This is a genomic window from Bradyrhizobium xenonodulans, assembly GCF_027594865.1.
Classification (GTDB): Bacteria; Pseudomonadota; Alphaproteobacteria; order Rhizobiales; family Xanthobacteraceae; genus Bradyrhizobium; species Bradyrhizobium xenonodulans.
On sequence record NZ_CP089391.1, the window covers coordinates 4,467,138 to 4,523,593 of the forward strand.

53 protein-coding genes and 2 tRNA genes (2 of these 55 cut by a window edge) are annotated in these 56,456 nt (G+C 65.1%); 26 read left to right on the top strand and 29 right to left on the bottom strand.

The features are described from left to right. The 5 genes in view from I3J27_RS21010 to I3J27_RS21030 are tightly spaced (at most 55 nt apart) and all read left to right on the top strand, a layout consistent with a single transcriptional unit that may run on beyond the window. On the top strand, positions 1-336 hold the 3' portion of the coding sequence (locus tag I3J27_RS21010; RefSeq protein WP_306416987.1) for a hypothetical protein. Its footprint begins 30 nt before the window's first position; only the last 336 of its 366 coding nucleotides appear in the window; its start codon lies off the left edge, out of view; it ends in the stop codon at positions 334-336. Between the two features lie 55 nt (positions 337-391). Further along, positions 392-1,666, top strand: a complete 1,275-nt coding sequence (ihpA, locus tag I3J27_RS21015; protein WP_270160346.1) for a divalent metal ion exporter subunit IhpA — start codon at positions 392-394, stop codon at positions 1,664-1,666. Next, on the top strand, positions 1,663-2,637 hold the full coding sequence (gene ihpB, locus I3J27_RS21020; protein WP_270160347.1) for a divalent metal ion exporter adaptor subunit IhpB: 975 nt from the start codon (positions 1,663-1,665) through the stop codon (positions 2,635-2,637). The genes ihpA and ihpB overlap by 4 nt, the downstream gene beginning before the upstream one ends. After that, positions 2,630-5,842: an efflux RND transporter permease subunit gene (locus I3J27_RS21025; RefSeq protein ID WP_270160348.1), complete on the top strand. Its 3,213-nt coding sequence runs from the start codon at positions 2,630-2,632 to the stop codon at positions 5,840-5,842. The genes ihpB and I3J27_RS21025 overlap by 8 nt, the downstream gene beginning before the upstream one ends. A gap of 2 nt (positions 5,843-5,844) precedes the next feature. Continuing rightward, positions 5,845-6,825: a cation diffusion facilitator family transporter gene (locus tag I3J27_RS21030; RefSeq protein ID WP_270160349.1), complete on the top strand. Its 981-nt coding sequence runs from the start codon at positions 5,845-5,847 to the stop codon at positions 6,823-6,825. A 215-nt stretch (positions 6,826-7,040) separates the two neighbouring features. Here I3J27_RS21030 and I3J27_RS21035 read toward each other — a convergent pair whose 3' ends face one another. Continuing rightward, positions 7,041-7,904 carry a class I SAM-dependent methyltransferase gene (locus tag I3J27_RS21035; RefSeq protein ID WP_270160350.1) on the bottom strand — a complete coding sequence of 288 codons (864 nt, stop codon included), beginning with the start codon at positions 7,902-7,904 and terminating at the stop codon, positions 7,041-7,043. Positions 7,905-8,349: 445 nt separating this feature from the next. Here I3J27_RS21035 and I3J27_RS21040 point away from each other — a divergent pair, with 445 nt between their 5' ends. Together I3J27_RS21040 and I3J27_RS21045 are read left to right on the top strand one after the other, a co-directional pair. Continuing rightward, the gene (locus I3J27_RS21040; protein WP_270160351.1) at positions 8,350-8,712 is read left to right on the top strand and encodes a hypothetical protein; all 363 of its coding nucleotides are present in this window, start codon (positions 8,350-8,352) and stop codon (positions 8,710-8,712) included. 113 nt (positions 8,713-8,825) lie between these two features. After that, a tRNA-Val gene (locus I3J27_RS21045) sits at positions 8,826-8,902 on the top strand. A gap of 73 nt (positions 8,903-8,975) precedes the next feature. Here I3J27_RS21045 and I3J27_RS21050 read toward each other — a convergent pair. The 6 genes from I3J27_RS21050 to I3J27_RS21075 all read right to left on the bottom strand — a co-directional run bounded on the left by I3J27_RS21050 (position 8,976) and on the right by I3J27_RS21075 (position 16,492). Continuing rightward, positions 8,976-9,380, bottom strand: coding sequence for a GFA family protein (locus tag I3J27_RS21050; RefSeq protein WP_270160352.1), 405 nt, complete (start codon positions 9,378-9,380; stop codon positions 8,976-8,978). A 69-nt stretch (positions 9,381-9,449) separates the two neighbouring features. Further along, entirely contained in the window at positions 9,450-11,873 is a 2,424-nt protein-coding gene (lon, locus tag I3J27_RS21055) for an endopeptidase La (RefSeq protein ID WP_270160353.1), read from the bottom strand. A 325-nt stretch (positions 11,874-12,198) separates the two neighbouring features. After that, the gene (gene clpX, locus I3J27_RS21060) at positions 12,199-13,470 is read right to left on the bottom strand and encodes an ATP-dependent Clp protease ATP-binding subunit ClpX (protein WP_014494834.1); all 1,272 of its coding nucleotides are present in this window, start codon (positions 13,468-13,470) and stop codon (positions 12,199-12,201) included. Positions 13,471-13,917: 447 nt separating this feature from the next. Then, positions 13,918-14,553 carry an ATP-dependent Clp protease proteolytic subunit gene (locus I3J27_RS21065; protein WP_270160354.1) on the bottom strand — a complete coding sequence of 212 codons (636 nt, stop codon included), beginning with the start codon at positions 14,551-14,553 and terminating at the stop codon, positions 13,918-13,920. Positions 14,554-14,871: 318 nt separating this feature from the next. Then, positions 14,872-16,233 (bottom strand): trigger factor, encoded by a 1,362-nt coding sequence (gene tig, locus I3J27_RS21070; RefSeq protein WP_270160355.1) that lies wholly within the window; start codon positions 16,231-16,233, stop codon positions 14,872-14,874. Positions 16,234-16,407: 174 nt separating this feature from the next. After that, positions 16,408-16,492 (bottom strand) — tRNA-Leu (locus I3J27_RS21075). Between the two features lie 154 nt (positions 16,493-16,646). Here I3J27_RS21075 and I3J27_RS21080 point away from each other — a divergent pair. After that, a complete protein-coding gene (locus I3J27_RS21080; RefSeq protein ID WP_270160356.1) occupies positions 16,647-17,960 on the top strand; it encodes a multicopper oxidase family protein in 1,314 nt (437 codons plus the stop codon). A 4-nt stretch (positions 17,961-17,964) separates the two neighbouring features. Here the strand turns inward: I3J27_RS21080 and I3J27_RS21085 are convergent, their stop codons facing one another. Together I3J27_RS21085 and I3J27_RS21090 are read right to left on the bottom strand one after the other, a co-directional pair. After that, complete coding sequence (locus tag I3J27_RS21085) at positions 17,965-18,402, bottom strand: GNAT family N-acetyltransferase (RefSeq protein WP_270160357.1); 438 nt, start codon at positions 18,400-18,402, stop codon at positions 17,965-17,967. Further along, complete coding sequence (locus I3J27_RS21090; protein ID WP_270160358.1) at positions 18,402-19,901, bottom strand: NAD(P)H-hydrate dehydratase; 1,500 nt, start codon at positions 19,899-19,901, stop codon at positions 18,402-18,404. The genes I3J27_RS21085 and I3J27_RS21090 overlap by 1 nt, the downstream gene beginning before the upstream one ends. A gap of 383 nt (positions 19,902-20,284) precedes the next feature. On the opposite strand from I3J27_RS21090, the gene I3J27_RS21095 reads away from it, so the two are divergent. Both I3J27_RS21095 and glnA read left to right on the top strand, forming a co-directional pair. Then, positions 20,285-20,623 carry a P-II family nitrogen regulator gene (locus I3J27_RS21095; RefSeq protein WP_007603495.1) on the top strand — a complete coding sequence of 113 codons (339 nt, stop codon included), beginning with the start codon at positions 20,285-20,287 and terminating at the stop codon, positions 20,621-20,623. Positions 20,624-20,775: 152 nt separating this feature from the next. Beyond that, positions 20,776-22,185, top strand: coding sequence for a type I glutamate--ammonia ligase (gene glnA, locus I3J27_RS21100; protein WP_270160359.1), 1,410 nt, complete (start codon positions 20,776-20,778; stop codon positions 22,183-22,185). 66 nt (positions 22,186-22,251) lie between these two features. Here the strand turns inward: glnA and I3J27_RS21105 are convergent, their stop codons facing one another. From I3J27_RS21105 to I3J27_RS21120, 4 genes are all read right to left on the bottom strand, one after another. Then, positions 22,252-23,334 carry an asparaginase gene (locus tag I3J27_RS21105; protein WP_270160360.1) on the bottom strand — a complete coding sequence of 361 codons (1,083 nt, stop codon included), beginning with the start codon at positions 23,332-23,334 and terminating at the stop codon, positions 22,252-22,254. A 133-nt stretch (positions 23,335-23,467) separates the two neighbouring features. After that, positions 23,468-24,229 (bottom strand): slipin family protein, encoded by a 762-nt coding sequence (locus tag I3J27_RS21110; RefSeq protein WP_270160361.1) that lies wholly within the window; start codon positions 24,227-24,229, stop codon positions 23,468-23,470. Next, a complete protein-coding gene (locus tag I3J27_RS21115; RefSeq protein ID WP_270160362.1) occupies positions 24,226-25,608 on the bottom strand; it encodes an NfeD family protein in 1,383 nt (460 codons plus the stop codon). Before I3J27_RS21115 ends, I3J27_RS21110 begins: the two co-directional genes overlap by 4 nt. A 170-nt stretch (positions 25,609-25,778) precedes the next feature. Continuing rightward, positions 25,779-26,036, bottom strand: coding sequence for a tautomerase family protein (locus tag I3J27_RS21120; protein ID WP_270160363.1), 258 nt, complete (start codon positions 26,034-26,036; stop codon positions 25,779-25,781). 151 nt (positions 26,037-26,187) lie between these two features. Here I3J27_RS21120 and I3J27_RS21125 point away from each other — a divergent pair, with 151 nt between their 5' ends. Then, complete coding sequence (locus tag I3J27_RS21125; RefSeq protein WP_270160364.1) at positions 26,188-27,165, top strand: GlxA family transcriptional regulator; 978 nt, start codon at positions 26,188-26,190, stop codon at positions 27,163-27,165. Positions 27,166-27,414: 249 nt separating this feature from the next. Here the strand turns inward: I3J27_RS21125 and I3J27_RS21130 are convergent, their stop codons facing one another. Then, entirely contained in the window at positions 27,415-28,188 is a 774-nt protein-coding gene (locus I3J27_RS21130) for a gamma-glutamyl-gamma-aminobutyrate hydrolase family protein (protein ID WP_270160365.1), read from the bottom strand. A 50-nt stretch (positions 28,189-28,238) separates the two neighbouring features. Here I3J27_RS21130 and I3J27_RS21135 point away from each other — a divergent pair, with 50 nt between their 5' ends. Both I3J27_RS21135 and I3J27_RS21140 read left to right on the top strand, forming a co-directional pair. After that, entirely contained in the window at positions 28,239-28,442 is a 204-nt protein-coding gene (locus I3J27_RS21135; RefSeq protein WP_270160366.1) for a hypothetical protein, read from the top strand. Next, a complete protein-coding gene (locus I3J27_RS21140) occupies positions 28,439-29,578 on the top strand; it encodes an AI-2E family transporter (protein WP_270160367.1) in 1,140 nt (379 codons plus the stop codon). Before I3J27_RS21135 ends, I3J27_RS21140 begins: the two co-directional genes overlap by 4 nt. A 3-nt stretch (positions 29,579-29,581) precedes the next feature. On the opposite strand, the gene I3J27_RS21145 is transcribed toward I3J27_RS21140, so the two are convergent. From I3J27_RS21145 to I3J27_RS21170, 6 genes are all read right to left on the bottom strand, one after another. Further along, positions 29,582-29,878, bottom strand: coding sequence for an antibiotic biosynthesis monooxygenase family protein (locus tag I3J27_RS21145; protein ID WP_270160368.1), 297 nt, complete (start codon positions 29,876-29,878; stop codon positions 29,582-29,584). 99 nt (positions 29,879-29,977) lie between these two features. Then, positions 29,978-30,214, bottom strand: a complete 237-nt coding sequence (locus I3J27_RS21150; protein ID WP_270160369.1) for a hypothetical protein — start codon at positions 30,212-30,214, stop codon at positions 29,978-29,980. A 57-nt stretch (positions 30,215-30,271) separates the two neighbouring features. Further along, entirely contained in the window at positions 30,272-31,492 is a 1,221-nt protein-coding gene (locus tag I3J27_RS21155; protein ID WP_270160370.1) for a GGDEF domain-containing protein, read from the bottom strand. Positions 31,493-31,721: 229 nt separating this feature from the next. Then, positions 31,722-32,201: a 30S ribosomal protein S9 gene (gene rpsI / locus I3J27_RS21160; protein WP_008137962.1), complete on the bottom strand. Its 480-nt coding sequence runs from the start codon at positions 32,199-32,201 to the stop codon at positions 31,722-31,724. 1 nt (position 32,202) lies between these two features. Then, positions 32,203-32,667, bottom strand: a complete 465-nt coding sequence (gene rplM / locus I3J27_RS21165) for a 50S ribosomal protein L13 (protein WP_008137961.1) — start codon at positions 32,665-32,667, stop codon at positions 32,203-32,205. A gap of 158 nt (positions 32,668-32,825) precedes the next feature. Further along, positions 32,826-33,254, bottom strand: coding sequence for a PaaI family thioesterase (locus I3J27_RS21170; protein WP_270160371.1), 429 nt, complete (start codon positions 33,252-33,254; stop codon positions 32,826-32,828). A gap of 86 nt (positions 33,255-33,340) precedes the next feature. On the opposite strand from I3J27_RS21170, the gene I3J27_RS21175 reads away from it, so the two are divergent. From I3J27_RS21175 to I3J27_RS21190, 4 genes are all read left to right on the top strand, one after another. Continuing rightward, complete coding sequence (locus tag I3J27_RS21175; RefSeq protein ID WP_270160372.1) at positions 33,341-34,165, top strand: enoyl-CoA hydratase; 825 nt, start codon at positions 33,341-33,343, stop codon at positions 34,163-34,165. A 123-nt stretch (positions 34,166-34,288) separates the two neighbouring features. Then, positions 34,289-34,873, top strand: coding sequence for a CoA-binding protein (locus I3J27_RS21180; protein WP_270160373.1), 585 nt, complete (start codon positions 34,289-34,291; stop codon positions 34,871-34,873). A gap of 138 nt (positions 34,874-35,011) precedes the next feature. Next, positions 35,012-36,292: an O-acetylhomoserine aminocarboxypropyltransferase gene (locus tag I3J27_RS21185; protein ID WP_270160374.1), complete on the top strand. Its 1,281-nt coding sequence runs from the start codon at positions 35,012-35,014 to the stop codon at positions 36,290-36,292. Positions 36,293-36,398: 106 nt separating this feature from the next. Further along, positions 36,399-36,743: a hypothetical protein gene (locus tag I3J27_RS21190; RefSeq protein WP_270172855.1), complete on the top strand. Its 345-nt coding sequence runs from the start codon at positions 36,399-36,401 to the stop codon at positions 36,741-36,743. 19 nt (positions 36,744-36,762) lie between these two features. Here I3J27_RS21190 and I3J27_RS21195 read toward each other — a convergent pair whose 3' ends face one another. Continuing rightward, positions 36,763-37,845, bottom strand: coding sequence for a COX15/CtaA family protein (locus tag I3J27_RS21195; protein ID WP_270160375.1), 1,083 nt, complete (start codon positions 37,843-37,845; stop codon positions 36,763-36,765). Positions 37,846-37,945: 100 nt separating this feature from the next. On the opposite strand from I3J27_RS21195, the gene I3J27_RS21200 reads away from it, so the two are divergent. Further along, complete coding sequence (locus tag I3J27_RS21200) at positions 37,946-38,167, top strand: DUF2842 domain-containing protein (RefSeq protein ID WP_247503200.1); 222 nt, start codon at positions 37,946-37,948, stop codon at positions 38,165-38,167. Here I3J27_RS21200 and I3J27_RS21205 read toward each other — a convergent pair. Next, positions 38,157-39,200: a polysaccharide deacetylase family protein gene (locus tag I3J27_RS21205; protein ID WP_270160376.1), complete on the bottom strand. Its 1,044-nt coding sequence runs from the start codon at positions 39,198-39,200 to the stop codon at positions 38,157-38,159. The genes I3J27_RS21200 and I3J27_RS21205 overlap by 11 nt on opposite strands. A 129-nt stretch (positions 39,201-39,329) precedes the next feature. Here I3J27_RS21205 and I3J27_RS21210 point away from each other — a divergent pair, with 129 nt between their 5' ends. Then, positions 39,330-40,511, top strand: coding sequence for a GNAT family N-acetyltransferase (locus I3J27_RS21210; RefSeq protein ID WP_270160377.1), 1,182 nt, complete (start codon positions 39,330-39,332; stop codon positions 40,509-40,511). A gap of 156 nt (positions 40,512-40,667) precedes the next feature. Here the strand turns inward: I3J27_RS21210 and I3J27_RS21215 are convergent, their stop codons facing one another. Next, positions 40,668-42,932, bottom strand: a complete 2,265-nt coding sequence (locus I3J27_RS21215; protein ID WP_270160378.1) for a GumC family protein — start codon at positions 42,930-42,932, stop codon at positions 40,668-40,670. A gap of 202 nt (positions 42,933-43,134) precedes the next feature. On the opposite strand from I3J27_RS21215, the gene I3J27_RS21220 reads away from it, so the two are divergent. The 3 genes from I3J27_RS21220 (at position 43,135) to I3J27_RS21230 (ending at position 47,347) form a co-directional block, all read left to right on the top strand. Then, positions 43,135-44,268, top strand: coding sequence for a glycosyltransferase family 4 protein (locus I3J27_RS21220; RefSeq protein ID WP_270160379.1), 1,134 nt, complete (start codon positions 43,135-43,137; stop codon positions 44,266-44,268). 120 nt (positions 44,269-44,388) lie between these two features. Beyond that, positions 44,389-45,936, top strand: a complete 1,548-nt coding sequence (locus I3J27_RS21225; RefSeq protein WP_270160380.1) for an undecaprenyl-phosphate glucose phosphotransferase — start codon at positions 44,389-44,391, stop codon at positions 45,934-45,936. A gap of 157 nt (positions 45,937-46,093) precedes the next feature. Continuing rightward, positions 46,094-47,347 (top strand): O-antigen ligase family protein, encoded by a 1,254-nt coding sequence (locus I3J27_RS21230; RefSeq protein WP_270160381.1) that lies wholly within the window; start codon positions 46,094-46,096, stop codon positions 47,345-47,347. On the opposite strand, the gene I3J27_RS21235 is transcribed toward I3J27_RS21230, so the two are convergent. Further along, positions 47,322-47,792, bottom strand: a complete 471-nt coding sequence (locus tag I3J27_RS21235; protein ID WP_270172856.1) for a MarR family transcriptional regulator — start codon at positions 47,790-47,792, stop codon at positions 47,322-47,324. The genes I3J27_RS21230 and I3J27_RS21235 overlap by 26 nt on opposite strands. 148 nt (positions 47,793-47,940) lie before the next feature. Between I3J27_RS21235 and I3J27_RS21240 the strand changes: the two genes are divergently transcribed. After that, positions 47,941-49,137, top strand: a complete 1,197-nt coding sequence (locus I3J27_RS21240; RefSeq protein ID WP_270160382.1) for an FAD-dependent monooxygenase — start codon at positions 47,941-47,943, stop codon at positions 49,135-49,137. Between the two features lie 139 nt (positions 49,138-49,276). Here the strand turns inward: I3J27_RS21240 and I3J27_RS21245 are convergent, their stop codons facing one another. Genes I3J27_RS21245 through I3J27_RS21260 form a run of 4 tightly spaced genes read right to left on the bottom strand, consistent with a single transcriptional unit; the run spans position 49,277 to position 53,278 of the window. Then, positions 49,277-50,455 carry a saccharopine dehydrogenase family protein gene (locus tag I3J27_RS21245; RefSeq protein ID WP_270172857.1) on the bottom strand — a complete coding sequence of 393 codons (1,179 nt, stop codon included), beginning with the start codon at positions 50,453-50,455 and terminating at the stop codon, positions 49,277-49,279. A 24-nt stretch (positions 50,456-50,479) separates the two neighbouring features. Further along, on the bottom strand, positions 50,480-51,658 hold the full coding sequence (locus I3J27_RS21250; protein ID WP_270160383.1) for a saccharopine dehydrogenase family protein: 1,179 nt from the start codon (positions 51,656-51,658) through the stop codon (positions 50,480-50,482). A gap of 9 nt (positions 51,659-51,667) precedes the next feature. Next, positions 51,668-52,450, bottom strand: coding sequence for a DUF169 domain-containing protein (locus I3J27_RS21255; protein ID WP_270160384.1), 783 nt, complete (start codon positions 52,448-52,450; stop codon positions 51,668-51,670). Positions 52,451-52,510: 60 nt separating this feature from the next. Further along, positions 52,511-53,278, bottom strand: a complete 768-nt coding sequence (locus tag I3J27_RS21260) for a YdcF family protein (protein ID WP_270172858.1) — start codon at positions 53,276-53,278, stop codon at positions 52,511-52,513. Between the two features lie 217 nt (positions 53,279-53,495). Here I3J27_RS21260 and I3J27_RS21265 point away from each other — a divergent pair, with 217 nt between their 5' ends. From I3J27_RS21265 to I3J27_RS21275, 3 genes are all read left to right on the top strand, one after another. Beyond that, positions 53,496-54,437, top strand: a complete 942-nt coding sequence (locus I3J27_RS21265) for an acetamidase/formamidase family protein (protein WP_270160385.1) — start codon at positions 53,496-53,498, stop codon at positions 54,435-54,437. A 200-nt stretch (positions 54,438-54,637) separates the two neighbouring features. Further along, complete coding sequence (locus I3J27_RS21270) at positions 54,638-54,835, top strand: hypothetical protein (RefSeq protein WP_007603456.1); 198 nt, start codon at positions 54,638-54,640, stop codon at positions 54,833-54,835. A gap of 71 nt (positions 54,836-54,906) precedes the next feature. Further along, the gene (locus tag I3J27_RS21275) at positions 54,907-55,386 is read left to right on the top strand and encodes a GcrA family cell cycle regulator (protein ID WP_270160386.1); all 480 of its coding nucleotides are present in this window, start codon (positions 54,907-54,909) and stop codon (positions 55,384-55,386) included. A gap of 286 nt (positions 55,387-55,672) precedes the next feature. On the opposite strand, the gene I3J27_RS21280 is transcribed toward I3J27_RS21275, so the two are convergent. Beyond that, a protein-coding gene (locus tag I3J27_RS21280; protein WP_270160387.1) for a porin crosses the window boundary here: on the bottom strand, positions 55,673-56,456 show its 3' portion. The gene runs 695 nt beyond the window's last position; the window shows 784 of its 1,479 coding nt (coding positions 696-1,479); the start codon falls outside the window, past its right edge — the gene reads right to left on this strand; the stop codon is at positions 55,673-55,675.

The following is a 56,456-nucleotide window of genomic DNA, read 5'->3' on the forward strand; positions in this document are numbered from 1 at the left end:
CGCGTCTCGCGCAACTGGCGCGGGCTGGTGGCTGCGCTGGTGGCAACCATGTACCTGCTGTCGGGCCTGCTCCATGGCGCGCACGACATCGACGTCACCAGCCCCTCCGGCGGCTCGGAGATTTCGTTGATCCTCGACGACGGGTCCGCCGACCACGGCCATCACAAGGCCCCCGGCGGCCATCATTGCCATGGTTGTTTTTCGGTCGCTGTCGCGCAGCCGGTGCTGTCCGAAACTATCGCCGACATCCTTGCCGCACCGGTCCCGCAGCAGCAGCCGACGCTCGACGGCATCGCGCCCGACACGACGTCCCCGCCTCCCAAAGATCTGACCTGAACCGATCAGCCGGGTGCCCGTGCACCCACGATGCTATTGTTCACAGGTCATCTTCATGTCTTGCAGACGGACTGCCGCGCGCCTCGCATGCGCGTTGGCGATTTTCGTTGGCCCCTCGCTGACGCAGCAGGCGCACGCCCAGAGCCTGACCATGCGCGCGGCGCTGTCGCGCGCGCTGGCCGCGAGCCCGCGCCTGACCGCGGCGGAGCGCGATGTCGGCATCGCCACCGGTCAGCGCATCCAGGCCGGCGCCCTGCTCAATCCGGAACTGTCCTATGAGCAGGACAATTCGTTCGGCTCCGGCAATTATCGCGGCACGCGATCGGCCGAGACCACGGTTCAGATCAGCCAGGCCTTCGAGCTGTTCGGCAAGCGCGATGCGCGGATCGCCGCGGGCGCGGCCGGCATCGAGGTCGCCGCGATCCAGCGCAAGGCCGTCAGGCTCGAGGTGCTGTCGGAGACGGCGATCGCCTTTCTCAGCGTGCTCAGCGCGCAGCGGCGCATCCAGATCCTGGACGAGCAGATCGCCGCGATCGACCGGCTGACGCCGCTCTTGCGCCGCCGCGTCGAGGCCGGCGCCTCCTCGCCGGCCGAGACCGGCCGTGCCGAGGTCGCATCCGCGCTGGTGAAGGCCGACCGCGAGCGTTTCAAAGCGACGCTGGCGAGCGCCCGCCGCGAGCTTGCCGTGCTGATGGGCGATCCCGCGGCAAAATTTGGCGAGGTCTCCGGCCGGCTCGACACGACCGGACGGACGCCGACGTTCCAGTCGGTCGTCGCCGCCATCGATGCCAATCCGCAGCTGGTGCGCTGGACCGCCATCTATGCCCAGCGCAATGCCGAGCTGCTTATGGCGCGCCTCCGGCCCTATCCGGACGTACGGATCGCGGCCGGCTGGCGTCACTTCAACGAGACAAATGACGACGCCGCGCGCCTGACCGTCTCGGTCCCGATCCCGGTGTTCGACCAGAACCAGGGCAACATCCTCTCGGCGCAGGAAAGCCTCGCCAAGACCAGGGCCGAGCGCGAGGCCAACCGCAACACACTGATCGTGGTTGCGGGGCGCGCCTACGACTCGCTCCAGGGCTCGCTGCGCGAACTCGCGGTGCTGCGCGAGACCGCGATTCCCAAGGCGACGGAAGCATCGGAAGCGATCGCACAGGGCTACGGCCAGGGCCGCTTCACCCTGCTCGAAGTGCTCGACGCCCAGGCGAGCGTCACCCAGGCCCGCCTGCGCGAGCAGGAGGCGCTCCAGAACTTCCATGCGGGGGTGGCCACCATCGAAGGCCTCGTCGGCAATCCCTTCACGCTGGCCCGGGAGAGTGCACGATGAAGACATCCTCCACCATCCTCATTGCCATCGTTGCCGCCGCGCTCGGCGCCTACGGCACGTCCCTGCTCGCGCCGGCCAAGGTCACGCACACCGAGCATGCCGAGCATTCCGAGAAGAAGCCGAACGACCATGTCGAGCAGGACGAGCACGGCGCCGACCGCATCCGCATCTCCGACGTCAAGCTCGCGGCCGCCGGCGTGGTGCTGGCGGAGGCCGCGAGCGCCACGCTGACCGACACGCTGTCGTTCAACGGCATCCTGCGCGCCAACCAGGAGGCCGTGGTGCAGGTGACGCCGCGCTTTCCGGGCCTCGCAAAATCGATCCTGAAGCGCATCGGCGACAAGGTCGGCAAGGACGATCTGCTGGCCGCGATCGAGAGCAACCAGAGCCTCACCATCTACGAGCTCAAGGCCCCGATCGCCGGCACCATCATCGAGCGGCAGATCTCGCTCGGCGAATACGCTTCCGAGCAGAAGCCGGCCTTCGTCGTCGCCGACCTCTCGACCATCTGGGTGGATCTGTCGATCTACCGGCAGGACCTCCGGCGCGTGCGCCTCAACGACGAGGTGCTGATCGATCCCGACGACGGCCGCGGCGAGATCAAGGGCACGATCTCCTACATGGCGCCGATCGGCTCGAGCGAGACCCAGACCGCGCTGGCGCGCGTGGTGCTGCCCAATCCCGACGGGCGCTTGCGCCCCGGCCTGTTCGTCACCGCGCGGCTGATCCTCGCCGCACGCAACGTCGCGGTTGCGGTGCGCAAGAGCGCGATCCAGACGCTGGAGAACAGGACCATCGTGTTCGTGCGCGAGGACGGTGACAAGATCGAGGCGCGTCCCGTCGAGCTCGGGGATTCCGATCCGCGCCATGTCGAGATCAAGGCGGGTCTTTCCGCCGGCGAGCATTACGTCGCGGAGAACAGCTTCGTCGTGAAGGCGGAGATGGGCAAGGGCGAGGCCGAGCATGATTGAGCGTCTCATCGCCGTCTCGCTGCAGCAACGCTGGCTGGTGCTCGTCCTCGCGCTCGGCGCCGTCGCGCTCGGGGCGTGGAATTTCCAGCGGCTTCCGATCGATGCCGTCCCTGACATCACCAATGTCCAGGTCCAGATCAACACCCGTGTGCCCGGCTACTCGCCGCTGGAGACCGAGCAGCGCATCACCTTCCCCGTCGAGACCGCGATGGGCGGCCTGCCCAAGCTCGACTACACCCGCTCGCTGTCGCGCTATGGCCTCAGCCAGGTGACGGTCGTGTTCAAGGACGGCACCGACATCTACTTCGCCCGCCAGCTCGTGGGTGAGCGCATCCAGCAGGTGAAGGACCAGCTTCCGGCCGGCGTCGAGGTCGCGATGGGTCCGGTCTCGACCGGGCTCGGCGAAATCTTCATGTACACCGTCGAGGCCAAGGCGGGCGCGAAGACGCAAGCCGGCCGTGACTATTCGCTGACGGACCTGCGCACCGTGCAGGACTGGATCATCCGGCCGCAGCTTCGCAACGTCCCGGGCGTGATCGAGGTCAACACGATCGGCGGCTTCGAGCGCCAATTCCACGTGCTGCCCGATCCCGGCAAGCTGATGGCCTACCGGCTCGGCTTCCGCGACGTCATGACGGCGCTCGCCGCCAACAACGCCAATGTCGGCGCCGGCTATATCGAGCGCAACGGCGAGCAATATCTGGTTCGCTCGCCGGGCCAGGTCGGCAACCTCAGTGAGATCCAGGATATCGTGATCGGCTCGCGCGGCGGCAATCCCGTCAGGATCCGGGATGTCGCCACCGTCACCGAAGGCCGTGACCTGCGCACGGGAGCGGCGACGCGCGACGGCGAGGAAACCGTGCTCGGCACCGCCATGCTGCTGATCGGCGAGAACAGCCGCACGGTGGCGCGCCGTGTCGCGGCCCGCCTCGAGGACATTGCCAAATCGCTGCCCGACGGCGTCGTGACGCGGACGGTCTACGACCGCACCGATCTGGTCGAAGCCACCATCCGCACGGTCGAGAACAACCTGCTGGAAGGCGCCGCCCTGGTCGTGGCCGTGCTGTTCCTGATCCTCGGCAACATCCGCGCCGCTCTCGTGGTGGCCTGCGTCATTCCGCTGTCCATGGCCATGACCATCACCGGCATGGTGGAGACCAAGGTCAGCGCCAATCTGATGAGCCTCGGCGCGATCGACTTCGGCATCATCGTCGACGGCGCCGTGATCATCGTCGAGAACTGCCTGCGCATGCTTGCCGTGGCCCAGCGCGAGAAAGGCGGGCTACTCACCCTCTCCGAACGGCTGCGCGCGATCCTGCGCGGATCGAGCGAGGTCATCAAGCCGAGCCTGTTCGGAACGCTGATCATCGCGGTGGTCTACCTGCCCGTGCTGACGCTGACCGGCGTCGAAGGCAAGATGTTCACGCCGATGGCGCTGACCGTGCTGATGGCGCTGGGCGCCGCCGTCCTGTTCTCCATCACCTTCGTGCCGGCGGCGGTCGCTATCTTCGTCACCGGCAAGGTGTCGGAACACGAAAACCTGTTCATGCGGATGGCGAAGCGCGCCTATCTTCCCCTGCTACGCTTTGCCATCGACAACCGCGGCGCGGTCGCCATCATGGCTGCCGTCATCGTGGTTGCGAGCGGCATCGCGGCGTCGCGCATGGGCGGCGAGTTCATTCCGAGCCTCGACGAAGGCGACGTCGCGCTGGCCTCGATCCGGATTCCCGGCACCAGCCTCTCCCAGTCGCTGGATCTCCAGAAGGCGCTGGAAAAGCGCATCACGCAGATTCCGGAGGTGAAGGAGTTCTTCACCCGCATCGGCACCGCCGAGGTCGCGACCGATCCGATGTCGCCGGCGCAGACCGACGGCTACATCATGCTGAAGCCGCGCGCCGAATGGCCCGACCCGGATAGGCCGAAATCGGAGGTGATCGAGGCCATCGACAAGGCCGCCGACGACATTCCCGGCAGCGCCTATGAACTCTCCCAGCCGGTCCAGTTTCGCGTCAACGAGCTGATCTCGGGCGTGCGCAGCGACGTCGGCATCAAGGTGTTCGGCGACGACCTCGACATCCTCCAGGGCGCGGCCAGGCAGGTCGAGGCCGCGATCCGCGGCATCCGCGGCGCCAGCGACGTCAAGATCGAGCAGGTCTCGGGCCTGCCGATCCTCACCGTCCGCCTCGACCGCCAGGCGCTTGCGCGCTACGGCCTCAGCGTCGGCGAGGTGCAGGGCATCGTCGAGATCGCGGTCGGCGGCAAGTCAGCCGGCAAGCTGTTCGAGGGCGACCGCCGCTTCGACATCGTCGTCCGCCTGCCGGAGCACCTGCGCGGCAATCTCGACGCGATCCGGGCCATCCCGATCCCGCTGCCGCCGAGCGAGGACGCCAGCGCGCCGATCCGCACGGCGCTGGCCGGCTCCCCCCTCGCCCAGATGCGCTATGTGCCGCTGTCGTCGGTCGCGACCGTCGATGCGACACCCGGCCCCAACCAGATCAGCCGCGAGAACGGCAAGCGGCGCATCGTCGTCACCACCAATGTCCGGGCGCGCGATCTCGGCTCCTTCGTGAGCGAGGCGGAAGCTGCCGTCGCCGAGAAGGTCAAGCTGCCGCCGGGCTACTGGATCGGCTGGGGTGGACAGTTCGAGCAGCTGGTCTCCGCGACCAAGCGGCTGACGATCGTGGTGCCGGTGGCGCTGCTGCTGGTGTTCTTGCTGCTGTTCATGGGCATGGGATCGATGGCGGATGCGGCGCTGGTGTTCTCCGGCGTGCCGCTGGCCCTGACCGGCGGCATCGCGGCGCTCCTGCTGCGCGGTATTCCGTTGTCGATCAGCGCCGGCGTCGGCTTCATCGCGCTGTCCGGCGTCGCCGTGCTCAACGGCCTCGTCATCATCGCCTTCATCGAGCGGCTGCGCAGCGAGGGGCGATCTGTTGCGGAGGCCGTGCACGAGGGCGCGCTGACGCGGCTGCGGCCGGTGCTGATGACCGCGCTGGTCGCCTCCCTCGGCTTCGTGCCGATGGCGCTCGCCACCGGTGCCGGCGCCGAGGTGCAGCGGCCGCTCGCGACCGTGGTGATCGGCGGCATCATCTCCTCGACGGTGCTGACGCTGCTGGTGCTGCCGGCGCTCTACGTGCTGTTCCGCCGTGACGTGGCAAACGAAACGCCTACAATGGCGCCTGATTTGGCAGCGTCCGGGGAGCGCTAGAATTGGGCAGCCACGACCATCACGGTCATGACCACCACGATCACGGCGATCGCGCGCATGATCATGGCCATGACCACAGCCACGGGCATGGTCATGCGCATGTCCACGCACCCGCCAATTTCGGCAAAGCGTTCGCGATCGGCATCACGCTCAACACCGCGCTGGTGGTCGCCGAAGCCGTCTACGGCTATCTCGGCAACTCCACCGCCCTGCTCGCCGACGCCGGCCACAATCTGTCCGACGTGCTCGGCCTCGTCGTCGCCTGGGGCGCCTCGATCGCGGCGCGGCGCGCGCCGAGCGGCCGCTTCACCTATGGTTTTCGCGCCTCCACCATTCTGGCTGCGCTGGCGAACGCCGTCTTCCTGCTGGTCGCAACCGGAGCGATCGGCTGGGAGGCGATCCTGCGCCTGCGCGAGCCGGAGCCGGTCGCCGGCGTCACCGTGATGGTGGTCGCCGGCATCGGCATCCTCATCAACGGTTTTACCGCGATGCTGTTCGCGAGCGGCCGCAAGGACGACATCAACATCGAGGGCGCGTACCTGCACATGGCGGCCGATGCCGCGGTCTCGCTCGGCGTCGTGGTCTCGGCGGCGCTGATCATCTGGACCGGCTGGCTCTGGCTCGATCCCGTCACCAGCCTCGTCATCTGCTTAACCATCCTCTGGAGCACCACCAGCCTGCTGCGCGGCTCCATCGACATGTCGATGGCAGCAGTGCCCAAGGGCACCGACCTCGCCGCGATCAAGGCGTTCCTGCTGGCGCGTCCCGGGGTCTCAGGGATCCACGACCTCCACGTCTGGCCGATCTCCACGACCGAGACGGCGCTGACATGTCACCTCGTCATGCCCGCGGGCAGCAGCGATGCATTCCTGACGGAGACCGCGCAGATGCTGAAGACGACCTTCCGTATCGGCCACACCACGCTCCAGGTCGAGACGCATCCGGACAATGGCTGCGCGCTGGCGCCGGATGATGTGGTGTGAGGGCGTTGCGGCCTCAAACTCCGCTGTCGTCCCGGACAAGCGCAGCGAAGCGGAGCGAAGATCCGGGACCCATAACCACAGGGAGCAATTTGACGAAGACTCGTAGTTAGCAGTCTCGTACCACAACTTCTCCCTGGGGTTATGGGTCCCCGCGTTCGCGGGGACGACACCGAGTGTGTGGCTGCGACGTACACCACAGTGACGTTGAGCAGCGCCTACCCCGCCTTCGCCGTCACGATCCAGATCGCGCCCTGCAACGCCACGCTCTGCCCCTTCAGGAACGGGGTGAGCATCTCGCGGATCGAAGCTTTGGCGGCAGCATATGTCTCCGGCGGATGACCCTGCAGCGCGCGGCTGGCCGGGCCGATCTGGAGCGCGCCGTCGACGGCGGCATCGAGCCCGCCGCCGATGGCGACATCCATCGGAAGATTGTGCGGCTCCATCGCCACGTCGGCGAAGCCTGCGCCCTTCAGGATGCGTGTCACGCGCTCCTCCGAGGCGAAGGCGAACGGGCCCGGCTCCTCCGGCCCGACCGGCGGCATTTTGGGAACGTGTTTGTAGACCGCCATCAGCGGCGCCATCATCCACGGATTTTCCTTCGGCTCGCGCCAGCAGGCGAAGGCGAGCCGTCCCGATGGCTTCAGTGCGCGACGGAGATTTGCGAACGACGCGACCGGATCGGCGAAGAACATCACGCCGAAGCGCGAGGCGAGCAGATCAAAGCTCGCCGGCTCGAACGGATGCACCGTCGCATCGGCCAGCACGAAATCGAGCGGCAGGCCTTTTGGCGCAAACGCGCGCGCCTGCGACAGCATCGGCTCGGACACATCGAGGCCGAGCGCAAAGCCATCGGGCGCCACCGCCTTGGCGAACGCGAAGGTCGTTGCGCCAGAGCCGCAGCCGACATCGAGAACCCGCTCGCCCGGCTTCGGCCTGGCGCGGTCGATCAGCGCGTCGGCGATGGGGCCGAGCAGGCTCTCCTGCGCCGCATGGCGATCGGCCCAGCGCTGTCCGCTCGGTCCGTTCCAATAGGCGATCTGGTCGGCGTTTTGCTCGTGTCCGCTTGGCTGTTGTTGCATGGTGTCCCCGGTCATTCCGATCCGCGCGATGCGTTCCGTCGCGGTTCTGCGACCGCACAGCGGCGATATCACGTCGGGATGGCCGGCGCACCCTTTCCTGGAGCGCCGCTCTCCTTCTGGAATTACCAGATTGCGATGCTCGAACCGCCCTGGCTCATGCGTCGCGCTTCGCGCAGACACGCCCGGCAGCAATGGCGATAGATGAGATTCAGCAGAGCACACATTGGCCAACCCTCCGTTGTGACTTGCGGGCGGACATTGGCTCATTCCGGCGCGGGCGCATGTGACATTCTTCACACAGCGGTTCTTTGCCCGGGCGCCCCGGCGCAGCGCGTCTCGCCTGCACGCATTGCGGCCGCATTGGTTTCACCTGACGGCCACATCAGAATCAGATGCCAACCAGATTTGGTCGATACGTTTCGCCATTCCTCAAACTGGAAAAGGCATGACCATGCGCAGATTCACGGCATCCGTCCTCGTTGCAGCTCTCTCCCTGGGAGCACCGGCCCTCGTGCAGGCACAGGGGGCATCGTCGCAACCGGGCGCGGAGTCTCCGTCCGCTGAGTCCAGCACGGTGATCCGGAGCATACAGATTGTCGACGTCAAGGAGTTGCAGCCGGCGGTGCGCGCGAAAGTCGATGAAATCGTGGCGCAGACAAGCGACAAGGACATCCAGACGCTCCGGCAGTCCATCGACGCCACGCCGCAGGCAGCCTCAGTCCTCAAGTCCAAGGGCTTGAGTTCGGCACAAGTCGTCGCGATCAACATCGCCGATGGCGTGCTGACGATGTTCACCAAGACAGCCTGAGATCAGGCAGGAGTTCCAGGCCGAGGCGCTACGCAGAGGCGGCGAGCACGATCGCCGCCCGGCGCGCTCGGCCCTTGCTCCGACACCCGCCGAAGCGCTAAAGAGGCGCCGTGGGGCGGTTAGCTCAGCTGGTTAGAGCATCTCGTTTACACCGAGAGGGTCCGCGGTTCGAATCCGTGACCGCCCACCAGCCTTCACTCGCTTCGCGAGCTACGGCTGGGCAAGCCAGCCAAGACAAGCCAGCCAAAACCGGCAGCTCCAGATCAATCCCCCGGCCTTCCCGGCAGTAGCGGCACCGCGTCGATCCATACCGCTGCCGACTGGCACCAGATCTGTCTGACGGGCCTCAGCTTGTCGCGCTGGCGGATTGAGCCCCAGCGGACGCCCCAATCGTCGGCCTGGTCGCCTTCGCCGCTGGTGAACAGCGGGGAGCCGCAGTCGCCGCAAAAGTGCTGGAAGCGCATCCGGCCGTTGTCGCCGCGCTTGCCGTAGACCTTTGGCGTGCCGGCAGTCAGCTTCACGTCGGCCTTGGTGCAGACCGCGGTCACCCGGAATGGCGATCCGGTCAGGGTCTGGCAGTCCCGGCAATGGCAGACCGACACCGTCTCAGGGTCGATCTCGGCCTCGAAGGTGATCTGCCCGCAGTGGCACTGCCCATCGATCTGCATCGCCCTCGCCTCCTGCCTCAAAACAAAAACGGCGCCCGAAGGCGCCGTTTTATCATCTTTCGCTGAACCTTAGTGAGCGGTCAGGCCGCCGGCGGCTTCGTCGCCATCCGGCTTCACCGTCACCTTGGTGTCCTCTTCCCAGACGATCGGCACGGGCTTCTTCACCAGCGCCTTGGCGACGACGTCGTCGAGGCGGGAGACCGGGATGATCTCCATGCCGCCCTTGATCGCATCGGAAATCTCCGTGAGATCCTTGGCGTTGTCCTCGGGGATCAGCACCGTCTTGATGCCGCCGCGGGCCGCAGCGAGCAGCTTCTCCTTCAGGCCGCCGATCGGCAGCACGCGGCCGCGCAGCGTGATCTCGCCGGTCATCGCGACATCGTGGCGGACCGGGATGCCGGTCATGACCGAAATGATCGCGGTGGCCATCGCAACGCCCGCGGACGGACCGTCCTTCGGCGTCGCGCCTTCCGGCACGTGCACGTGGATGTCGCGACGGTCGAACAGCGGTGGCTCGATGCCGTAATTGATCGCGCGCGAACGGACGTAGGACGCCGCCGCCGAGATCGATTCCTTCATGACGTCGCGCAAGTTTCCGGTGACCGTCATCTTGCCCTTGCCGGGCATCATGACGCCTTCGATCGTCAGCAGCTCGCCGCCGACATCGGTCCAGGCAAGGCCGGTGACGATGCCGACCTGCGGCTCGCTCTCGATCTCGCCGAAGCGGTACTTCGGCACGCCGAGCAACTCTTCCAGAGTCTTCTCGGTGACCTTGACCGACTTCTTCTTGGAGATCATCAGCTCCTTCACCGCCTTGCGGGCGAGTGTGGAGAGCTCACGCTCCAGATTACGCACACCCGCTTCGCGGGTGTAGCGGCGGATCAGAAGCAGCAGCGCCTCGTCGTCGATCGAGAACTCCTTGGAGTCCAGGCCATGCTTGGACACCGCGTTCGGGATCAGATGCTTGCGCGCGATCTCGACCTTCTCGTTCTCGGTGTAACCCGCGATCCGGATGATCTCCATGCGGTCCATCAGCGGGCCCGGAATATTGAGCGTATTCGCGGTCGTGATGAACATCACGTTGGACAGATCGTAGTCGACCTCGAGATAGTGGTCGTTGAACGTCCCGTTCTGCTCGGGATCGAGGACCTCGAGCAGCGCCGAGGACGGATCGCCGCGGAAGTCGGCGCCCATCTTGTCGATCTCGTCCAGCAGGAACAGCGGATTGGACGACTTCGCCTTGCGCATCGACTGGATGATCTTGCCGGGCATCGAGCCGATATAGGTGCGGCGGTGACCGCGGATCTCGGCCTCGTCGCGCACGCCGCCGAGCGAGACGCGCACGAATTCGCGCCCCGTCGCCTTCGCGATCGACTTGCCGAGCGAGGTCTTGCCGACGCCGGGAGGTCCGACGAGGCACAGGATCGGGCCCGTCAGCTTGTTGGCGCGCGACTGCACCGCGAGATACTCGACGATGCGTTCCTTGACCTTCTCCAGCCCGTAGTGATCGGAGTCCAGGATGGCCTGCGCCGATTCCAGATCCTTCTTCACCTTGGACTTCTTGTTCCACGGGATCGACAGCAGCCAATCCAGATAGTTCCGCACGACGGTCGCTTCCGCGGACATCGGCGACATCTGGCGCAGCTTCTTCAATTCATGCTGCGCCTTCTCGCGCGCTTCCTTGGAGAGCTTGGTCTTGGAGATCTTCTCTTCGAGATCGGCGAGCTCGTCGCGACCGTCGTCGTCGCCGAGCTCCTTCTGGATCGCCTTCATCTGCTCGTTGAGATAGTACTCGCGCTGGGTCTTCTCCATCTGGCGCTTGACGCGCGAGCGGATGCGCTTCTCGACCTGCAGCACCGAGATCTCGCTCTCCATCAGACCCAGCACCTTCTCCAGGCGCGTGGTGACGGACAGCGTCTCCAGGATGCCCTGGCGGTCCGCGATCTTGACGGCGAGATGCGAGGCGACGGTGTCGGCGAGCTTGGCGAAATCGGTGATCGCCTGCACCACGCCGACGACCTCGGCCGAGATCTTCTTGTTGAGCTTCACATAGCTCTCGAAGTCGGACACGACCGAACGCGACAACGCTTCGGCCTCGACCGACTTCGCGTCGGTGTCGGCGAGTGCGACGGCGGTCGCTTCATAGTACTCGCTGCGATCGGTGTACTTCTGCACGCGCGCACGCTCGAGCCCTTCGACCAGCACCTTCACGGTGCCGTCGGGAAGCTTCAAGAGCTGGAGCACGCTGGCAAGCGTACCGGTCTCGTAAATGGCATCGGGCGCCGGATCGTCGTCGGACGCGTTCTTCTGCGTCGCGAGCATGATCAGCGCATCGTTCTTCATCACCTCTTCGAGCGCGCGGATCGACTTCTCGCGGCCGACGAAGAGCGGAACGATCATGTGCGGGAAGACGACGATGTCGCGCAGCGGCAGCACGGGATAAGCGTGTGTTTCGCCATGGACGATGGTTGGCCTGGGTTTTGGATTAGTCATGGCCTTTTCCTTTTGCTTTGCCCCCTTGCACGCAGCCCGCCATGCTCATGCGCAACCGCCACAAGGTGCCGAGGTGATCCGCAGAACCGGTCGGTCCTTTTGCGAGTTGGACCGGCTTGCCGGATCGGAACTGAGGCGAATCTTGAAGAGAATTTTCGCTCGCCGCCGACATTAGGTGGCTATCGACCCGGGGGGTGTCAAGTCATTGAAAGACGCGCGCCATCAGGCGCTTACGCACGCGAATAAGCGACGCAACACCGGCTGCGGAAGTACTTTCCGCAGCCATCAACTGATAGGACGATTGGAGCGTTCCAGCGCCGGGAGATCAGGCGCTGGCGTTCTCGACGGCACGATCGGACCGATCGGCATAGATGTAGAGCGGACGGGCCGTTCCTTCCACGACTTCGCGCGAAATCACGACTTCTTCCACACCTTCGAGGCCCGGCAGGTCGAACATGGTCTCGAGCAGGATCGCCTCGAGGATCGAGCGCAGGCCACGCGCGCCGGTCTTGCGCTCGATCGCCTTGCGGGCAACCGCGCCAAGCGCCTCGTCGGCGAAGGTCAGCTCGATGTTCTCCATCTCGAACAGCCGCTGGTACTGTTTCACCAGCGCGTTCTTCGGCTCGGTCAGGATCTTCTTCAGCGAGGTCTCGTCCAGGTCCTCGAGCGTCGCCACGACCGGCAGACGGCCGACGAATTCGGGGATGAGGCCGTACTTCAGGAGGTCCTCAGGCTCGACGTGACGGAAGATCTCGCCGGTACGGCGATCCTCCGGCGCGAGCACCTGGGCGGCGAAGCCGATCGAGGTCGACCGCCCGCGCGCCGAGATGATCTTCTCGAGGCCGGCGAACGCACCGCCGCAGATGAACAGGATGTTGGTGGTGTCCACCTGCAGGAATTCCTGCTGCGGATGCTTGCGGCCGCCCTGCGGCGGGACCGAAGCCACCGTGCCTTCCATGATCTTCAGCAGCGCCTGCTGCACGCCCTCACCCGACACGTCGCGCGTGATCGAGGGATTGTCGGACTTGCGGCTGATCTTGTCGATTTCGTCGATGTAGACGATGCCGCGCTGGGCGCGCTCGACATTGTAGTCGGCGGCCTGGAGCAGCTTCAGGATGATGTTCTCGACGTCCTCGCCGACATAGCCGGCTTCGGTCAGCGTCGTCGCATCGGCCATCGTGAACGGCACGTCCAGGATGCGGGCGAGCGTCTGCGCGAGCAGCGTCTTGCCCGAACCGGTCGGACCGATCAGCAGGATGTTCGACTTCGCGAGCTCGACGTCGTTGTGCTTGGTCTGGTGGTTGAGGCGCTTGTAGTGATTGTGCACCGCGACCGACAGGACCTTCTTCGCATGGCTCTGGCCGATGACGTAATCGTCCAGGACCTTGCAGATTTCCTTCGGCGTCGGAATGCCGTCGCGCGACTTGACCAGCGAGGATTTGTTCTCCTCGCGGATGATGTCCATGCAGAGCTCGACGCACTCGTCGCAGATGAAGACCGTGGGACCCGCGATCAGTTTGCGGACTTCGTGCTGGCTCTTGCCGCAGAACGAGCAATATAGCGTGTTCTTGGAGTCGCTCGTGCCGACCTTACTCATTCATGTCTCCGTCCGCGGTTCGATCCCGTTCCGCTCGATCGCTCCATTCCGACACGATGGCCGGCATGAAGCTTAAGTAGAGCAAATTCCGTACCAAAAAAGACCCTACGCGTTACATCCCGTGCGAATCACGGGCGCTCGATTCTCCGCGATCATAGCCGATCAATCGTAGCCAACCATGCTGTCACCCGACTATCAAGAATTCGCTAATCGGGGGCCTCCGGCTACCCGTGACAATACCGTGATTTCCGGTCTTGGCACGGGCGAAGTGATCGAAATCACCCCGCCGTTGCTGGATTGCCACGAAAAACAAGCACGAAAGCGGAACTTTCCGCCTGTCGCGGGGCGCATTGCTGCGTTTTGCGACGCGCCCAAGCGTCCTTAACGTGAACGCCGCCCTGACGGTCCACGGCGATCTCAGGGGATCGCCGTGACGGATCGGTAGTGCTACGGGGTCTTCACCTGCGCCGGTTCCTCGGCGCGCTTGTCGATGACCTTGTCGACCAGACCGAACTCCTTGGCGTCGTTCGCGGTCAGGAACTTGTCGCGTTCCAGCGCGTCCTCGATCGTCTTGTAAGTCTGGCCGGTGTGCTTCACGTAGATCTCGTTGAGCCGCTTCTTCAGGTTCAGGATTTCCTGGGCGTGCAGCATGATGTCGGTGGCCTGGCCCTGGAAGCCGCCGGAGGGCTGATGCACCATGATGCGCGCGTTCGGCAGCGAGAAGCGCATGTCCTTCTCGCCGGCGCAGAGCAGCAGCGAGCCCATCGAGGCCGCCTGGCCCGTGCACAGCGTCGAGACCGGCGGACGGATGAACTGCATGGTGTCGTAGATCGCAAGACCCGACGTCACCACGCCGCCCGGCGAGTTGATGTACATCGAGATTTCCTTCTTCGGATTTTCCGCCTCGAGGAACAAGAGCTGCGCGACGATCAGCGTCGACATGCCGTCCTCGACCGGTCCGGTCACGAAGATGATGCGCTCCTTCAGAAGGCGCGAGAAAATGTCGTAGGCGCGCTCGCCACGGTTGGTCTGCTCGACCACCATGGGCACGAGGTTCATGTAGGTTTCAACCGGATCGCGCATGAGTCACCTAGGGTTTTCGGACGCGGACACCGCTTGTCGTGGCTGCCAGCTGGGCTGGATTTGCCGGAAGGCGATGGACGTCCCGTGATGCAGGACTTGTTATCGAAGGCTTGTTGGTCGAGGAACTCGGGTACAGGGCGTACCGACAGATATAGCCCAATTCGCGCCAGACAAGTGTGGAGCGAATTAAGGCTTAATCCACCGGGCACTTGAAGCTGATTCTCGCAAACAGGCCCAGCCAACCACATGGCTAGCCGGGCCTGTTCGCTGATCATCCTTAATGGAAGGCTTTCTCAGGCAAAGGATTGCTCAACGCCCTCAGGCCGCGGTCTTTTCCGTCTCGTCGTCCTTGTACAGGTCCTCGCGCGACACCTTCTTCTCGGTCACGTTGGCGAGCTCGAGGATGAAGTCGACGACCTTGTCCTCGTAGATCGGTGCACGAAGCTGGGCCAACGCCTGGGCGTTGTTGCGGTAAAAGTCCCAGACTTCCTTCTCGCGGCCCGGCATCGAGCGCGCGCGCTCGATCACGGCGCGGCCGACCTCGTCGTCGGTCACGGTGATCTTGTTCTTCTCGCCGATCTCGGAGAGCACGAGCCCGAGCCGCACGCGGCGGTCGGCGATCTTGCGGTACTCTTCCTTGGCCTTGTCCTCGGTGGTGTCCTCGTCGGCAAAGGTCTTGCCGGCTGAGTCCATCTCGGCCTTGACCGAGTTCCACATCAGATTGAACTCCTCGTCGACCAGCGAGGGCGGCGCCTCGAAGCGATGCGCCTCGTCGAGGCGGTCGAGCAGCGCGCGCTTGACGCGCTGGCGCGTCGCAGTCGCGAACTCGGCGGAAAGACGCTCGCGCGCGGCTTCCTTGAGCTTGTCGAGCGATTCCAGGCCAAGCGTCTTGGCGAACTCGTCGTCGATCGCGACGTCCTGCGGCGCCTCGACGGAGGTCGCGGTGGTCTCGAACTCGGCCGGCTGGCCGGCGAGCTTGTCGTTCGTGTAGTTCTTCGGGAACGACACTTTCAGCGTGCGCGTCTCGCCCGCACCGATGCCGGTGAGCTGCTCCTCGAAGCCGGGGATGAAGGTGTTGGAGCCGATCACGACCTGGATGCCCTCGCCGGTGCCGCCCTCGAAGACTTCGCCGTTGATGGAGCCCTTGAAGTTGATGGTGACGCGGTCACCCTGCTCGGCCTTGGCACCGTCGGCCTTCGCGGCGTAGCCGCGGTTGCTGTCGGCGATGCGCTTGATCGCCTCGTCGACGTCGACGTCGGACACGTCGGCGACGGGCTTCTCGACCTCGAAGGTCTTGAAGTCGGCGAGCGCGATCGCGGGCACGATCTCGATCGCGACCGTATAGGTCAGATCGGTCTTGCCGCTGAGCAGCTCCTCGACCTCGGCCTGCTCGCTCGGCATGGTGATCTTCGGCTCGGTCGCGAGCTTGAAGCCGCGCTCGGAGAACAGCTGCGTGTTGGTGTCGCGAATGGTCTGGTCGATGGTCTCGGCCATCACCGAGCGGCCATAGACCTTCTTGAGGTGCGTGACCGGCACCTTGCCCGGACGGAAGCCGTTGATGCGGACCTTGTCCTTGAGGTCGACGAGCTTGGCACCGGCCTTGGCGTCGAGATCAGACGCGGGAACGCTGATCTTGAACTCGTGCTTCAAACCTTCCGAGAGGGTTTCTGTGACCTGCATGGCGTCCAATCTTCTTCTCGTTCGGTCCCGGCACGCATGCGTCGGGACACTGTCATTAATCGATCCGGCGCGAGGCAAATGCCTCAACGCCGGTGGTTCATCGGACCGGCTTCAAGGCGGACAAACATCCGCGAGGAAGCAGGCCTCGTAATCCGTGCAAACGCTGAAAGCGCTTGGTGCGGGCGGAGGGACTCGAACCCCCACAACTTTCGTCACTGGAACCTAAATCCAGCGCGTCTACCAGTTCCGCCACGCCCGCGTGAATTTGCATCAAGACCGGCCGCGATGCCGCGGGCGGCCGGGCTTATAGCATGTGCCTGACTGTTCGCAGCAAAAAAATGGCCGGTTGCAGGCCCCCTTCAAGTAGGCACGACGGCTGGACTTATCCAGCACTTCATGGTCCGGATCGGCCCATGACAACGCGGATCTTCGACCCGACGCGGCGTGAGGTTTTGGCCGGGCTTGGTGTCGGGCTTGGCGCCTCCGCGGCCGGGTTGATCGCCGGCGGCGCGGCCCCGGCCGTCACCGCCCAGCTCGCCCTTCAGGCAAGGCCGGCAACCCTGGCTCTCAAGCCGGGGCAGCCGCCTACATCGATCTGGGAGCTGGCCGCGGTAAGCCATCTCGGGACCATCCGTCTCAAGCGAGGCGACCGCTGCGAGGTGGTGTTCCGGAACGACCTGCCTGTCCCGCTTGCGCCAGTCTGGTACGGCCTTAATGGCCCGGCCGCGGCCGACACGTTGCGGGGACGCGCGCCGACAGCGCCGGACGCGACAGAAACATCAATTATTTCAATAGCAAACGCGGGAACCCTGGCAGCCGACTTCCGTCTCTTCGAAGACGATCTGAAGCTGCCCGCGCGCGCCCTTCCGATCATCGCCGGCGAGCCAAATCGCCCCGCCGTCGACCGCGACGAGGTCCTGTTGATCGAGGAATGGCGCCTGCGGCCGGATGGGACCGCGCTTCCCCCGGGCCGGGACCCGAAGGACACGAGCCCACTCTATACGATCAACGGCAAGACTTCATTCGAACTCTCAGCTGCGGCCGGCGAGCGGCTGCGGCTGCGCTTCATCAACGGCTCTCAACGCACTGTTCTGGCAATCAAATTGGAAAGCCACGACGTCCGCGTGATGGCCCTCGACGGACAGCCGGCCGAGCCGTTCCCGGCACGCAACGGTGCCCTGGTGCTGGCTCCCGGCGCGCGTGCCGATGCCCTTGTCGATGCAGTCACATCGGCCCCATTCATGCTCCATGACGGCAAGGAGGCGCGCCAGCTCGGGAGCCTCACGGTCTCCGGCAGGCTGGAGCGCCCGCCGCTGCTGCCTCCGCAGCCCCTCCCCTCGAACGACCTGCCCGAGAAGCTCGACCTGAAAGGCGCCCTGCGGTTCGATGTCGCGCTGGGCATCCCCGAGGCCGGCTGGACGCGGCCCGCAAGTTTCTCCGTTTCCTCCGCCCCCGCCTTCCGCGCCAGGACCGGCCGCACCGTCGTGCTGGCCCTCAAGAACCCCGGACCGGTGACAAGCGTCTTTCATCTCCACGGCCACCACTTCCGCCTGCTCGACAAGCTCGACGACGGCTGGAAGCCCTACTGGCTCGACACGCTTGCGATCGAGCCCGGCCAGACCCAGCGCATCGCGTTCGCCGCGACCTCCCCCGGACGATGGCTGATCGAATTCGTCGTCACCGACTGGAGCGCGCCGCGGCTGGTGCGCTGGTACGCGGTGGAGTGAGAGCCTACTGGCGCGTCCAGAGATAGCGAGCATCGGGCTCCCGCTCCTCGTTCCGCGCGCCGTCGGTTTGCTCGACCAGCCTGAAGCCGCGCGCCTCGTAGAACCGCCGTGCCGTCGCGTTGCGCTGAAAGGTCCAGAGCTCCAGCCGTTCGCAGGCGCCTTTGGCGACGTCGAGGAGCTCGGTGCCGGCACCCCGGCCTTGGGCGGCCGGAAGCACGTAGAGCTGCTCGACCCAGCCGTCACGGAAGGCGATGACCCCGCTCAGCGCATCGCCGTCGAAGCGCCCCCACACGCGGCACGCCGGAAAGACACGCTCGCGGTAGAACCAGCGGTCCTCGTCCGGCGTGTGCAGCCCGACGAGCCACGGCATCGCCTGGTCAAAGGCGGTCCGATGGACCTGCGCAGCCGCGCCCATGTCGGCGAGCGCGAGCCGCCTCAGCACTAGTACTCCACCCCCAGCGCGCCATAGATCCGCCGGTGCACCGCCGGCAGCGTCTCGGTCAGATCCTCCGCAATCAGGCCCGGCCCGGCCTCGCTCCCTGCCTCGCCATGCATCCAGACGCCGATGCTGGCGGCTTCGAACGCCGGCACGTCCTGCGCCAGCAGCCCTGCGATGATGCCGGCGAGCACGTCGCCAGCGCCGGCGGTGGCGAGCCAGGGTGGCGCATTGGCAGCGATGGTGGCGCGGCCGTCGGGCGCGGCGATCGTGGTGTCCGGCCCCTTTAGCAGCACCACCGCGCCGGAACGCTCGGCGGCGGCGCGCACGCGCTCGAGCTTGGAGCGGCCCGGATATTTGTTGCTGAGATCCGAGAACAGCCGCGGAAACTCGCCCTCATGCGGCGTCAGCACCACCGCATTGTCCTGCGAGGCCTTGATGGATTCGAACAGCCGCTCGGGCTTTGCGGCAAAGCTCGTCAACGCGTCAGCATCCAGCACGAGATGGCGCTGCGCGTTAAGCGCGGTGTGAACCATGTCGCAGGTGCGTTCGCCGATGCCCGCGCCGGGGCCGATCATGCAGGTGTTGTAGCGTTTGTCGCCGAGCAGCTCGCCGAACTCGACCATGGTGTCGACGGGACGGACCATCACCGCCGTCAGTGCAGCCGCATTGATCGCGAGCGCATCGCGCGGGGTCGCAAGCGTCACGAGGCCCGCACCGGCCCGCAGAGCGCCACGCGCGGCGAGCCGCGCAGCACCGGTCGCGGCCGCATCGCCGGAGACCGCGAGTACGTGCCCGCGCGCAAATTTGTGCCCGTCGATGCGCGGCACCGGGAAGGCTGTGCCCCAAAAGTCCGGATCGTTCTCAAAGGTCTGCGGCGCGATCGCGTCCAGCACCTGCGCGTCGATGCCGATATCGGCGACACGCACGCGGCCGCAATGCATGCGGCCGGGCAGCAGCAGATGCGCCGGCTTCTTGCGGAAGAAGGTGACGGTCTCGGTGGCGTTCACCGCCATGTCCATGACCGCTGCACTGGTGCCGTTGATGCCGCTCGGCAGGTCGACGGCGAGCACAGGCGCATCGTTGCCGTTGATCGCCTCGATCATCGCGCTCGCCTCGCCGTCGACAGGGCGGCTCAGGCCCGCACCGAACAGCGCGTCGATGATCAGCGCAGGCCGTCCGATCGCCTGCGGATTGAACGGCAGCACCGGATGCTTCCAGCCGCGCGCGGCGGAAGCCGCATCGCCCTGGAGTTGGTCGCGCTCGCACATCAGGATCACCGAGACCTCGCGGCCCTGTGCGGCGAGTTCGGCGGCCGCGACAAAACCGTCGCCGCCATTGTTGCCGGGGCCGGCGACGATCAGGATCGGCCCCTCCTCCACCAGCGCATTGGCGGCCTCAGCAACGGCCTGGCCCGCACTCAGCATCAGCTTGAAGCCGGGCGTACCTGCCGCGACGCTGAGCTGGTCAGCGCGCTGCATTTCGGCGGTGGTCAGAATTTCCATGCCACTTCCCTGGTCCAATCGCCTTTTCAACAGGCACGTTCCGTGCCGACCCATCCGACGGAACAACGATCTGCACAGATATTGAACCGTTTGCCTATTTCGTAGTCTGAGGTATTTTAAGCCGGTCGGCGCCACCTATCAGAGATGCACGTTAAAAGGCTGATAACGCTCCAATAATCAGGGCATTTGCAACTTGGCATAGACCCTGCTTTCGAGGAAGCCGCTTCGGTTCGTCGTGCTCACTGGTATCTCACAGGGTGTGGCCGGCCGTCGTTGCCGGACTGGTCAGGGGATCCCGGCATAGCGAAGACAACATCGTGCGTTAAGAAAAGCGCATCCTGACGAAGACGTTGCTATTTGATCGACAAGGCCGGAGGCGCGCAGTGAAGAAAATCGAAGCCATCATCAAGCCATTCAAGCTCGACGAGGTGAAGGAAGCGCTTCAGGAAGTCGGCCTTCAGGGCATCACCGTGACCGAAGCCAAGGGCTTCGGCCGGCAGAAGGGTCACGCCGAGCTCTACCGCGGCGCCGAATACATCGTCGACTTCCTGCCCAAGGTGAAGATCGAGATCGTGATCGGCGACGATCTGGTCGAGCGCGCCATCGACGCAATCCGCCGCGCCGCGCAGACCGGGCGCATCGGCGACGGCAAGATCTTCGTCTCCAATATCGAAGAGGCGATCCGCATCCGAACCGGCGAATCCGGGCTGGACGCTATCTGAGCCGGGTGCTATCCCGCATTTTGCGACACTCTGACAAGAAAAAGGCTGCTTCGGCGGCCTGATTTCGTTTGTGCGGTCGCGCGCGAACTCGCCCAAAGCGAGAACAAACTTGCTCATCTGGAAACCGACCCGCAGAGCCAAAAGGGGTATGCATGAAGACCGCCAAAGACGTCCTGAAATCGATCAAGGACAACGACGTCAAGTACGTCGACCTGCGCTTCACCGATCCACGCGGCAAGTGGCAGCATGTGACGTTCGACGTCAGCATGATCGATGAAGACATTTTCGCCGAAGGGACGATGTTCGACGGCTCCTCGATCGCCGGCTGGAAGGCGATCAACGAGTCCGACATGTGCCTGATGCCGGATCCGGTGACCGCGACGATCGATCCGTTCTTCGCCGAGACCACCATGGTCATCACCTGCGACGTGCTCGAGCCGACCACCGGCGAGCCCTACAACCGCGACCCCCGCGGCATCGCCAAGAAGGCGGAAGCCATGGTGAAGTCGATGGGCGTGGGCGACAGCGTGTTCGTCGGCCCCGAGGCCGAGTTCTTCGTGTTCGACGACGTGCGCTTCTCCGCCAACCCCTACAGCACCGGCTTCCGTCTCGACTCCTCGGAGCTGCCGACCAACTCCGACACCGAATATGAAGGCGGCAATCTCGGCCACCGCGTCCGCACCAAGGGCGGCTACTTCCCGGTGCCGCCGCAGGACTCCGTGCAGGACATGCGCTCGGAAATGCTCGGCGCCATGGCCAAGATGGGCGTCAAGGTCGAGAAGCACCATCACGAGGTCGCCTCCGCCCAGCACGAGCTCGGCATGAAGTTCGACACGCTGACGCTGATGGCCGACCACATGCAGATCTACAAATACTGCATCCACCAGGTCGCGCACATCTACGGCAAGACCGCCACCTTCATGCCGAAGCCGGTCTTCGGCGACAACGGCTCGGGCATGCACGTGCACCAGTCGATCTGGAAGGACGGCAAGCCGGTATTCGCCGGCAACAAATACGCCGACCTGTCGGAGACCTGCCTGCACTACATCGGCGGCATCATCAAGCACGCCAAGGCGATCAACGCCTTCACCAACCCGTCGACCAACTCCTACAAGCGTCTGGTCCCGGGCTATGAGGCCCCCGTGCTGCTCGCCTACTCTGCGCGCAACCGCTCGGCCTCCTGCCGCATCCCCTACACCGCTTCGCCGAAGGCCAAGCGCGTCGAGGTGCGTTTCCCCGATCCGCTCGCCAATCCCTATCTCGGCTTCGCCGCGATGCTGATGGCCGGCCTCGACGGCATCAAGAACAAGATCGATCCGGGTCCGGCGATGGACAAGGACCTCTACGACCTGCCGAAGGAAGAGCTGAAGCAGATTCCGACCGTCTGCGGCTCACTCCGCGAGGCGCTGGAAAACCTCGACAAGGACCGCGGCTTCCTCAAGAACGGCGGCGTGTTCGACGACGACTTCATCGACGCTTACATCGAGCTGAAGATGACCGAAGTCGCCCGCTTCGAGATGACCCCGCACCCGGTCGAGTTCGAGATGTATTATTCGGGCTAAGCGGCCCGGAGAGACACGACACGTGAAAGGCGCCCCTCGGGGCGCCTTTTTGTTTGGGGCGTAGCCTCACCACGTCGCCGTAAACGCCTTCTGCAACTCGGCCGGCGCCGTCACCCCGCTTGCGATCAGCAATTGGGTGAGGACGCGCGCCTTCTGTGGATTGAGGTCCTCGGACACCACAAAACCGTTCTTGTCGTCGTCGACCTCGACGTTCCTCGTGACGAAGCCGGACCTGACGCGCGTGGAGCGGACGACGAGGATGCCCTTCTTCGCCGCAGCTTCCAGCGCATCGAGGGCAGCCTTCGAGGTGTTGCCGTCGCCGACGCCGGCCAGCACGATGCCCTTGGCACCGCGCGAGATCGCATCCTCGATCGGAACGGCATCCATGTTGGCATGCGAGTAGACGATCGCGACGCGGGGCAATTGCTCGCCGGCCGGAAGCTGATAGGTCGCGCGCCGGAAGCCGCCGGCCTGGGTCATGAAGCGGATGCCGCCGGCGGTGTCGACATAGCCGACCGGCCCGTCATTGGGCGAGCTGAACGTCTCGATGCTCGTGGTGTTGGTCTTGGTGACCGAGCGCGCGCCTTGAATCTTGTCGTTCAGCACGGCCATCACGCCGCGGCCGCGCGCGCGGGGATCGGCCGCGACCTGCACCGCCTCGTAGAGATTGCCCGGGCCATCCGCACTCACGGCCGTGGCCGGCCGCATCGAGCCGACGATCACCACCGGCTTGTCGCCGCGAACCACATTGTCGAGAAAGAACGCGGTCTCCTCCAGCGTATCGGTGCCGTGGGTGATGATGATGCCATCGGCCTCGTTCTTGTCGAAAGCGTCCTGGATGCGGCGGGCCAGCGCGAACCAGACCTTGTCGTTCATGTCCTGGGACCCGATCGACGAAATCTGCTCGGCGTTGATCTTGGCGAGCTTGTCCAGGCCCGGCACCGACTGCATCAGCTGCTCGCCCGTGATCTGGCCGGATTTGTACGCGCCGGTCGCGCGCGCGTCCGCCTGGCCTGCGATGGTGCCGCCCGTCGCCAGCACGAGGATGCGCGGCAGATTGGCGGCGTCCTTGCCAGGCTCAGCAGCCTGGACTGCCGCGCCGATCGGCCACGAACAAAGTGTAAGGGCGACCAGCGGAACGGCAAGCATGGATGTCCGACGTTGGCGGCGGCTTGCTGGGCGAACGGCGTGCTTCGTCATCGAATGTTTCTCCCCGTTGAGGTAGGCATCAACATTCGATACGCCCATTGAGGCCGAAGATGGGTCAGCCTGCCGCTTGCCGCTATGGATTGTCACGCCGCGGCATCAGATGGTCGAGCAGGCCCGTCGGCAGCGGAAACACGACGGTCGACGACCGTTCGCCGGCGATGTCGTGCAGGGCCGCGAAATAGCGCAGCTGCATCGCCTGCGGCTCCTGCGCGAGAATCCGGCCGGCTTCGACGAGCTTTTCAGCGGCCTGCTGCTCGCCCATCGCATTGATCACCTTGGCGCGCCGCAAGCGCTCCGCCTCGGCCTGCTTGGCGATCGCGCGCACCATGGTTTCGTTGAGATCGACGTCCTTGATCTCGATGCCGGTCACCTTGATGCCCCACACGTCGGTCTGCTTGTCGAGGATCTCCTGGATGTCGGCGTTCAGCCTGTCGCGCTCGGCCAGCATCTCGTCGAGCTCGTGCTTGCCGAGCACCGAGCGCAGCGTGGTCTGCGCGAGTTGGCTGGTCGCCGCCATGTAATCGCCGACCTTGATGATGGCCCGTTCGGGGTCGACGATGCGGAAGTACAGAACGGCGTTGACCTTGACGGAGACGTTGTCCCGCGAAATCACGTCCTGGGGCGGCACGACCTGCACCATCACCCTGAGATCGACCTTGACGAGTTGCTGCACGATCGGAATGAGGATGATCAGGCCCGGGCCCTTCACGCCGGTAAAGCGGCCGAGCGTAAAGATGACGCCACGCTCGTATTCGCGCAGGATCCGAATGGCCTGGGATAGAAACATGATGACAAGCAGCGCAAGCGCTGCATAGGTCAGGTATTCCAGCATCATGGTGGACCTCCCTCGCCCGTTCGGGCCGATGCGCGCCGGATCAGCAGCGTCAGGTCGATGACGCCAGCGACTTCGACTCTCTCTCCGGGCTTGAACGTTTCGGCGCCGCGCGCCTGCCAGCGCTCACCATGGGCGAAGACATGGCCTTCGCTGCCGTTCCAGTCGAGAATTTCGGCAGGCAAGCCGCGCATGGCCTGCGCGCCGACCCGTTCAGGAGCCCTGGCGGCACGCCGAAGCGAACCGAGCACGACGAGCGCAAAGCCGGCGAACACGGCCGCAGTGGTGCCGATCACCCACCACGACAGCTGGTAGCCCGGCGCCTCGACCCTGAACAGCATCAGCGCTCCCAGCACGAAAGCGATGATCCCTCCGAGACCGATCACCACGGTCGGATTGAAGGCTTCGACGGTGAGAAGCACGAGCCCAACCAGCATCAGGGCGAGGCCGGCGTAATTGATCGGCAGCAGATTGAGCGCATAGAGGCCGATCAGCAGGCAGATCGCGCCGACGACCCCCGGGGCGACGGCACCGGGAGACATGAACTCGAAGATCAGGCCGTAGATGCCGATCATCAGGAGAATGAACGCCACGTTCGGATCGGTGATGACAGCAAGGAAGCGGGAGATCCGTCCGGGGTCGATGGCTTCGACGACGGCATCCTTGGTCGCGAGGCGTTGCGTCTTGCCGCCTGCAACCTCCACCACGCGGCCATCGAGCTGCCGCAGCAATTCAGCCTGGTCGCGCGCGACGAGATCGATGGCATGGGCCTCCAGCGCGCCGTTGGCGGACAGCGTGGCGGCCTCGCGGACCGCCTTCTCCGCCCAGTCTGCATTGCGGCTCCGCAGCTCGGCGAGGCTGCGGATGAAGGCGACGGCATCGTTCGTCACCTTCGCTGTCATCGCGTCCTTGGGCTCATCCTTCTTGTCCTTGCCATCCTTGTCCGGCGTGCCGCTCGGCAACCCCGGCAACGGCCCGCCGATCTGCACCGGCGTCGCGGCACCGATATTGGTGCCTGGCGCCATCGCCGCGATGTGGGTCGCATAAAGGATATAGGTCCCCGCGCTCGCCGCGTGGGCGCCGGAGGGAGCGACGTAACCGACGACGGGGATGGGCGAAGCCAGCACATCCGCAATGATCTCGCGCATGCTGGAATTGAGACCGCCCGGCGTGTTCATTCTCAGAAGCACGATTTCGGCACGCCGTTCGGCGGCCTTGGCCAAGGCCTCCTTCACGTAGCTGGCCGACGCAGGGCCAATCGCCCCATCGATCGAAACAACCAGTGCAAGACGGCCGTTCTCCTCCGCTGAGCTGGGAAGGAGGCAGCAGATCAAAGCCACGACGCCAATCGCCGCAACGAGGGCCGCCTTCATGGTCTGCACGGCAGGGCTCCCTTGCAGAGCATATGGTGCGTGTCTTGCGAACCTCAATGCAGCCGCGTGCTGGCCTTGTCGTGATTGTGCGACGCAATGGAAATTGCCCCGCAGTTCGGTTGAGCGCGGGACGGTGGCGGACCAAGCCTTGGGCTGATCCGCCGGCGTAGCTTGCCCGGCTACGGCCTCGCGATCCGCACCCCGTCCGCACCGATCGTGCCGAAGGTGCCGGCGATGATTTCCGGTGTCGGCTGCATGCCGCCGAGCGACCAGTGCGACGGCTCCTGCTCCTCGATCCTGACCCAGACGTTGCGGCGGAATTCCGGGTTGCCTTGCCCTTCGACCTCGACCAGGAGGTCGGTGACGCGTTCGAGCAGAGTCTTCTTCTGGGCGGCGTCCAGGATGCCGCGGACGGTGGAAATCGTGATGTAAGGCATGTCTCTCTCCAATCATGTCGTGTGCCGACGGTCGAGACATTGAACCGGACCAGCCGGAGACGGCAGTGGCGGATAAGACAGAGATCGGGCAATTTCCGCCATGGCGCCCGCGCGCCGATCGGCTAGGATCGCGATCCTGTCTGGAGGTCCCATGAAGCTCGCAATTCTGGCGCTGGAAGGCTGCATGCACTCTGCGATCGCCGGAATCGCCGACATCCTGGCGCTCGCCAATCACGTGATGCAGCAGAGCGGCGCAAAACCCCGCTTCGCCTGGCAGACGCTCTCGCTCGACGGCAAGCCGGTGCGCGCCGGCGGCGGCCAGATGGTCGCGGTCGACGGCGCGATCGGTAAACGCGCTTCCTTCGACGCGATCCTCGTCCCCGGCAACCTCGTCGATCACGTCACCGCCGCGCGCCTGCAACCGCAATACGACCGCGCCGGCGCCTGGCTGCGGCAGCAGCACGCCAACGGCCGGTTGATCGGCGCGTTTTGCAGCGGCGTGTTCCTGCTCGCAGGCAGCGGCCTGCTCGACCACCGCCGCGCCACCATCACCTGGTGGCTGCAAGGCGAGCTGCGGCAGCGCCATCCCACCATCGACCTCGCCGCCGACGCCGTCATCACCGTCGCGGACCGCATCGTCTGCGCGGCCGGACCGATGTCGTGGGTCGATCTCCTGCTCCGCCTGATCGAGATGGTCGAGGGCAAGGAGATCGCAAAACTCTGCGCGGACTACGTCGTCATCGACACCGCGCAGCGCAGCCAATCGATCTTCATGCCGGTCGGCTATCTGCTGTCGCAGGACCCGCTGCTGACCCGGGCCGACCTGCTGGTTCGCCGCACCGGCAAGCGCCCGATGACGGTCAAGCGCCTCGCCGACGCGCTGGGATTGAGCGAACGCACGCTGAACCGGAAATTTCAGGAGCTCACCCACGAGCCGCCGCAGGCCTTCATCATGCGCCGCCGCGTCGAGCACGCGCGCACGCTGCTGGAGACGACGACGCAGCCGGTCAAGGCCATCGCACGCGTGGCCGGCTATGAGGACGAAAGCAGTTTTCGCAAGGCGTTCCGCAAGCTCACTTTGATGTCGCCGCAGGCGTATCGTGCAAGGCGGATGGAGCGGACGGCGTGAGAGCCGAACTTGCCTCCGCGCCGGCTGACGCCAGACTGCCGCCTGAGCGCGGCTACGATTCAATTGCACTGTAGAGATGAGCGTTGCGGCTCAGAGCCGTCAGCTTTCGTTCCGCATCTGACTCCACTTCGTTCTCAAAGAACAAATCAGAACCGCGAAAATCGGGACGGACCAATTCCTACTGATTGGTTTATCTCGTCCGAGATTGGGAAGCGATTGAAGAGGCGATGTGGTTGTCTAGAAAAAAGCCTACGCCGCCGCGCGCTGGCGTTCGACCATGGCTTCGCCGAACGCCTCGAACAGTTTTCGGTTGATCGGATTGCGCTGCGGGTCGTATTCGGCGTGCCATTGCACGCCGAGCGCGAAGGTCGGGGCCTCCGCGATGCGGATCGCCTCGATGGTGCCGTCTTCGGCGATGCCCTCGATCAGGACGCGCTTGCCGGGATCGAGGATGCCCTGCCCATGCAGCGAATTGACCCTGATCTTCTCACAGCCGAGCAGCGTTGCGAACGCGCCTCCGGGCGTCAGGTCGACGTCGTGACGGTCGGCGAAGATCACGGTCGGATCGGGATGGATCTCGCCGTTCTCGAGCCTCGGCATCCGGTGGTTCATGCGGCCGGGGATTTCGCGGATCTCGGGATGCAGCGAGCCGCCGAAGGCGACATTCATCTCCTGGAGGCCGCGGCAGATGCCGAACAGCGGAATGCCGCGGGCGACGCAGGCGACCGACAGCGCCAGCGCGACCTCGTCGCGATGGATGTCGTAGGGCTCGTGCCGCTCACACGGATCGACATTGAATCGGGTCGGATGGACGTTGGCCCGGGCGCCGGTGAGCACGATTCCGTCGACCACGTCGAGCAGCGCGGCAATATCGGTGATGTCGGGCGCGCCCGCGAACATCATCGGCAAGCCGCCCGAGACCTCGGCGACGGCGCGCAAATTGCGCTCGCCGACCATCTGGACCTGAAATCGATTTTCGACGCGATGGGCATTCCCGATCACGCCGACGACCGCCTTTCTCATCTCCCGTTCCGACCTCCCGCCGAAAAAGATTCTCTGAGGATGCCCTCGGGATGGAACAAATTCAACAGAAGGGATCGCGGGACGGCAATGCTATTTTCGCGCAAATGCCCGGCCGGAGCGGCCGCGGCGCCCTCGGTAGCGTTGCCCGCGCGGCCCTGGACGCCTCAAATCGCGCCGGAGCCCGGCTTGATCCGAGGGAGGATTTCGCGAAAGAGTGCCTCCACGCCGGCCCCCTTGAAAAGGACATGATGTGACGATTCCCAGAGACGAATGGTCCCGGACCCGCGCCGATCTGGCCTGGGCCATTTCGGTCGGGGGCATCAGTGTCGTGCTGTTCACGGCCATGCTGGTCTTCACCTGGTATTTTGCCGCCACCCTGCTCCTGATTTTCACCGGCATGCTGCTCGGCGTCGGCCTCAACGCGCTGACGGGCGCGCTCGGCCGCCGCGTGCACCTGCCCCATGCGGTCCGGCTCGCGATCGTCTGCGTCGCGCTCGCCGTGCTGCTCGCGGGCGTTGCCTATCTCGGCGGCGCCACCATCGCCGATCAGGCGTCGGTGCTGAGCAAGACCATCAAGTCGCAGATCAGCAACGTTCGCTCCTTCCTCGAGAACCACGGCATCGACACCAGCTTTTTCGATCTCGGCAACGCTGCGTCCGATTCCGCCGCCGCTGCCCCGTCGGACTCGACGCCCTCACCTGCAGCGGCCTCACGCCCGCCCCTGCCCGGCGCCGGCGCGCTGGCCTCGAGCGGCGGAGCGATCGTGAGCCAGACCTTCAAGCTGCTGCTCGGCACCATCCACGGTGTGGGAAACATCTTCATCGTGCTGTTCCTGGGGCTGGCCTTTGCCGCCCAGCCCAGCGTCTATCACGACGGCCTGTTGTTCCTGGCCCCGGCCCGGCACCGCACCCGCATCACCCTCGTCATCGACCGGATCAGCGAGACGCTGGAGCGCTGGCTGATCGCACAAATCACCGTCATGCTCGCGGTCGGTGTGGTCACCTGGATCGGGCTTGCCGCCATCGGCATCCCCGGCTCGTTCATCCTGGGGATCCAGGCCGGCCTGCTCGCCTTCATCCCGACCGTGGGCGCCATCATCGCCGGCGTCGTCGTGGTGCTGGCGAGCCTCGCCTCGGGCTGGATTCCGGCGCTGTCGGCCTTTCTCCTCTTCATGGGTGTCCATGCCCTGGAGAGCTATGTGCTGACGCCGATCCTGCAGCGGCAGGCGCTCGACATCCCGCCGGCCACGCTGTTCGCGTTCCAGATCCTGCTCGGCGTTGTGTTCGGCATCTGGGGCCTGGCGCTGGCGCTGCCACTGGTCGCCATCGCCAAGGTCATGATCGACCATTTCAAGACGTATGAGGCGCCGCCTTTGGCGGAGGCGGCGTAATCCTCAGGTCGTCAGCACGGTCTCGGTGTGCTCGACGTCCGGGGGCGCGGCAAAATACTGGCCGACGAGGCCGCGCCATTCGGTGAAATTCTCCGAGCCGCGGAAATCGACGGTGTGGTTTTCCAGCGTCGCCCATTTCACCATCAGCCGGTAACGCTGCGGCTTCTCGATCGATTTGTGCAGCTCGAAGCCGTGAAAGCCCTTGGAGCGGCCGAAGGCGGCCTTGGCCTTGGCGACGGCCGCCTCAAAATCCTTCTCGCTGCCCGGCTTGACGTCGATTTGCGCGATCTCGGTGATCATCGTTTCCACCCTTTTTGCTCGATGGGCGTGTCTACCGCAGGCATGAAAAAAGAAAAAGGCGCCGAAACGGCGCCCTGCTCGGCCAAAATGCGGGTGCTCTCAGGCGAACAGCAGCGCGCTGCCTGCGACGATCAGCGCACAACCGATGAACAGCGCGAGCGGCCAGTAGTTGCGGCCTTGCGTGTATCGCCCCTGCGCGCGGCGCTCGGCGATCAACGCGCTCTCGTATTCATCCGCGGTCGAGAACAGGCAGGCGAAGCCGCTGCGCGCCGAGGCAGCTTGGGCTTCAAGCGACATCAGGGCAGCCTGCGGGTTCTGTCGACGGATCGATTCCATGACCGCAATGGTAGGGACCGAATGGTAAACAGAGACTTACCGCAAGCTGTCCTCGCCTCAGGCCGTGGCCGGACGCGCCTGCGGCGCACCGACCCGCGCGGCGCTCTGACGCCGCCAGTTCTCCAGCGACAGCGGCAGCTCCTCCGCCGCCTCGACGCGGTTACGGCCGCCGCGCTTGGCCTGGTAGAGCGCGGTGTCGGCCGAGGCCAGGAGCACCTCGAGCTCGGTGCCCGCCGGACCACCGGCGACGCCGATGCTGACGGTGGTGTCGACCGGGCCTTCATCGACGACGACGCCGGAGGTCTCGAACGCCTCGCGCACGCGCTCGGCAACGAGCACACCCTCCTCCAGCGAGCACGGCAGCAGCGCCGCGAACTCCTCGCCGCCGACGCGGCCGGAGAGATCGGTCATGCGCAGATTGCTGACGACGACGGTCGAGAACAGCTTCAGCATCTCGTCGCCGGCAGGATGGCCGAAGCGGTCGTTGATCGATTTGAAGTGGTCGATGTCGAAGATCATCACGGTCACGGGACGGCCGGCCTTGGCCTCGCGCTCGATCACGCGTCCGCAGGCTTCGGAGAAGCCGCGGCGGTTGAGCATGCCGGTCAGGGGATCGGTGGACGCGGCGGTGCGGTGCGCCGTCACCGTGCGCTCGGACACCAGCATGAAGATCACGAACACGGTGCCGACGGCATAGAGCACCAGCTCGACCGCGAACACGGTGACCCAGATGCTCGAGGAGAAAGCGGCATCATGCGGGCGCAGGAAGCTGCCGAGCAGGATCGGCAGCATCAGCACGCAGCCGTGCATCACCGGCACCACGAAGGCCGGCCAGCGCCGTTGCAGGCTCTTGCGCCGTTCGACCCAGAGCTCGCTCGCGGTCAGCGCCGCATAGATCGAGACGATGCCGGCGCCGACGATCATGCGCAGCATCGACGCCGTGGGATCGAGCAGCGTGGCGGCCGCGGCCCAGGCGAGCGCGCCGACCAGGAGCCCCGGCCAGTTCGGCTTGCGGCCGTGGAAGACGCGCGCCGCATTCCACACCATGCCGCAGGCCACGAAGCCGACCGCATTCAGCGCGAGATAGAGATGCGGGCCGAGCTTGTCGCCGGCCGCAGTCCACAGCGCGACGGAAGCAGCGCCGAGGAGATACGCGGTGCCCCACCATTTCAGCGCGGGACTGTTCTCCTGCCTGCCGAAAAACACCATCATGGCGCCGAGCAGTGCGGCAACCATGGTGGCAACCAAATAGAGCGTGATGCTATCGAGCGACATCATGTCGGCCCCCTTGAAAACATAGCAGTTACGCGATCGGCCCAGCCGACTTGCGCGCCCTTCCAAATGCGACGCTATGTCTCGCGGGTTCCATTCAGGTTTTCACGCGGGCCCAAGTTTTCGGGAAACACGTCATCAATTTGCGTACAAACGAACAACAAAAAGGGCGCTGAAATCAGCGCCCTTTTGCATCTCATTGGAGCCGCTTTCGCGGCGAATGCGACCGAAGCGATTAACGCTTCGAGAACTGGAAGGACCGGCGGGCCTTGGCCTTGCCGTACTTCTTGCGCTCGACCACGCGCGAGTCGCGGGTCAGGAAGCCGCCCTTCTTGAGCACGGTGCGCAGCTCCGGCTCGAAATAGGTGAGCGCCTTGGAGATGCCGTGACGGACGGCACCGGCCTGACCGGACAGACCGCCGCCGGCGACGGTGCAGACCACGTCGTACTGGCCGGAACGCGCGGCCACCGAGAACGGCTGCTCGATCATCATGCGCAGCACGGGACGGGCGAAATAGACCTCGACCTCGCGCGAGTTGACCGTGACCTTGCCGGCACCCGGCTTGATCCAGACGCGGGCGACCGCGTCCTTGCGCTTGCCGGTGGCATAGGCGCGATTGAACTTGTCGACCTTCTTCTCGTGCTTGGGCGCGTCAGGCGCCGCAGCGGTCTTGAGCTGCGAGAGCTGGTCGAGCGACTGGATGGATTCGGCCATGTTATGCGGCCCTCGTGTTCTTGCGGTTCAACTTGGCGATGTCGATCTTCTCGGGCGTCTGGGCCTCGTGGGGATGATCGGCGCCGCCGTAAACACGGAGGTTGCCCATCTGGACGCGACCGAGGGGACCACGCGGGATCATGCGCTCGACGGCCTTCTCGAGCACGCGCTCGGGATGCTTGCCCTCGAGGATCTGGCGCGCGGTGCGCTCCTTGACGTGGCCGACATAGCCGGTGTGCTTGTAATAGGTCTTCTGCTCGCGCTTGCGACCGGTGAGGACCGCATGCTGCGCGTTGATGATGATGACGTTGTCGCCGCAATCAACGTGCGGGGTGTAGGTCGGGAGGTGCTTGCCGCGCAGGCGCATGGCAACGATGGTGGCGAGACGGCCGACGACCAGACCCTTGGCGTCGATCAGCACCCACTTCTTCGTCACCTCAGCCGGCTTTGCCGAAAAGGTTTTCATGTCAGAGTTTCCGTGGACGGGGAGCATCGGCGCGAACACCGCACCGGACTGCGCGGTTTTCTAGAGAAGAGACGCGTAACGGTCAATGCCCGACAACGGAAATTATAACAGTAAAATCAAATACTTAAAAATATGGTGCTATATTACCTGCGAAAAGCTCAAACATTTGGAATGGAATAGGTCGAGGTGACATGGGCAATGGGATCGGGCGAGCTGCCGGACAGGAGCTTCACCTCCCCGACCGCGAGGCGCTTGCCGAGCTTGAGCAGCCGGGCTTCCGCCAGCACGTCCTGCCCGGGCTGGCCCTTGCGCAGGAAGTTGATGTTGAGATTGGTGGTGACCGCGAGCCCGACCGGCCCGATCGCGGACAGCAACACCACGTACATCGCGAAATCGGCCAGTGCCATCAGCGTCGGGCCGGACACGGTTCCGCCCGGCCGCAGCATCCTTTCGCTATAGCGCTGCCGCAGCAGGCAGGTCTGGCCGTCCGCGCTCTCGATCGTGATGTCGTCGCCGCTGAAGGCCTGGGGAAACTCGTCGCGGAGAAACTGCTCCACCTCCGCCACGCTCATTTTCGCCGATGCCATGCTGTTCCCCACCCTCGCTTCACTGGCCCTGTTACATTAAGTTAGCTGTGTCATCCAATTGCAATCATCCAACGGAAATCGCGTCAATGTCCGTCCAGGCCGCCCGCGCCCCCTCCCCGCAACCGCCGATCCTGCTGCGCGAGACCGTCGGCCCCATCGCGGTGCTGACGCTGAACCGGCCGGCCGCCCGCAACAGTCTGTCGGCCGCGATGATCGCCGCCCTGCATGCCGAGCTCGACGGGATCCGCGACGACAAGGCGGTCCGCGGCGTCGTGATCGCCGCCAACGGCCCGGCCTTCTCCGCCGGCCACGACATGAAGGAGCTGACCGCGCGCCGCACTGATCCGGATCGCGGCCGTGCCTTCTTCGCCGAGATGATGAACGCCTGCAGCGCGATGATGCAGGCGATCGTGCATCTGCCGAAGCCCGTGATTGCATCCGTCCATGGCATCGCAACTGCGGCCGGCTGCCAGCTCGTGGCGAGCTGCGACCTCGCGATCGCATCGGAGGACGCAAAGTTCGCGACGCCCGGCGTCGATATCGGCCTGTTCTGCTCGACACCGATGGTGGCACTGTCGCGCAACGTGCCGCGCAAGCAGGCGATGGAGATGCTGCTGACGGGCGAGCCGATCGAGGCCGACCGCGCCCGCGAGATTGGCCTCGTCAATCGTGTCGTGCCCGCCGGCTCCGAACTCGGCGCCGCGATCGAGCTCGCGCAACAGGTCGCGCTCAAATCCGCCTACACCGTCAAGCTCGGCAAGGAGGCGTTCTACCGCCAGGCCGAGATGAGCCTTGCGGAGGCCTATCGCTATGCCGCAGAGGTGATGACCGAGAACATGATGGCGCGCGACGCCGAGGAAGGCATCGGCGCATTCATCGAGAAGCGCACGCCGACATGGCGGGATGAATAGTCAACTCCTCATCCTGAGGAGCCGCGGGACGCGGCGTCTCGAAGGATGGAGGCCCGGCTGTGGCTTCATGGTTCGAGACGCGCGTGCCGCGCTCCTCACCATGAGGGTCAGAGAAAGAAAAAGATGAACCACGACGCCTATCCCGACAATTACATCCGCGGCATCCTCAACAGCGTGAAGTCGATCGCGATGGTCGGCGCCTCGCCGGTCAACGTGCGGCCGAGCTATTTCGCGTTCAAATATCTGGCACAGCGCGGCTACGACATGATCCCGGTCAATCCCGGCCATGTCGGCAAGGAGCTGCTCGGAAAACCCTTCGTCGCCTCGCTCTCCGACATCGACCGTCCCATCGACATGATCGACATCTTCCGCAACTCCAGCCACATCATGCCGGTGGTCGAGGAAGCGCTCACGCTCGATCCGCTGCCGAAAGTGATCTGGATGCAGCTTGGTGCGCGCGATGAGGCAGCGGCGGCGAAAGCGGAATCGGTCGGCATCAAGGTGGTGATGAACCGCTGCCCCAAGATCGAATATGGCCGCCTGTCCTCCGAGATCTCCTGGATGGGCGTGAATTCGCGCACGCTGAGTTCCAAGCGGGCGCCGGCACCGACGCAGGGCATGCGGCTATCCCTCAATCGGATGAGTGTCGGCGGCGGCGACACTGCGGCCTCCGATCGCGCGGCCAAAAACAAGACCGAGCAAAGCTGACGCAATCGCGAAGGATTCGTTTCGCGAACGCGACCATGCGTAGCAAGATCGTTCCCGAGTGACGCGGCGGCTTGACGGCAGCCGCGGCGCCGATCAGCATGCCGCGCGATTTCAGGCCACAAGAAATAGGACGCCCAAATGAGCGATCGCCTTCCGGGATTTTCAACCCTCGCCGTGCATGCCGGTGCACAGCCCGATCCCACGACCGGTGCGCGCGCTACGCCGATTTATCAAACGACCTCGTTCGTCTTCAACGACGCCGACCACGCCGCCTCGCTGTTCGGCCTGCAAGCGTTCGGCAACATCTATACGCGCATCGGCAACCCCACCAACGCGGTGCTCGAAGAGCGCGTTGCGGCGCTCGAAGGCGGCACGGCCGCGCTGGCGGTCGCCTCGGGCCATGCCGCACAGGTCGTGATTTTGCAGCAATTGCTCCAGCCCGGCGACGAGTTCATCGCCGCGCGAAAGCTCTATGGCGGCTCGATCAACCAGTTCACGCATGCGTTCAAGAGCTTTGGCTGGAACGTGGTGTGGGCCGATCCCGATGACATCGCGAGCTTCGAGCGTGCGGTGACGCCGCGCACGAAAGCGATCTTCATCGAGTCCATCGCCAATCCCGGCGGCAGCATCACCGACATCGAGGCGATCTCGACGGTGGCGAGCAAGGCGGGCGTGCCGCTGATCGTCGACAACACGCTGGCCTCGCCCTATCTGATCCGACCGATCGACCACGGCGCCGACATCGTCGTCCACTCGCTGACGAAGTTTCTGGGCGGCCACGGCAACTCGCTCGGCGGCATCATCGTCGATGCCGGCACGTTCGACTGGTCCACGGGCGGCAAATATCCGATGCTGTCGGAGCCGCGGCCGGAATATCACGGCATCCGCCTCCAGGAGACCTTTGGCAATTTCGCCTTCGCGATCGCCTGCCGCGTGCTGGGCCTGCGTGACCTTGGCCCTGCGCTGTCGCCGTTCAATGCCTTCATGATCCTCACCGGCATCGAGACGCTGCCGCTGCGCATGCAGAAGCACTGCGACAACGCCAAGGCGGTGGCCGAATTCCTCGCCGGCCATCCGGCGGTGGCCTCGGTGAGCTATGCGGGCCTTGCGAGCGACAAGTACAACCAGCTCGCACGCAAATACGCGCCGAAGGGCGCGGGCGCCGTGTTCACCTTCAGCCTGAAGGGCGGCTATGACGCCGGCGTCAACCTGGTGTCGAAATTGCAGCTGTTCTCGCACCTCGCCAATGTCGGCGACACCCGCTCGCTGGTGATCCACCCGGCCTCGACCACGCACAGCCAGCTCGACGACGCCGCCAAGGTGAAGTCCGGCGCCGGCCCCGACGTGGTGCGGCTCTCGATCGGCATCGAGGACAAGGAAGACCTGATCGCCGACCTGGAACAGGCGCTTGGCGCGTAATCGCCTGGCCGTGCCGGGGCGCAGAAAATGCGCCCCGGTTAACAGTCATTAACCATACCGGCCCCATAGATCGTCTTTGGATCGCCCTTTTGATTCGGAGCCGATGATGTTGCGCTGGATGGTGCCTGCCGTTGCGGCCATGCTGACTGTCTCAGCCGCTGTTGCCGCCGATCTGCCCGCGACGCCGAAGCGGCGGGCCGCGGCGCCGCCGCAGTATCCGCCCAAGGTCTATGTCGAAACCGATCCGGATGCGCTGATCTCGCCGGCCTATGGCATCGGCAGCTACATCCGCAACCTGCCGGGCACGCCGCTGCTGCCAGGCGCCCACACGCTGCCGGGCTATTACGGCCGCCCGTGGGATTACGACTATCAGGGCTCGTATTACGGCGGCAAGCAGGTCGACTATTTCTGGCGCCTGCCCTATTCGTGCGGCATCTACGGCTATTGCTGATCAGCCGGGCTGATAGTGATCAGCCGGGCTGACTGACTGGAAGCGCGCGCGGCTGCGCCTCGGCGGGCTGCCGTGACGCAAGCCGTTCCACCTGCATCACCGCAAGCGTCAGTACCACGATCGCGACGGCCTGGTGCGCGAGCGCGAGGCCGATCGGCACCTGGTTGAGCAGCGTGAGAATGCCGAGCACCGCCTGCAGGCTCACCGCGCCCAGCAACAACAGCGCTCCGCTTGCCGCTGCACCCGTGCGCGACCGCACCGCATCGAACGCATGCAGCGCCGCCAACGCGAACAGCGCATAGGCCGTCATGCGGTGCTCGAACTGCACCGTCAGCACATTGTCGAACATGTTGCGCCACCACGGCGTCTCGAACCACAGCCGCTCGCTCGAGGGAATGAACACGCCGTCGATCTGCGGCCAGGTGTTGTAGGCACGCCCGGCGCGCAGGCCCGCGACCAGCGCGCCGAAATAGATCTGCACCAGGGTTACGACGAGCAGCAGCGCGCTGGTGAAGCGCAGCCGCGCAGGCGCCGCAATCTGCGGCCGCTCATTGAGGCGCCGCACCGTCCAGACGATCCCGGCGAAGATGAGAAGCGCGAGCACCAGATGCGTCGCCAGCCGGTATTGCGAGACCTCGACACGTTCCGTCAGGCCCGAGGCGACCATCCACCAGCCCACCGCGCCCTGGAGACCGCCGAGCGCGAACAGCAACCACAGCCGCCGCTTCAACTCACCGGAGAGACCGCCGCGCCACAGGAAGAACAGGAACGGCAGCAGATAGGCGACGCCTATGAAGCGGCCGAGCAGCCGGTGGCTCCATTCCCACCAGAAAATCTCCTTGAACTCGGACAGGCTCATGCCGGCGTTGAGCTCGCGATATTGCGGGATCTTCTTGTAGGCATCGAACGCCTCGGCCCACGCCGCTTCCGACAGCGGCGGAACACTTCCGGTGACCGGCTTCCATTCGACGATCGAGAGCCCGGATTCCGTCAGCCGCGTCGCGCCGCCGACCAGCACCATCAGCGCGATCAGCGCGGCCACGGAGATCAGCCACCAGCGCACGGCGCGATGCGGCTCAGACGGGGCGGAAATCGTCGTCATTTCGGGGCCGAAACCAGGACTTGAAGGCTTGAACCGGACTGCGTGCCCCTTATAGTCCCCCGCTCCCGCAGCGCAAGTTACGCGAAAGCCGCAAGTCCCCATGACGATCCGCACCCGCAAGTTCCTCGGCGCCATCCTGCTCCTGGTCCTTTGCACCGTCTGGGCCCTGCTCGGCATGGCGGCGGCGCAGATGCCGTGGATCGCCGAATCCGGCTGGCGGCAGGCGATCTACTACGTCGTGGTCGGCATGGGCTGGGTGCTGCCGGCAATGCCGATCGTGAGCTGGATGCAGCGTCCCGACCGCGTCAAATCTAGCTCGTGACGCTGCCCGTCGGTTTCACCGGCGCAAAGGCGACACCCGACACCAGCACGCGCAGCATGCGCAGCGATCGCATCCGGCCGTCCCAGGAAATCCGCGGCAGCGCGCGCAGATTGGTGCGCCCCTCGGCATCCACGATGCCCGGGATGGTGGACACGGCGCTGGCAAAGCCGGCCTCCTCCGCCATCACGACGTGACTGCGCCGGAACGACGAGCGGTCGCCGAACGGAAAGGCCAGATGCCTGATCTCGCGGTGGAAGGCCGATTCCGCCACCGCCTTGCCCATTGTCATCTCGCGCAATGCAGCAGTGTCCTTCATGTTGGCGAGAACCGGATAGTTCACGGTCGCGCTGCCGATGGTGACGAGCGGATCGGCCGCAAGCTTCGCGAGGTCCTCCCAATTCATCGACGCTTCGCGCGACAGCGCGGCGAGATCGATCCGGTAGCGCGTGCAGAGATCGGCGATCGCGGCCGACACATCCGCCGGCGGCAGCGAGCGCAGCCAGCCTTCGAGATGCGAGAACAGTGCCTGCTTCTCGGCGTTGCCTGTGACGGTGAAGCGCTGCTCCTTCTCGCCCATCATCAGGCTGACGCGGCTCTCGCGCGCGATCACCTGCTCAAGGCCGAGCCACCAGGCCTCGCCGACGCCATCGGGAAACGCGGTGGGCACGTAGATCGTGAACGGCACCGCGTGGCGCGCCAGCACCGGATAGGCGCAGTCGATCAGGTCCTTGTTCGCGCCATCGAAGGTGAGCGCCACGAAGCGCCGTCTCTCCGGCAGCGTCACCGCGCGGCGGCAGACCTCGTCCATGCCGAGGAAGTCATACTTCCATCGCTTCAGCGCGCGGATGGCGCGATCGAGAAATTGCGGACTGATCTCGTCCTCGTGCAGCGGCTGGAACGCACCGCGCCGGCGCGGCCGCACATGGACGAAACGCAGGATGGCGCCGGCGCCACGGCTGCGCAGTGCAGCCTGGCCGGTGAACCAGGCCAGCTCGAGCCGCAACCGCTCCAGCCATCTGTCGTCGGATGCCAATATCCCACCTTCGCGTTCGCCGGCGGCCCGTTCCCTCGCGCATTGTCATTACCCTTTGTTGACATTTCTTTGCAAAGGTCGGCCACAGGCCGAATTACGCTTATTTTGATTTCTCGACAGGTTTCGCGAATGACCATGGCTGCGGCGATGCAAGGCCGGACGGCAGAATCGCCCGCGCGGTCGCAAGCGAGCCGTATCGCGCATGTCGATATCGTCGCCGATCTCGGCGAGGCCGAAGCGGTCTGGCGCGCCCTCGAGGAGCCCGGCCACCTCTTCACGCCCTATCAGCGGTTCGACCTGCTCAGCCCGTGGCAACGGCTCGTCGGCGGCTGCGAAGGCGCCCGCCCCTTCATCGTCATTGCCCGCGATGCCGAGCGCCAGCCACTTGTGCTGCTGCCGCTCTCGCTGCGCCAAAGCCACGGCGTTCGCACGGCCTGCTTCATGGGTGGCAAGCACACCACCTTCAACATGGGCCTGTGGAACGCCGGGTTCGCAGCGCAGACGGCGGCCGCCGATCTCGACGCGCTGCTCACGCCTCTGCATGAGCATGCCGATGTGCTCGCGCTGACGCAGCAGCCGCTGCGCTGGCATGACCAGCAAAATCCGTTTGCGCTGCTGCCGCGGCAGAGCGCGGTCAACGGCTGCCCGCTGCTCACGATGGAGCCGGGCGGGCCGCCCACATCGCGGATCAGCAACTCGTTTCGCCGCCGCCTCAAGAGCAAGGAAAAGAAGCTCCAGGCGCTCGCCGGCTATCGCTATCACCTTGCCACCACGGATGCCGACGTCACCCGCCTGCTCGACTGGTTCTTCCGCGTCAAGCCGGTGCGGATGGCCGAACAGAAGCTGCCGAACGTGTTCGCCGAGCCGGGCGTCGAAACCTTCGTCCGCAGCGCCTGCCTCGCACCGCGCGGCGAAGGCCGGGTCATCGACATCCACGCGCTCGAATGCGACGAGGAGGTCATCGCGATCTTCGCCGGCGTCGCCGACGGCCAGCGCTTCTCGATGATGTTCAACACCTACACGATGTCCGAGCACGCCCGCTACAGCCCCGGGCTGATCCTGATGCGCTACATCATCGACCGCTACGCCGAGCGCGGCTATCGTTCGCTCGACCTCGGCATCGGCTCGGACGAGTACAAGCGGATGTTCTGCAAGGACGACGAAGCCATTTTCGACAGTTTCGTCCCGCTGACCTCGCGCGGCAAGCTCGCGGCGATGGCGATGTCCTCGCTCAGCCACGGCAAGCGGCTGGTGAAGCAGAACCAGATGCTGTTCGATCTGGCGCGCAGGCTGCGACAGGCGTTCGGCTAGGCTTCGCAATATCGTAGGGTGGGCAAAGCGAAGCGTGCCCACGTCTGCCGCAATCGTTGAAAGGTGGTGGGCACGGCGCAAGGGCGCCTTTGCCCACCCTACGGCTCCGAACGCGTGGAGAGACCCCTCCCACAAGGGGAAGCGGGAAAGAGAAAGCTACGCCGCCACCACGCGCGGCGTCTCGACCGCATTCGACGGCTGCACCGGCCTGCTCAGCATCGTCACCTCGCTGAAGCCAACGGCCCGAAGCTGCTCGCACATCAGCGTGCGCGCATCAGCCTCCATCGATGCATCGGGCACCACGACGGCGCGGGCATGCGCCGTCAGCAGCTCCGCTGGAAGATCCGAGGCGCTGCCGGCATCGAGCAGCACGTGGTCGTAGGCACGGAGCAGCGCATCGATCGCGAGCGTCACGCGCGGCGATTGCAGCAGGCTGCGGTCGAAGCCGGGACGGCCGGCCATGACCAGGTGCAATCGCGAGAGCTTGTCCCGCGTGAGGATTTGCGCGAACGAGGCCTCGCCCTGCATCAGCTCGGCAAGACCGGGCGCGGAGGCATCGACCGACACGGCGGCCATGGTCGGCGAGGACGCAGCGAGATCGACCACGACGACGCGGGCCTCGCGCGCCAGATGCCGGGCCAGCGTCAGCGTCGACAGGGTGATGGCTTCGCCGGCCGCGGTGCCGAGCACGGTCACCTTCTTTGCCGCCGGGCCTGCGGCGCGCAGGCTCTCGGCCAAGTGTTCGATCTCGGCGAATTCGCGGACATCGGCGTCAGCCGTCATCTCCGGCTGAAGCGGCGCGGGCTCCACCGTGACCGGATCGACCATCGGCTCGACCTCCGGCGGGAAAACCGGCTGGTCAACCCGTTCCTGGCGAGCCGACACCTGGGCTTGCGCCGGAATGAACGCGGCCACCGCGCGCGGCGCAGTCTGGCGCAGCAGCTCGCCGGTGACGACGACGCCGGACGAGAGCAGCAGCGTCGCGATCGTCGCGATCAGCACGATCGGCATTTTCTTCGGATAGGCCGGCGTGTTCGAGACGATGGCGCGCGAGATGATGCGGCCGTCCGTCGGTGCGGTGTCGATGGTCTCGCGGGTGTTGGCCTCGCGATACTTGGCGAGATACGTCTCGAGCAGGTCGCGTTGCGCCTTGGCCTCGCGATCGAGCGCGCGGAGTTGCACGTCCTGACCGTTGGTCGAAGTCGCCTGCTTCTTGAGCTGCTCGAGGCTCATCGACAACTCCTGGACCCGACCGCTGGCAAAGCGCGCGTCGTTTTCCAGCGAACGCGCGATCTTGGCAGCCTCGTCCCGGATCTGGGTGTCGAGGTCGGCAAGTTGCGCCTTCAATTCCTTGATGCGCGGATGATTGCCGAGCAGCGTCGAGGACTGCTCCGCCAATTGGGCTCGCAACGCCACGCGTTGCTGGGACGGCGTGCGCAGCGACTCCGAGTTCAGCACTTCGGAGGCCTCGATCGGCTTCCCGCTCTGGAGCATCTCGCGGATCAGGCGCGCTTTCGCCTCGGCATCGGCCTTCAGCGCGCGCGCGTTGTTGAGCTGGGTATTGACCTCGCCCATCTGCTGGTTCGACAGCGTGGTGTTGTTGGTGCCGACGAACAGGCTCGACTTCGAACGGAAATCCTCCGCCTTCGTCTCGGCATCGGAGACCTTCTTGCGCAGGCTCTCGATCTCGCCCGCAAGCCATTGGCTGGCGTTCTTGGCCTGCTCCTGGCGCGCGCTCTGCTGGAGCACGAGATAGCCGTCGGCGATCGAATTGGCGACACGTACGGCAAGATCCGGATCGGCGGACTGGAATTCGACCACGATCACGCGCGACTTGTCGACGGCGTAGGCCTGGAGACGCTCGTAATAGGCGTCCAGCACGCGTTCTTCCGGCGTCATCGAGAACGGATCGCGGCCGATGCCGACCATTGCCGCCAGCGACTTCAGCGGCGAGACGCCTTGCAGCACCGGATCGAATTCGGGTCGCTCTGCAAGCTTGTTCTTCTTGATGATCTCGCGCGCGAGATCGCGCGACAGCACCAGTTGCACCTGGCTGGTGACGGCCTCGGCGTCGAGCGCCTGCCGCTCCTCGGTGCGGTCGGTGTTCGGGCGCAGGAACACGTTCTCGCGGCCGTCGATCAGGATGCGCGCTTCAGACTTGTAGCGCGGGGTCACGAGATTGACGGCAGCCACCGAGGCGACGAGCGCGAGCACCGTCGGCACGATGATCCAGCCGCGCTTGCGGGCGAGTGCACCGCCGAGCGCATGCAGATCGATGTCGCCGGATTCGACTTGCTCCTGCTTCGCGGCAGCGGGCGCAGGCCTCGCCTCCACCTTCGGCGCGACCTCGGCCTTGGGCTTCGACACCGCCCGCTCGATCACAGCCTTGTCCTTGCCGGCACGCCAGAACGCTAAACGCATCGAACACTCCCGCAGGGCAATGCTGCGACTCTACCTCAACCGGGGCGATTACACTCCATTAAGGTTGCTGCTGGGTTAATCGCGCCGCGCCGCGACTGATGCATGCGCCCTCGTCACCGTTTGTTAACCACGAGGGCTCTTAATCCATCTCGATATTTCGAAAATCGTCGAGCATTCGCCGCACGCCGCGCTGGTTCTGATCATGCCCCCCTCTCCCGACCGGCCGCTCCGTATCCTGCACGCCGTGCGCGCGCCCGTGGGCGGCATCTTCCGCCACATCCTCGATCTCGCCAACGGTCAGGTCGATCGCGGTCACCACGTCGGGATTCTCGCCGACAGCCTGACCGGCGGCGAGCGCGCCGACAAGGCGCTGGCCGAGCTCGCACCGCGCTTGAAGCTCGGCGTGCATCGCCTCGCGATCCGCCGTGAACCCTCGCCCGACGATGTCCTGGTGTGGCTGCGGATGCGGCGCCTGATCGGCGAGCTCAAGCCCGACGTCATGCACGGCCACGGCGCCAAGGCCGGCGCCTTCGTCCGCATGCGGCGGCGCTCGGACGACACCATCCGCATCTACACCCCGCATGGCGGCTCGCTGCATTATCCCCTCAACACCTTCAAGGGCGAGTTTTACGCGCGGCTCGAACGTACGCTGATGGACGCGACGGACCTGTTCCTGTTCGAGAGCGCGTTTGCGCGCGACACCTATCAACGCATCGTCGGTACGGCCAAAGGCGTGGTGCACTGCGTTTTCAACGGCGTGACGCCGGAAGAATTCGAGCCGATGGTCCTCGCTGACGACGCCACCGATCTCGCCTATGTCGGCGAGTTCAGGCACATCAAGGGAGCGGATCTGCTGGTCGATGCGATGGCGCGCCTGCACGAGGGCGGCAAGAAGGTCACGCTCACGCTCGGCGGCGACGGCGAGGAAACCGCGACCTTGAAAGCGCAGGTCGAGAGGCTCGGCCTCACCAGCGCCATCCGCTTCATCGGCCACGTCAAGGCGCGCTACGGCTTCTCCAAGGGACGGCTGCTGGTCGTGCCCTCGCGCGGCGATTCCATGCCCTATGTCGTGATCGAAGCGGGCGCCGCCGGCATTCCCATGATCGCGGCCCGCGTCGGCGGCATCCCCGAGATCTTCGGGCCCCAGAGCCCGGCCCTGTTCGCGGCGAGCAACGCCGAGGCGATGGCAGAGGCGATTGCCGCCGCGCTCGACGATCCCCAAGGCACCGCCCAGCGCGCAGCCGCACTTCGCAAGCGCATCTCCGCGCATTTTTCGCAAGCCGCGATGGTCGACGGTGTGCTCGCGGGTTATCGCGACGCATTTACCAAACACTAACCATCCTTAAGGCTGGCTTTAGAGAATCTTCCGATTTGTCCGATAATCCAGGAGCCAGGGGATGCTCGCCCGGGGCGCTAAGTCGCGGCCCGCGGGTTTTTGGAATGGACGTGGACGCCCGTGGAACCGCTCAACGCACGCTCGATGCTCGATGCCGCGACCAGCGCCGCGGCGAGGCCCGCTGATCAGCCCTTCGTGGAACGTCGCCGCCGCCTGACGCCGGCAGCGCTCGAAGTCGTCAACCAGAAAGTCGCCCGCGCCTATTCGCCGATCGTCATCACCGGCTTCGTGCGCGTGATCGACTTCGTGCTGCTGACCCTCGTTGGGGTCGCGCTCTATGTCGGCTACGTCATGCCGCTTGCCGACTTCAGCTGGGCCTATCCTGCCCAGATCGTCGCCGTCGCGGTCGCGGCCGTCGTCTGCTTCCAGTCCGCCGACATCTATCAGGTGCAAATGTTCCGCGGTCAGCTCCGGCAGATGACGCGGATGATCTCGTCCTGGTCGTTCGTCTTCCTGATGTTCATCGGCATTTCCTTCTTCGCCAAGTTCGGCACTGAGGTGTCGCGGCTGTGGCTTGCCGCCTTCTACGTCCTCGGGCTCGCCGCGCTGATCTCCGAACGTCTGATGTTGCGCTCGCTGGTGCGCGCCTGGGCACGCCAGGGCCGGCTCGACCGCCGCACCATCATCGTCGGCGCCGACAGCAACGGCGAACAGCTCGTCGAGGCGCTGAAGGCGCAGGACGATTCCGACATCCACGTGCTCGGCGTGTTCGACGACCGCAACGACAGCCGCGCGCTCGACACCTGCGCCGGCGCGCACAAGCTCGGCAAGGTCGACGACATCGTCGAGTTCGCCCGCCGCACCCGCGTCGATCTCGTGCTGTTCGCGCTGCCGATCTCGGCGGAGACGCGCATCCTGGAGATGCTGAAGAAGCTCTGGGTGCTGCCGGTCGACATCCGCCTGTCCGCGCACACCAACAAGCTGCGCTTCCGCCCCCGCTCCTATTCCTATCTCGGAGAGGTGCCGACGCTCGACGTGTTCGAGGCGCCGATCACCGACTGGGATCTGGTGATGAAATGGCTGTTCGACCGCGTCGTCGGCAGCCTCGCGCTGCTTGCAGCCCTGCCGGTGATGGGACTGGTCGCGCTGGCCATCAAGCTCGACAGCCCCGGTCCGGTGCTGTTCCGCCAGAAGCGCTTCGGCTTCAACAACGAGCGCATCGACGTCTACAAATTCCGCTCGATGTACCACCACCAGGCCGACCCGACCGCGTCGAAGGTCGTGACCAAGAACGATCCGCGCGTCACCCGCGTCGGCCGCTTCATCCGCAAGACCAGCCTCGACGAGCTGCCGCAACTCTTCAACGTGGTGTTCTCCGGCAATCTCTCCCTGGTCGGCCCGCGCCCGCATGCGGTGCAGGGCAAGCTCCAGAGCCGCCTGTTCGACGAAGCCGTCGACGGCTATTTCGCCCGCCACCGCGTCAAGCCCGGCATCACCGGCTGGGCCCAGATCAACGGCTGGCGCGGCGAAATCGACAATGAAGAGAAGATCCAGAAGCGCGTCGAGTTCGACCTCTATTACATCGAGAACTGGTCGGTTCTGTTCGACCTCGTCATTCTCCTGAAGACGCCGGTCTCGCTGCTGACCAAGAACGAGAACGCGTATTGAGTTTGCTACCCGAGCCATGCTGTCATCGCCCGGCTTGACCGGGCGATCCAGTAATCGCCGGCAGCGGAAACTGCCACGAACGGCTCGGAGTACTGGATGCCCCGCCTTCGCGGGGCATGACGGCGGAAGTTGTGTGTTCCAGTAGCGTGAGCGTGTAATGGCGTATGCGGCGACAGCCGGGGAGATGAATGCAGCGGTTCGCGCTGCGCCCGGCGTGCTGGCCATCCAGCGTGCGCTGGTGTGGCTGGTCGGCGCGTCCGGCGCGATCGTCTTCATCGAGCCGAGCCCCTACGAGATCGCGACGCTGCTCGCGAGCGTCATTTTCTTCGCCACCGGCCTGCGTCTGCGTCTCGCACTGATGCCGCTGGTGCTGATGCTGGTCCTGCTCAATGTCGGCTACACAATCAGCGCGATCCCGCTGTTCGAGCAGTCCGAGGTGGTGAGCTGGATCGCGACCTCCTGGTACATGGCGGTCACCGTCGTGTTCTTCGCGATGGTCACCTCGGAAGACACCGCCGCCCGGCTCGACATGCTCCGGCGCGGCCTCGTGGCCGGCGCGATGGTCGCCTCGCTGTCGGCGCTCGCCGGCTACTTCCACCTCGTTCCCGGCGGAGACGATCTCCTCACCCTCTACGGACGCGCGCGCGGCACGTTCAAGGACCCGAACGTGCTCGGCGCCTTCCTGATCCTGCCGGCGCTGTTCGCGCTCCAGAGCGTGGTCTCGGACAAGCTGGCCAAGGCGTTCCGCAACGTCATCGCCTTCGCCATCATGTCGCTGGCGATCCTGCTCGCCTTCTCCCGTGCCGCCTGGGGCGGGCTGGTGCTGACCTCCGCCTTCATGCTGGCGCTGATGGTGCTGACCAGCCGCACCAACGCGCAGCGCTCGCGCATCATCGTCATGGCGATCGTCGCCGCGGTGCTGGGCCTTGCGCTGATCGCCGTGCTGCTGTCGTTCGATTCCATCGCCGAGATGTTCAAGCAGCGCGCCAGCTTCGACCAGAGCTATGACGAGGGCCGGTTCGGCCGGTTCGGCCGGCACATCCTCGGTGCGGAGATGGCGCTCGACCTGCCGTTCGGCATCGGCCCCCTGCAATTCCACCGCTTCTTCCCCGAAGACACCCACAACTCCTATCTGAACGCCTTCATGTCCGGCGGCTGGCTGTCCGGCGTTTGCTATCCCGCGCTGGTCTTCACCACCGTGATCATGGGCTTCCGGCATATCTTCGTGCGTGTGCCCTGGCAGCGCGCTTATCTCGCCGTCTTCTCCGCCTTCGTCGGCACCGTCGGCGAAAGCTTCGTGATCGACACCGACCACTGGCGCCACTTCTGGATGATGCTGGGCGCGATGTGGGGGATGATCGCGGCCGCGCAGGTCTACAAAAGGACTAGCGACGACGCTTCTTCAGCTTGAGATCGGGACGTTTCTCCGGCGGCGTGTCGAGCAGGCCCTTCAACGCCTCGGTCGCCGCAAGCACGCCCTTGTAGCCTTCGGTCGCGAAGCGCAGCAGCAGGCGCAGTTCCTCGTCGGAATAGGCACCAAAAACCTTCTCCATCGCCTGCTGCATCGGCACGTAGAGCTGGCCGATCTTCATCGCCGTCTCCGGCACGACGGAAATGAAGACCTTGCGGCGGTCCTTTTCGTCACGCTCGCGGCGCACGAGGCCTGCTTTCTCGAGCCGGTCGACCACGCCGGTGATGGCACCGGTGGTCAGGCCCGTGACTTCGGCGAGCCGGCCCGCGGTGACGCGGCCCTCCAGATACAGGATGTCCATGCATTCAAGGTCGGAATTGGCAATTCCGGCAACGTTCGCAACGGTCTGGCCATAGAGCACGCCCTGCGCGGACGACCTGCGCATCGCCTCCTCGAGCTCCTGCAACAGCGCAGCGCGCGCCTTCGTCCTTGACAAGGCCGACCCCGTATCTTAGTCGATATATATCTTAGCCACTAAGAGATTTAGCGACCGTAATTTTCTCCTAGCACCACGGAAACGTCGGGAGCAAGCCATGTCCACCCGTCCCCGCAAGGCCCTGATCATCGGCGCCGGCATTGCCGGGCCCGTCGCCGCGATCCTGCTGCGCCGCGCCGGCATCGAGTCCGCGATCTACGAGGCCTGGCCCTATGCGAAAGGCATTGGCGGCGGTCTTCAGATCGCGCCGAACGGCATGCATGTGCTGGACGAGATCGGACTTGCGAACGAGTTGATCAGCCGCGGCTCGATCGCGGAGGCCTTCGACTTCTATTCGCAAGGCGGCGAGCGGCTCGGCTCGATCAACCGCGACATGGCGCGGCGCTTCGGCCAGCCCGCGGTGAACGTCTGCCGCGCCACGCTGAACGAAATCCTGATCGACAAGGCCTGGTGCGCTTGCGTCTCGCTCTATTTCGAGAAGCGCCTGATCAAGATCGAGGACCGCGGCGACCAGCCGATCATCGCCTACTTCTCCGACGGCACCACGGCCGAAGGCGATTTCCTGATCGGCGCCGACGGCGTGCACTCGGTGGCGCGCCGCCAGGTCGTGCCGGACGGGCCGCAACCGTTCAACACCGGGCTGATCGGCTTCGGCGGCTTCGTGCCGCACGCGGTGCTCGACGGTAGGTCGATCGGCCAGCATGTCGAGACCACGTTCGGTCAGAGCGGCTTCTTCGGCTACGGCTATTGCAGCCCGGATCCGACCGACGGCGTGATGTGGTGGAGCACGCAGCCCGCGCACGGCATGGATGCCGCGATGTTCCGCGCGCTCGACCACACGACCTTGAAACAGCATCTGCGCGGCTTCCACCGCGGCTGGCACGATCCGATTCCTGACATCATTGAAGCCGCCGAGAATATCGTGGTCACCGACACGCTCGACGTCGCGACCTTGCCGACCTGGTCGCGCAAGCGCTCGCTCCTGATCGGCGATGCCGCCCATGCGACCAGCCCCCATGCCGGCCAGGGCGCCTCGCTCGCGCTCGAGGATGCGATGCGGCTCGCACGCCTGATGCAGGAAGGCCAGGAGCTCGGCGTCACCTTCCAGGCCTTCGAGGCCGAACGGCGCCCGCGCGCCGAGAAGATCGTCGCCATCGCCCGCCGCAACGGCAACAGCAAGCGCGAATTCAGCGCCACCGGCGCCTGGGTCCGTAATCAGATGATGAAATGGCTGTTGCCGCTGGGCGCCAAGGGCATGGATTTCATGTACGCGTACGATGCGCGGGCGGTGTAGCGATTGACGCTGTCATGCCCCGCGAAGGCGGGGCATCCAGTACGCCGCGGCTCCTCGGCTCGATCACTGCTGTCTCTGGAATACTGGATCGTCCGGTCAAGCCGGACGATGACACCGTGATTGTGGCGCGCAATCGCGCCTAGCTCTCCACCTCGAACGTCAGCCCCGCATTCTCCCGCAGCCGCTTGATCAGCCTGTGCTGCATCGCCGCGCCCGGCGTCCAGAGACCGGGCGGGACATCCGGCGCGTCGCGCAACAGGCAGACCGCGCATTCCGAAATCATCTTCGCCGTTGACGCGTAGCCGGGATCGAGATCGCCCTTCACCGTCGCGCGAACCTGACGGCCGTCGGGCGCGATCGCAACGTAGAGCAGGTCGTAGTGACCGTTGTCGCGCTCTTCCTTCGACGGCCCCTCGCCGGGCTTGAGCGCCTCGGGGCCGGTCTTTTCGCTGTTGGCCGCCATGACGCGCTTGGCGTTGGCCTGCCCTTCGTCCCCCGCCCCCGTCAGCACCATCTCGTCGTAGACGAAATCCCGGCCATACGGAAATCCCATCAGCATGTTGGAGCGATGGACATTGCGCGTATTGAGGATCGCCATCGCGAACGGGGCGGACCAGGATTGCAGATCCTCCTCGAAGATGGGCTTGTTGCCACGCGGCTGCCTGGGCCCTTCGAATCCCGGCGTGAACGCAAATGGGTCTTTGAGGATCGACACCAGATTGAGGTCCTGCGCGACCGCTTCGAAGGTGACCCTGGCGCTCGCCGAGGTGCCGCCGGAGAACTTCCAGCTGAGGTCGCGGATGCGCCCTTTTACGCGCGGCACAGGCGCTCCGAACACGCGCCGCGCTTCCTCCTGCACGAAGAACGCACCTAGCTCGAACGGGATGGAATCGAAGCCGCAGGAGAACATGATGCGCGCTCCGCTCGCCCTGGCGGCCGCCTCGTGCCTGTCGATCATCTGCTTCAGCCAGATCGGCTCGCCGCAGAGATCCATGTAGTCGGTGCCATCCGCGATGCAGGCGGCAAGCAGATCGGACCCATAAAGCTGGTATGGGCCGACCGTGGTGACGACCAGCTTCGCCTGATCGACCATCGCCCGCAACGACGCCGGATCGGCTGCATCGGCTACGATGAGCGGCGTGTCCGCGGGCGCGCCGATCGCATCGCGAACGGAGGCGAGCTTGTCTCTGCTGCGCCCGGCCATCGCCCATGTCGGCGCGCCGTCGCCGACATAGTGCGCGGCGAGGTACTCGGCAACAAGCTGGCCGGTGTATCCGGTTGCGCCGTAGACGACGATGTCGAACTTCGCGGACACGATGATGCTTCCTGCAAGACCGTGGATTTAAGCTTCCACGGCGAACGTCAGCCCGGCATTGTCGCGCAGCCGCTTGATCAGCTTGTGCTGCATCGCAGCTCCCGGGGTCCAGAATCCGGCGGCGACATCCGTCGTGTCGCGCAGCATGCAGATCGCGCATTCGGAGATCATCTTCGAGGTCGAGCCGTAGCCGGGATCGCGGTCGCCGGTGACGCCGGCGCGGACCATGCGGCCGTCGGGCGCGATCGCGACATAGAGCAAGTTGAAGAGCCCGTTCTCGCGCTCCTCCTTCGAGGGACCCTCGCCGGGCTTGGGCGCATTCGGGCCGGTCTTCTCGGCATTGGCGGCCATCACGCGCTTGGCGTTGGCCTCGCCCTTTTCGCCGGGGCCGGTCAGGACCATCTCGTCGTAGACAAAATCCTGGCCGTAGGGAAAGCCCATCAGCATGTTGGAGCGATGAACGTTGCGGGTGTTGATCAGCGCCATCATGAACGGCGCCGCCCAGGATTGCAGATCGTCCTCGACGATCGGCTTGTTGCCCTTCGGCTGCTTCGGGCCGGTGAACCCCGGCGTCAAAGCAAAGTGATCGTTCAGGATCGCGATGAGGCTGATGTCCTTGGCAACCGCATCGAAGGTCGCCTTCGCGCTTGCCGCGGTGCCGCCCGAGAGCGTGCCACGCATGTCGCGCACGCGCCCCTTCACCCGCGCTGCGGGCGCGCCGAACACGCGCCTCGCCTCTTCCTGCACGAAGAATGTACCGAGCTCGAACGGCACGGAATCGAAGCCGCATGAGAACACGATGCGCGCACCGCTCTCTTTCGCCGCGGCCTCGTACTTGTCGATCATCTGCCGCATCCAGATCGGCTCGCCGCAGAGATCGAAATAATCGGTACCGGTGGCGACGCAGGCAGCGAGCAGTTCCTCGCCGTAGAGCTGATACGGACCGACCGTCGTGATCACCGACATCGTCTGCTCCGCCATCGCCTTCAGCGAGGCGGCATCGGACGCATCCGCCACGATCAGCGGCGTATTCCCCGGCGCGCCGATCGCATCGCGTACCGCCTTCAGCTTGCCGAGACTACGGCCCGCCATCGCCCATTTGAGCGAGTTGTCGCTCTTGTATTGCTGGGTCAGATATTCGGCGACGAGCTGACCGGTGAAACCGGTCGCGCCGTAGACGACGATGTCGAATTTCGCAGAGCTCATGGTCGGCCTTTATTTCTTTGCGTAACTCACGCCCATGCCGGCGCGGACATCGCTTTGAATACCATAGGGCGGGATCGGATAGCGCAGGCCGTTCTTGGCCAGCGCCTTCATGCCTTCAATTGCCTTGGCGAGATGCGAGGGTTTCAAGGCCATCAGCATCTCCTCGTCCGGCACGCCGCCATAGCGCCGTTCGGCATAGCATGGCAAGGACAGGCTGGGCTCGCCACTTTTGAGCGCCCGCCCCCAGGAATCCGCACACGCGGTCTCGCCGACCACGCCCCATTCGAACTTCTTGTAGCCGGTATATTGCAGCCCGTTGATCAGGATGATCATCTGGCCGGGCGTTGCATAGACGAGGCAGATGTCGGGCGGATCGAGCCGGCCGCTGGCGAGCGGGCTGACCGCGAGCGCCTGATACTGCCCGAACGGAACCACGTCCAGCGCCTCCTGGCGCTTGCGCGCATCCTCCGCGGTGCCGTGCCAGACCCCGACATAATTTTCGCCGGCGAGCCATTTTTCGTCCTGGGGCGCCAAGCCAATCACCGCGCGGCACTGGTTGCCTACGAGATCGTCGCCGGTGATGCCGACGGTCCAGCCGAGCCGCGAGGCCATGCTGACGATCTGGTCGGTAGTGTGGACCGCATTGGGCCGGCGGATCTTCGGGATCGCCTCCATGTCCGCGGCATGCGCGAACAGCTTCATGCCGATCACCGTCGTCTTCAGCCGCAACAGGCTGTTGAGATCGGCAACGAGGCCGGCAAGATCGATCCTGTCTGCGCTCTGCTGTTGCATGACGTCCTCCCGGCCGGCGATCGTGCGCCGGTGCTGTGTTCTTGTTTTGCAGCCCTCGTTCTAGTCCTTGCCAGGTCCCGGAAGCAACTCGCCGGTCCGCCCCATGACGCGATACGCCAAAAGGCCGATCCATTCGCGCACGGCGATGTCGGTCTTGCCGAGGCCCTCGGTGCCGTTGCGGGTGAATTCGAAAAGATCGTCGCGCCCACCCATCCGCCAGTCGACGGGATAAGCCTCGACGTCAAATCCGGCCTTGCGGAAAATCCCGATCGAGCGCGGCATGTGGAAGGCCGAGGTGACCAGCAGCCACCGCTCGCCCGGTTTCGGCGCCACCAGCTGTTTCGTGAAGATCGCATTCTCCCAGGTGTTGCGGGAGTCGCGCTCGAGGATCAGCCGCTCCTTCGGGATGCCGAGGCTTTCCAGGATCGGCGCGGAGTAATCGGCTTCCCTCGCCTCGGTCGAGACCAAATTCGCGGTGCCGCCGGTGAAGACGATGCGCGCATTCGGATAGCGACGCGCGAGCTCGGCCGGCGCCAGCATGCGATCCGCCGCATGCGAAACCACCGGCGTGCGATGCGCCGCCGACAGATCGGTGTCGACCGAGCCGCCGAGCACGATGATGCCGTCGGGCGCGCCCCGCGACGGGTCCCAGGCCGGAAAGCGCGACTCCAGGGGATAGAGCAGCAGATTGCCGAGCGGCGAGAACGCGACCAGCGCCAGCAGGACCAGCGTGGTCACGGCGATCTTGCGGCCGAGCGCGGCAAAGCGCGTCAGCATCAGCAGCAGCGACAGGATTCCGAGCTCGACCAGAAGATTGACCGGGAGCAGCGCGATGCCGAGGGTCTTGGACAAAACGAAATACAGGGAAGCCTCGCTGGAATGATCGTGCATTGAATGATCGTGTCATGAATGAACGTGTCTTGCACGGGCTTGACCGGCCCGTCCGTCTTCAGAAATCTTCTTGAAAGAGGATCGATCGCCCGGTCAAGCCCGGGCATAACAGGTTCTCATGACGAGTTCTGATGAAACCGATTGGACGCGGCAAATGACCCATCACCACCTGCAATCGAGCCCCGAGACCTGCCATTGGGGCTTTTTCGAAGCCGCGCTCAAGCCCGTGCTCACCGTCAAAAGCGGCGACGAGGTGACGGTCGACACCATCAGCGGTGGTCCCGACATGCTGCCCGACCGCAACAAATTCCACATTCCGCCGGAGATGGTCGAGGTTCATGCCAAAAACGAGCGCATGCTTCCCGGCCACATCCTCACCGGCCCGATCGCGGTCGAGGGCGCCGAGCCCGGCGACGTGCTCGCGGTCGAGATCCTCGATGTCCAGCTCCGGCAGGATTGGGGCTGGAACATGATCAAGCCGCTGTCGGGCACCCTGCCCGACGATTTCCACGCGACGCGCATCCTCACCATCCCGCTCGACCGGACGCGGATGGTCGGCCGCATGCCGTGGGGGTTAGACCTGCCGCTCAAGCCGTTTTTCGGCGTGATGGGCGTGTCGCCGCCGCCGGCATGGGGCCGCATCTCCTCGCTCGTGCCGCGCGCGATGGGCGGCAATCTCGACAACAAGGAGCTCGGCGCCGGTGCCACGCTGTATCTGCCGGTGTTCGTCCCGGGCGCGCTGTTCTCCTGCGGCGACGGCCATGGCGTGCAGGGCGACGGCGAGGTCTGCGTCACCGCGATCGAGACCGCGCTGCAGGGCCGCTTTCGCCTCACCCTGCGCAAGGACCTCAAATTCGATTACCCCCGCGCCGAGACGGCGGCGCACTACATGACCATGGCGATGGACCCCGACCTCGACCAGTGCGTGGTGCGGGCGCTGCGCGACATGATCGTGCTGCTCGGCGAGACGCGAGGCCTGTCGCGCGAGGACGCCTACACCCTGTGCAGCCTGGCCGCCGATCTGCGCGTGACCCAGACGGTCAACGGCTCCAAGGGCATTCATTGCATGATCGAAAAGGCGCTCGTGCACGGCTGAGCCGGCCTGCTTCCCTGACCTCTTGACGGTCCATCGCCGCACGGGTGCCCCGCGCGGTGCGTGACGCCGTGCCTGATTCTCTGAGCAATTCCAACAAGCTGAGCAATGAGCTCCGCTTGCATTTGACTTCTGCCGCCGAACCTAAATAGAGTCTTAATCGTTACTTTTATGTACCTGAGTAAGAGGCTAGCGTTCGGGCCATGGCCACCGAAAAAGCCGAGACTGACCGCATTCCCGTAACGTTGGCGCTCTCGACCATCACCTATCTGGAGAAGTTGGTGAGACAGGGCACCCACGGCACCAGCGTTCCCGGCGTCGCACGGACATTGATCGAGGAAGGCATCCGTCTCGCCATCAAGGACGGACTCTTGTCGATCCGCGACAATGGCAGGACGTGAGCGCGCCGGACGTGAGGCGGACGGATCTCGACAGGCGGATGGCCGACATCTGCAACCTGGGACCGCACCAAATGCCTGTTCTCTCACCCACCTGGACCGACGAACGAATCGAACTTCTGAAGCAGCATTTCGAGGCCGGCCTCTCCTGCCGCGAGATCGCGGCCGACATCGGCGTCAGCCGCAACGCCGTGATCGGCAAATTGTCCCGGCTGAACCTCACGCGCGGCCGCACGGTCGACGACCGCAAGGTTCAGGACAGGAGCTTTGCGCCGGCACGGGCGACGAGAGCGGTACCGCGCCTGCAATATGAGATGCTCGCCACGATCTACGGCGAGACCGATGCGCCCGTGGTCGCAGGTCCGATCGACGAGGCCAATCGCTGCTCGCTGCTGGAGCTCGCCGAGAACCGTTGCCGCTGGCCGATCTCGACGCCGGGCGCGGAGGACTTCTGCTTCTGCGGCAACAGCGCACCCGACGGCCAGTCCTATTGCGCCGGCCACAGCCGCCTTGCCTATCGGCCGAACTCGCGCGCGCGGCTCGCACGCGGCTAGAAGCGCATCACGAAACGAAAAACCTCCGGCAGGGCATTGCCGGAGGTTCTGGAGGCCTGACATGAAGCCAGGAGCCGCAATGTTGTTATCGGCCTCGCTCTATATAGCTGAGTAGCTCAAGTAAGTAAATAAGCATGGAAGCCAGCTGCGGAGTGTTTGCCAACACGCGGCCGGATTGATCGTGCATCGATCAGCCTCTGAAGGAAGCTGAATAGAGAGTACGGAGAGCACACAAAAAATCCCGGCGGTTTCCCGCCGGGATTCTCTGATATTCGAGAGTTCGATCTCAGAAGTTGCGCTGAGCGCGCAGCAACATGGTGACCGAGTTCTGGTCCTTCAGCTCGTACACGGCCGCCGGCTTCGCAGCGGTGGCAATGCCCGGGCTCGCGATGGAGCCAGAGTACTTCTGGTCCAGACGCGACCAGCTGAGGTCGGCAGTGAACGCCAGGTTCTTGACCGGAGTCCACACGGTGTTGACACCGACGACCGCGAAGTTGAAGTCCGGGTTGCAAGTCGCACCGGGCAAGGCGATCGCAGCGAAGTTGGTGCAGATCAGGCCCTTGCCCGTGTTGCCGTACTTCAGCTGGGCATAGCCACCGTAGACGGCGCTCGCCCAGTTCGGGCTCCAGTTGTGGGTATAGCCACCGCGGACGCCCCAGGTCTTGACGGTATCGATGCCGGTGCCGGTTCCAAAGACGCCGTCAGAAAGACCGGCGAAACCGGTGCTCTGATACGCGCCGTTGCTGCTTCCGCTGAACATGAAGAAGCTCTGCGGGAACAGGCTCTGGAAGTTGTAGCGCGTTGCACCGTCCGTGTAGACGGCCTGCAGGTTGATCACGTCACCCGCACCGGTCGGGATGTTCTTGATCGCAAGAGAGCCCTGCACAGCCCAGCCCCACTTGTCGGAGGGATGACCGCTGGATTCCGTCGCACCGTAGTAGGCCGAATGGAGGTCATGCGCGGCAACCGAGAGCTGGGCCAGACCCCAGGCCTGGTCGACGCGAACCTGACCGATGATGTCGGGCGAACGCGTGCCACCCCAGGCGTTGGCACCATAGACGCCCGTCACG

Coding starts and splice junctions, on each gene's coding strand:
- ihpA (WP_270160346.1), top strand. CDS start 392: ATGTCTTGCAGACGGACTGCCGCGCGCCTCGCATGCGCGTTGGCGATT.
- ihpB (WP_270160347.1), top strand. CDS start 1,663: ATGAAGACATCCTCCACCATCCTCATTGCCATCGTTGCCGCCGCGCTC.
- I3J27_RS21025 (WP_270160348.1), top strand. CDS start 2,630: ATGATTGAGCGTCTCATCGCCGTCTCGCTGCAGCAACGCTGGCTGGTG.
- I3J27_RS21035 (WP_270160350.1), bottom strand. CDS start 7,904: ATGCAACAACAGCCAAGCGGACACGAGCAAAACGCCGACCAGATCGCC.
- I3J27_RS21040 (WP_270160351.1), top strand. CDS start 8,350: ATGACCATGCGCAGATTCACGGCATCCGTCCTCGTTGCAGCTCTCTCC.
- I3J27_RS21050 (WP_270160352.1), bottom strand. CDS start 9,380: ATGCAGATCGATGGGCAGTGCCACTGCGGGCAGATCACCTTCGAGGCC.
- lon (WP_270160353.1), bottom strand. CDS start 11,873: ATGACTAATCCAAAACCCAGGCCAACCATCGTCCATGGCGAAACACAC.
- clpX (WP_014494834.1), bottom strand. CDS start 13,470: ATGAGTAAGGTCGGCACGAGCGACTCCAAGAACACGCTATATTGCTCG.
- I3J27_RS21065 (WP_270160354.1), bottom strand. CDS start 14,553: ATGCGCGATCCGGTTGAAACCTACATGAACCTCGTGCCCATGGTGGTC.
- tig (WP_270160355.1), bottom strand. CDS start 16,233: ATGCAGGTCACAGAAACCCTCTCGGAAGGTTTGAAGCACGAGTTCAAG.
- I3J27_RS21080 (WP_270160356.1), top strand. CDS start 16,647: ATGACAACGCGGATCTTCGACCCGACGCGGCGTGAGGTTTTGGCCGGG.
- I3J27_RS21090 (WP_270160358.1), bottom strand. CDS start 19,901: ATGGAAATTCTGACCACCGCCGAAATGCAGCGCGCTGACCAGCTCAGC.
- glnA (WP_270160359.1), top strand. CDS start 20,776: ATGAAGACCGCCAAAGACGTCCTGAAATCGATCAAGGACAACGACGTC.
- I3J27_RS21105 (WP_270160360.1), bottom strand. CDS start 23,334: ATGCTTGCCGTTCCGCTGGTCGCCCTTACACTTTGTTCGTGGCCGATC.
- I3J27_RS21110 (WP_270160361.1), bottom strand. CDS start 24,229: ATGATGCTGGAATACCTGACCTATGCAGCGCTTGCGCTGCTTGTCATC.
- I3J27_RS21120 (WP_270160363.1), bottom strand. CDS start 26,036: ATGCCTTACATCACGATTTCCACCGTCCGCGGCATCCTGGACGCCGCC.
- I3J27_RS21125 (WP_270160364.1), top strand. CDS start 26,188: ATGAAGCTCGCAATTCTGGCGCTGGAAGGCTGCATGCACTCTGCGATC.
- I3J27_RS21130 (WP_270160365.1), bottom strand. CDS start 28,188: ATGAGAAAGGCGGTCGTCGGCGTGATCGGGAATGCCCATCGCGTCGAA.
- I3J27_RS21135 (WP_270160366.1), top strand. CDS start 28,239: ATGGAACAAATTCAACAGAAGGGATCGCGGGACGGCAATGCTATTTTC.
- I3J27_RS21145 (WP_270160368.1), bottom strand. CDS start 29,878: ATGATCACCGAGATCGCGCAAATCGACGTCAAGCCGGGCAGCGAGAAG.
- I3J27_RS21150 (WP_270160369.1), bottom strand. CDS start 30,214: ATGGAATCGATCCGTCGACAGAACCCGCAGGCTGCCCTGATGTCGCTT.
- I3J27_RS21155 (WP_270160370.1), bottom strand. CDS start 31,492: ATGATGTCGCTCGATAGCATCACGCTCTATTTGGTTGCCACCATGGTT.
- rpsI (WP_008137962.1), bottom strand. CDS start 32,201: ATGGCCGAATCCATCCAGTCGCTCGACCAGCTCTCGCAGCTCAAGACC.
- rplM (WP_008137961.1), bottom strand. CDS start 32,667: ATGAAAACCTTTTCGGCAAAGCCGGCTGAGGTGACGAAGAAGTGGGTG.
- I3J27_RS21170 (WP_270160371.1), bottom strand. CDS start 33,254: ATGGCATCGGCGAAAATGAGCGTGGCGGAGGTGGAGCAGTTTCTCCGC.
- I3J27_RS21175 (WP_270160372.1), top strand. CDS start 33,341: ATGTCCGTCCAGGCCGCCCGCGCCCCCTCCCCGCAACCGCCGATCCTG.
- I3J27_RS21180 (WP_270160373.1), top strand. CDS start 34,289: ATGAACCACGACGCCTATCCCGACAATTACATCCGCGGCATCCTCAAC.
- I3J27_RS21185 (WP_270160374.1), top strand. CDS start 35,012: ATGAGCGATCGCCTTCCGGGATTTTCAACCCTCGCCGTGCATGCCGGT.
- I3J27_RS21190 (WP_270172855.1), top strand. CDS start 36,399: ATGTTGCGCTGGATGGTGCCTGCCGTTGCGGCCATGCTGACTGTCTCA.
- I3J27_RS21195 (WP_270160375.1), bottom strand. CDS start 37,845: ATGACGACGATTTCCGCCCCGTCTGAGCCGCATCGCGCCGTGCGCTGG.
- I3J27_RS21200 (WP_247503200.1), top strand. CDS start 37,946: ATGACGATCCGCACCCGCAAGTTCCTCGGCGCCATCCTGCTCCTGGTC.
- I3J27_RS21210 (WP_270160377.1), top strand. CDS start 39,330: ATGACCATGGCTGCGGCGATGCAAGGCCGGACGGCAGAATCGCCCGCG.
- I3J27_RS21215 (WP_270160378.1), bottom strand. CDS start 42,932: ATGCGTTTAGCGTTCTGGCGTGCCGGCAAGGACAAGGCTGTGATCGAG.
- I3J27_RS21220 (WP_270160379.1), top strand. CDS start 43,135: ATGCCCCCCTCTCCCGACCGGCCGCTCCGTATCCTGCACGCCGTGCGC.
- I3J27_RS21230 (WP_270160381.1), top strand. CDS start 46,094: ATGGCGTATGCGGCGACAGCCGGGGAGATGAATGCAGCGGTTCGCGCT.
- I3J27_RS21235 (WP_270172856.1), bottom strand. CDS start 47,792: ATGCGCAGGTCGTCCGCGCAGGGCGTGCTCTATGGCCAGACCGTTGCG.
- I3J27_RS21240 (WP_270160382.1), top strand. CDS start 47,941: ATGTCCACCCGTCCCCGCAAGGCCCTGATCATCGGCGCCGGCATTGCC.
- I3J27_RS21250 (WP_270160383.1), bottom strand. CDS start 51,658: ATGAGCTCTGCGAAATTCGACATCGTCGTCTACGGCGCGACCGGTTTC.
- I3J27_RS21255 (WP_270160384.1), bottom strand. CDS start 52,450: ATGCAACAGCAGAGCGCAGACAGGATCGATCTTGCCGGCCTCGTTGCC.
- I3J27_RS21265 (WP_270160385.1), top strand. CDS start 53,496: ATGACCCATCACCACCTGCAATCGAGCCCCGAGACCTGCCATTGGGGC.
- I3J27_RS21270 (WP_007603456.1), top strand. CDS start 54,638: ATGGCCACCGAAAAAGCCGAGACTGACCGCATTCCCGTAACGTTGGCG.
- I3J27_RS21275 (WP_270160386.1), top strand. CDS start 54,907: ATGCCTGTTCTCTCACCCACCTGGACCGACGAACGAATCGAACTTCTG.